Raw genomic sequence first — 55,756 nt, 5'->3', positions numbered from 1 at the left:
CGCCGAGATCGACGCACACCTGCGGCTGCTCCTCGGCGATGACTCAGGCCGCGCGTTCCTGCGGATCATGCGCTCCTTCGAGCGAACTGCCGAGAAACGGCGGCGCTACGAAGCGGTCGTCGGCTCCAGCGCCTATCCGGTGGGAGTCCTATGGGGCAGCAAGGACCCGGCTCTGCCGCTACGCACCTACGGCGTCCAGGCCCGGCTCGCCGCGCGACTCGACGACCTCCCGACCGTCCCCGGCAAACACTTCCTCCAGGAGGATTTCCCAGCCGCGATCGCCGCCGCCGTCGCAGCCCTGGCGCATCGCCCCGATGCCGCGCAGTGACGTTCTCCGCCCCGCCCAAGAACCACCGATGCACGACGGAAACACCTCCACACGCTGGTCTCACGAACCGATAACAGAAGCGGCCCGACCGACTAGGCGTCTGGAGGCGACGTGGTGGTCGTTGTGCTGGAGTTTGCCTTCCTCTCGTCGCCGCGCCAGTTGGTGTTGAAGCCGCCCAGGTGAGGGTGGTACATCTCGTCGCCGTCGTGCTGGGTGAACTCGACCTTCAGCCACAGGGCGTCGAGTACGAACGTGTCCACGCAGGCGTCGATCAGTGACTGCGCCAGCAGAGCCCTGGTTTCGGTCGGGCGGCCTTTCCGGATGTCACACATGATGAGGCCTGAGGGTGTGGGCGGACCGGATTCGTGGCACCGCCACACTCCACCGACCCCGAGGTCGTGGATGGAGACCGTGAGGAGATCCATGCCGACCTGCATGATCTCCCCGTAGATGCGCCCGACGCGTTGTGCGAACGCTCGTTTGGTGGCTTCGTCCGCGGTCAGCGGCAGGTCGATCTGGATCGAGGGCATCGTGTTCCTTTCTTCAGGCCCGGCTACTTGGCCAGGGCGATCTCCAGATCCCGGGCAGCAGCGAAGAGGAGTCCTTCGTTGCCCGGCGCGGTGACGAGTTGTACGGCGATGGGCAGTCCGTCGAGGCGGCCTGCGGGGACGCTGATCGCCGGTGAGCCGGTCAGGTTCCAGGGACTGGTCAGTGAGAGCAGCGCGCCACGTACCTCGAGGTCGGTGCCGGCGATCGAGACGCTGCGATCGCCCACGGCCGGCGCCACGATCGGCACAGTCGGCAGAGCCAGTACGTCGTACGTCGACAGCAACTCGTCGATCATGACGCGCAGCTCGTGGCGCGCTTCGTCGGCCCGGGCATAGAGCCGATCAGAGATCTCGCGACCCTTGTTCAGTCGTGCATATACCTCTGGATCGATGAGGTCGGCGTCTGCGTCCAGGTGGTGCTCGTGCACCCGGAACGCTTCCCTGCCTTGCAGTGTGGAGAAGACCTCGAACAGGCTCTGCCGCCGCTCCCACTTGGGGAACCCCTGGACGACGTCGATGGTGAACCCTGCATTGGTCACGAGCTGCCGTGCCAGCTCCTCGACTCGCGGATCGGTCACGGCGATGGACATCGGCGGGATCCATCCGACGGAGAGATCGCCGGACTGGAATTGCACTGGCCGGTCACTGAGGGCCTGGTAGCCGATGAGGGCGTCTTCGGACGTTGCCGCGAAGAGACCGACGTGGTCCAGGGTGGGAGCCAGCGGATACACGCCCGCGCTCGGGACGGCGTCGTACGCCGGCTTGAGCCCGACGACGCCGCAGAGCGCAGCCGGCACGCGGACCGAACCCGCTGTATCAGTGCCCAGCGCGAGGGGCACCATGCCGGCGGCCACCGCGACGGCGCTGCCGCCGCTGCTGCCTCCGGACATACGACGGGGATCGCTCGGGTTGCGCGAGGCGCCGTGGACCGATCGATCGCCGGTCGCGCCGTACGCGAACTCGTGCAGGGTTGTCTTACCGATGATCACGGCCCCGGCATCGCGCAACCGCCGTACGACCTCGGCGTCCTCGGTCGCGGTGGCGCCGAAGGAAGTGGCCGATCCACAACTGGTGGGCAGACCGGCCATGTCGATGAGGTCCTTCACCGCCACGGGAATGCCGTGAAGCGGGCCGAGGTCGACACCCTCAGCGAGTTGTTCGTCGGCCCGGCGAGCCGCCGCGCGGGCGCCCACGTCGTCGATGAGCGCGAACGCGTTGAGGGTGGGATTCAGCTCGCGGGCACGGCGCAGAACCGCATCGACCAACTCGCCTGCCGACGTTTCCCGACCGCGCAGAGCCCGGCCGAGTTCAGCGGCCGTCACGACGTGAATCCAGGGAGGAGACGGAGCGGCGGCACGATCAGCGCCGTACAGATGCTCATCGATGCGACGTTGCCGATGAAGGGGTGGAAAGTCTTCGGCATCCGAGCCGAGATCGCCGCTGCTACCGGTGGAGCGATCAGCGCGCCGGCCAGTGCACCGACCACGATGGACTGGAAGGTCCCGCCGAAGGCCAGCACGGTGGCCGGCGCGACAGAGACGACCGGCACGAAAGTCGGGTAGAAACCGTGCTTGCGCCACCTCGTCCGCCAGATGACCACACCGGCGACCGCGGTGAGGACCTGGCCGGCGAGCACCGCGTAGAACAGGCCGGATCCGTAGGAGGTGCTGGATGGACTGATCAGGTGGGCCACGACGGCTCCGAGAATCAGCATCGCGCTTGCCCATTCGTTGCCGGAGAACTGCGCCTCGGAGAAGTCAGCCAGTGCACGGCGGGACGCCCACAGCAGCGAATGCCCGCCGTCAGTCGCTGGAGCCGGCCCATGCTGGGGCCGTGCGCGCCAAGCGCCCGGAGCCGGCATCCAACTGAGACGACCGCAGAGCCAGAACGCCGCGATCGCACCTAGCCACATTCCTGTGGTGGCACCGACGACAGGCGGAAGGTCCAGTGGTGCGGAGATGCGCTCGACGGCGAGGATCGACGCCGGTGGGGTCAGCAGCGCTCCCAGACTGGCCGCGGACAGACCGACTCTCCATCCTGGTCCATAGAGGACGACGATTGCCGGTGCCACCGAGACCAGTGGCACGAACAACGGCTGCCAGCTTCCGGGAGCGAGGGTCCACCCCCAGACGATGTTGCCCAGCAGAAGGCTGACCAGCGCAGTACCTGTTGCCCACGGCCACAGACCTGTGCCGCATGCCTGGACGAAACCCTGCCAACGCCACGATCGCCGGTGCGCGACATGGCCCATCATGCCGCCGACGAGCAGCAACGCGCCGGCCGGAGCAACCGCGTAGAACTGTGGTTCGCTGATCGATCCGACCAGCCACGAGGAGAGTCGGCCGAGGTCGGTGTAGTCGCCGTCCCACGGCTGCCAGGTCGCGCCGCGGGTAGCTCGTGAGAACGTCCAACCGGCGAGGGCCAGGAGCGCGGCGCCGACCACGGCAGCACAGAAGGTGGCAACTCTCCGCGAGCCGGCGACACCCGTCATACTGCGGACTGTCGTCATGACGTCACCTCGGTAGTGGAGCGCGGTCGCCGTAGCCGAGCATCTGGTCGTACAGGTCGGTACGCCGATCCCGATGCAGATCGTTGAGCTGATTCCAGATCGGAGCCGTTCGCGCCGCCGTCAGATCGATGTCCGCGTAGATGACCGTGTCCTCGTCCGGGCCGGCGATCCGATCGATCGGCCACCCGTTCGTCCCGGCGATCAATGAGTTGCCCATGAACCCCGCGCCGCGCTCCTGGCCGATCCGGTCCGCGGTGGCGATGAAGACGTTGTTGGCGTGGGCCGCGGTGATGGTCAGGTACGCCGCCATGCAGACACCGCTGGCGTCGTACAGGGGCGGAGGCGTCCAGACCCAACCGGTGGGTACGCAGATGATGTCCGCGCCCATCTGGGCGACGATCCGCGCGGTCTCCGGGAACCAGATGTCCCAGCACACGAGCATCCCGATCCGGCCGATCTTGGTGTCGAACACCGAGAATCCCTCGTCACCTGGGGTGAACCACAACTTCTCGGTGTTCCACAGATGCGTCTTGCGGTATCGACCGATGTATCCCTCCGGGCCGACCAGCACAGCGGTGTCGTAAAGCGTCACGCCGTCGCGCTCCGCGACACAGCCGACGATGTACACGTTCCGCGCCGCCGCGATCCGCGCGAACGACTCGACCGTGGGCCCGTCCGGTACGGCTTCGGCGTGAGCGTAGGCCTCCTCGCGGCTCTCGAACACATATCCGGTGGTCGCCAGCTCCGGGAGAACGATCAGACCTGCGCCGGCGTCCGCCGCCGACGTCAGCCGCTGCTCCACCGCCAGAGCATTGGCCTTCAGGTTCTCGACCCCGACCCGCGGCTCGAACTGGACGACTGCGACCCGTACCGGGCTCACCTTCGGATCCGCCTGTGAAGTCATGACGTGGCCTCCTCACCTGTCGCTGAAACTGGTTTCAAGTTGAAACCGATGGACGGGAGCGTAGAGGACCTGGTTTATACTTGCAACCACTTGCTTCCACTGATCCGCGCGGCTGCCGGCCGCATCACCGAGGGAGACGCGAATGCCGCAGCGGGTGACTCACGAGCGAGCGGAATGCCCCGTCGCCAGGGCGGTCGACGTCATCGGCGACCGCTGGTCCCTGCTCATCGTCCGAGACGCCTTCGACGGCATCAGCCGGTTCAGCGAATTCCAGCGGAACCTCGGCCTGGCCAAGAACATCCTCTCGTCACGGCTGCGCGAACTCGTCGCGCACGACATCCTCGAGATGCGCCCGGCCGCCGACGGAAGCGCGTACCACGAGTACGCGTTGACGCAGAAGGGGCGTGACCTCTTCGTCATCCTGGTCAGCCTGCGGCAATGGGGCGAGAACCACCTCTTCGAAGACGCCGAATCCCACTCGGTGCTGCTCGACACAACGGACAACCGACCGGTCCGGAAACTCGAGGTCACCGACGACGCCGGGCGCGTCCTCGATCCCTCCGAAGCCTTCGTCCGCAAAGTCGCGAGCTGAGCCACGAACCAACACCGATTCTTCTTCTGCCGGCTCACGGGGAGGCATCGATGAAGCGATGGCTGTGGCGGGTTCCGGGCCGCGAACAGGTCGGCGTTCCGGTTGCTCGAAGCAACATTCAGCTCGGGTGAGCGGCTGCGTGGTGAAGACGAGTATGTCGTCGCGGGCTTCCAGTTCTCCGATCGTCCCGAGCCTTGCCGCTCGCGGCCATCACCTGGCCACCGATCGAGGGGTGCGCGGGGTCGTACAGGAAGTTGGTCGTACCTGGCTTGGTGGACGGCGGATCGCCGAGCAGAAGCTGGAGACGATGGGCTGGTCGAGCCCTGATCCCCTGTCAAAGGCAGGTCTCAGCGAGGTTGCCGGTGCTCGGCAAGCCGGGTGTTGTCTGTTGGCCGGTCTCGTGCCTACCTCCTCCTGAGGCGCGGCGGCATTGTGGGCTGTGGCTTGCCCTGGCCGTTACAGCGCTGGTTTCACCTTGCTGTGATCCGGCATCCGCTCCGGTCCGGGCTGCTGCCCCTACGTGACGCAAGGAGGTTCTCGATGACACAAGTCAGCCAGGCTGTCGCGCCGGACGGCCGCGACAGCCGAGGTAACTGGGACGACGTCTTCCAGGCAGAACTCGAACAACAACGACAGTTTCGGGTTGAACAGCTCGCCGACCTGACCAGTGACAGGCTGGCCGTAGGCGATGGTTCACTCGACGAAGTCACCTCGGCCTTGCTGACGGCAGCGGCAGCAGCCCTGCACGACATCGACGCTGCGTTGGAGCGCATCAAGTCAGGCTGTTTCGGGCTCTGCCAGCACTGCGGTCAGGTCATCGCACTGGAGCGCCTCAGGGCGCTGCCCATGGCGAGTCTGTGCATGGACTGCCAGTACGCGAATGAGGCGACCGGTTCGGGAACTCTCGGAGGAGTGCCCGCGGAGTATCTGACCTGTGAGGCGAAGCGCGGCGCCGGACACCATCGATGACCGGCTTCGTAGCGCGGACGACGACACCCGCGACCACAGCCGTCCGTCGCCGTTCGCTGGGACGGGTCGCGGTGAAGTGGCTCACCACCACAGACCACAAGCTGATCGGACATCTGTACCTGATCACCTCGTTCGGCTTCTTCCTGATCGGCGGCGTGATGGCGCTGCTGATCCGCGCCGAGCTGGCCAAGCCGGGGCTGCAGATCGTGAACGAAGAGGTCTACAACCAACTGTTCACCATGCACGGCACGATCATGCTGCTGCTGTTCGCGACGCCGCTGTTCGTCGGCTTCGCGAACGTGATCATGCCGGTCCAGATCGGCGCGCCCGACGTGGCGTTCCCGCGGCTCAACATGTTCAGCTATTGGCTGTTCCTGTTCGGCGGCCTCATCGCTTTCAGCGGCTTCTTCACCCCGGGTGGCGCGGCCGACTTCGGCTGGTTCGCCTACGCACCACTATCTGACGCGGTCCGCTCCCCCGGTGTCGGCGGTGACCTGTGGATCATGGGTCTGTGGATGGCCGGTCTGGGCACCATCTTGGGCGCGGTCAACTTCGTCACCACGATCATCACCATGCGCGCGCCCGGGATGACGATGTTCCGGATGCCGATCTTCACCTGGAACATCCTGGTGACCTCGATCCTGGTACTGATCGCGTTCCCGATCCTGGCCGGCGCGCTGCTGATGCTGGAGGCGGATCGGGCACTGGGGGCTCACGTCTTCGACGCCGCGAACGGCGGGCCACTGCTGTGGCAGCACCTGTTCTGGTTCTTCGGCCATCCCGAGGTCTACATCATCGCGCTGCCGTTCTTCGGCATCATCACCGAGATCCTGCCGGTCTTCAGCCGCAAGCCGATCTTCGGCTACATCGGCCTGGTCGCGGCGACGCTGGCGATCGCTTCGCTGTCGGCCACCGTGTGGGCGCACCACATGTTCGCCACCGGTGCGGTGTCCTTGCCGTTCTTCTCGTTCATGTCGTTCCTGATCGCGGTGCCCACCGGGGTGAAGTTCTTCAACTGGATCGGCACGATGTGGGGCGGGTCAATCTCGTTCGACACCCCGATGCTGTGGTCGGTCGGGTTCATGACGACCTTCCTGTTCGGCGGCCTCACGGGTGTCATCCTGGCGTCCCCGGTGCTGGACTACCACGTGACCGACTCGTACTTCGTCGTCGCGCACTTCCACTACGTGGTCTTCGGCACGGTGGTGTTCGCGATGTTCGCGGGCTTCTACTTCTGGTGGCCCAAGATGACCGGGCGGATGCTGGACGAGAAGCTCGGCAAACTGCACTTCTGGCTCCTGTTCATCGGGTTCCACACCACCTTCCTGGTGCAGCACTGGCTGGGCGTCGAGGGCATGCCGCGCCGCTACGCGTCGTACGGGGCCAACGAAGGCTTCACCACGCTCAATACGGTGTCGAGCGTCGGCGCAGCCATCCTCGGCGCCTCCACGCTGCCGTTTCTCTACAACGTCTACAAGTCGCGGAAGGCGCCGCTGGTCGGCGTCGACGACCCGTGGGGCTGGGGCCGCTCGCTCGAGTGGGCCACGAGTTCGCCGCCGCCGCGGCACAACTTCGTCAGCCTTCCCCGGATCAGGTCCGAGAGCCCCGCTTTCGACCTGCACCACCCGCAGATCGCGATGGCGGAGTACCCGGACAGCGGCGCGCCGCGGGACAACCTGCTGGACGCCGGCGACGACGACCGAGCCGGCTGACCTCCGGGGTGACCCGTCAGGTCGAGAAGGCAGCTTGAGTCGTTGCGGCAAGGTCCGCCAGAACGTCTGGCGGGCCCTGCCGAAAGGTGTGGGGGCGTCGCAGTTGCGTCATCGCCTACCCGGCCCGAGCGGGGCACCGGTGTCGTTGATGTCGAACTCCCTGGCGCTCGGCCGGTTGCGGCTGTCAAGCCAGGGATTTGTTCATTGGTCCGTGTCGTGAAGCAGTCCGTCCCAGTCGATGCGCGCACGGCCGGCGGCACCGTCACCCAGGACGAACCTGCTGGGGTCTCCAGCGGCTCTGGCTCCTGATGCCAGCCACGCGGCCATCCCCTGGGCGTTGCGGCGCTCGATCTCGTCGAGATAGGCCCTGCGCTCTTCGATGATGCTCAGTCGTTGTGCTGGTGAATCCGCGCGTTGCAGTGCTGAGTAACTGGCCCGCCACGCCAGGCACAGGGCGTCGTCGCTCAGCGCGGCGGGTGCGACGCGAGGCTGTGCCAGAGGGTCAGCTTCAGCCGGCGGCGGCGCGGACTCTGGTGAGCGCTCGCCAGGGTCCGGTCGAGCAGGCTGCGGTTCCGACTCGGGCAGGTGGCCGCGTTGTCTGAGCCAGCGAACACCATGGCTGATCGCCCAGGGCGATCCGCCGGCCGTGATCGTGAGCAGCAGAACCGCGGTCGGAGCACCGAGCAACGTGCCCAGTCCGATGAACGCCACAGTCCCCGCACCGCTGAGGACCGCGCTGGTGGCAACTATCCGTCGTTTGTCCCGCGGAAGCCGACTGCTGTCGTCAGGGTCCAGAGCGACCATCGCGACGACGCCGCCGGTGAGGACCGCGCAGATGAGTAACAAGATGAGCGTCTCCAGCGACCAACTGGACGCCACGACCATACCGAGAACACCGAGGACGCCGCAGAAGGTCAACCAGCAAGCACGATAGATCCTCATCGTGAATCAGCCGGTTCTGCGGAGATTGGTGGGCTTGACCGGACGGCGGAGGATGGGTTCACGAAAACCTCCTGACGGTTCGTGGGGCGAGCTCGAAGCTATTCCTGCAGCTACGACTCTGCCGCGTTCCGGCCGGAACAGCTACGGCCACGATCGGCGACCTACGACAGCCCTGTTCGCCGACGCCCGGCAACGAGAGCTCGCACAGGATGGTGACTCAACTGTGTGCTGCGGCGCCGGTCGCAAGGTCGTGCGCGGGCCACTCGAGCAGCCGTGCACCGAGTACGGCGATGTGCAGGGCGAACCGCTGTGCTGGATCTCCCGGATCATGACCGGTGAGCTGCTTGATCTTGGTCAGCCGGTAGGTGACGGTGCGGACCGAGACATTGAGACGGCGGGCCGCCTCGGTGGCCACCTCGCCGGTCGCGAAGTACGCCTCGAGGGTCTTCAGCAGCGGCTCGGCACCTCCGCGCGCTTGCGTCAGCGGGACGAGCACGGCCTGGATGAGGTCAACGATGGCAGCCTGGTCACGGACCAGAACCCGGTACACGAGCATGTCGCGCGCGTCGACGACGGGCGTATCGAACTGCAGTCGCTCGGCCAGGGTCAGCGCCTCCCGGGCCTCCTCGTACGAACGGGCGATGCCGTAGGAGCCGGGGTAGGCACGGCCGGTCGAGACGCGCCACGCCCGCCCGGCCCGATGCCGGACCAGTGCGTCGTGGATCAGTTCCCCCACGCCCTTGGTCACGGTGCGCGGTGCCGCTGACGGGGCGGTCGCGGGGATCAGCACCACCAGGAGGCCTTCTTTGGTGGCGACCAGCACTTCACGGTCGCCGAAGCGGTCGAGGATGAAGCGTTCCAGCATGCCCGCCGCCGTGTCGCCATCAGTCAATCCATCGGCTGGGGCGGCGAGGGCCACCTGGTGGGGCCGGCCGAGGTCAAGCCCGAAAGGTTCAGCACGCTCGACCATCCGGGAGACGTCGGGGTCGCCGCGAAGCAGGTCGTCGACCAGTTCCCGGCGCAGCGCTTCCTCCTGCCGGATCAGCTGCTGGGTTGCGACCTGGTAGCTGTCGACGAGGACGGCGATCGCTTCACCGACGGCCCGCAGTACTGCCTGGGCTGAGGCTCTGACCGTGTCGCGGTCGCGGTACGGCACGACGTCGGGCAGGTCGCGCCACATCCGCCAGGCCGCGGAGAGGTACAGGTCGACGACCCTTCCGGCTGGGATGCCCTGCTCGGCGGCACGCCGCCCGAGCTCACGCACGATCGCCAGTTCGTGCTCGCCCGGCCGCCGCCCGGAGATGGCAGCATCGGCGAGGAGGGTGAGGTATTCGACCAGCAGCTCCAGCGGCGCCTGGGAGTCACCGGCGGCGGCCTGCGCGATCGCGGTCAGCCAGGCCTCATCCGCGCTGTTCGCGGGATCGGCAGCACCCGGCCAGTGCGGCACACCGGATTCGCTCATCTCACTCCCTTCACGCGGGATCCAGGCAGCTGCGCGGTGATGTCCCAGTAGAGCATCGTTGCCGGGCGTCGGCCATAAGACCGGTCACAGGTTGGCCGATCGTGCCAGTACCCGTGCAGCCGCCGGAACGGCACAGTCGAGCCCGCAGGTATCCAGAGCTGAAGCGGAGCGGCGACATGATGAAGACAACTGCAGTTGGCAACCGCGACCGCCGTCCGGTTCTGGTCGGGGTCGACGGCTCGGTCTCCGCTCAGGGTGCGCTGGCCTGGGCCGCCGCGGAAGCCTCGTCGAGACGTTGCCCGCTGCGCATCATTCACACCTTTGTCTGGCCGATGATCGGCAACGCGCTCGACCTGGCCTCCGTCGGGGACATCGACAACGGACTCCAGTCGGCCGGGGAGTGGATCCTCGCCGAGGCAGAGAACTACACACGTCACGTTGCTCCCGACATCAAGGTCACCGGTGAGCTGTTCGTCGCCGGTGCCGCGCCGACCTTGCTGAGCCAAGCCCAGGACGCCGAACTGGTGGTCGTGGGCAGCCGGGGCTTCGGCGGCTTCCGCGGACTCCTGATGGGGTCGGTCAGCGCCGCGGTCGCCGCGCATGCCCCGTGCCCCGTCATCGTCGTCCGCCCGCACCGAGACGGCACGGCGTTCCCCGCCGGATCGACCGGCCGCATCGTTGTCGGCGTCGACGGGTCGGAGGTCTCGGCCGGCGCCATCCGGTTCGCCCTCCAGCAGGCGGCGCGTCGCCACGTCGGCGTCACCGTCGTCCATGCCTGGATGCCGACGCGACAGCATTCATCGCCGCGCGTCCCCCCGGAGATCATCGAGCAGGTCGAACAGCAACTGCTCGCCGAGGTGATGGAGGGTGAGCGAGCGCTCGTCCCCGGCATCGACCTCGAGCTGAACCTGGTACACGACCACCCGGTCCAGGCGCTGGTGGACGCATCCGGCGACGCCGGAATGGTCGTGGTCGGTTCACATGGCCGTGGCGGTTTCGCCGGCATGCTCCTGGGCTCCGTCAGCCAGGCCGTTCTCCAGCACGCCGCCTGCCCCGTGGCCGTCGTCCACCGCCGCCGGACCAAGCCCCTCGAAGCCCTGCCTGCGCACCGACGTCGTCTCCAGCTGGCATCAACGAATCGCCTACCAGAGCTGAAGGAACTGTCATGACGTCCACACCGCAAGGCCTGCCGGCAAGCCTGGGCCTGCACAGTCAGCTACTCGACCTGGACCCTTCAGAGACCCAGGAGTGGCTGGAATCGCTGGATCAGGTGGTGGACCACGCCGGTCGGAACCGGGCGCGGTACTTGATGCTCAGTGTGCTGCAGCGGGCACGGGACCGGCGCGTCGGTGTGTCGAACCTGCGCAGCACCGACTACCTGAACACGATCGCTCCCGACGCCGAACCCGACTTCCCCGGAGACGAGCACATCGAGCGGCGCATCCGGGCATACAACCGCTGGAACGCCGCCGTCATGGTGCACCGCGCACAGCGGCCAGGCATCGGCGTAGGCGGCCACATCTCCACCTACGCCTCCGCCGCCGCACTGTACGAAGTCGGGTTCAACCACTTCTTCCGCGGCCACGACGCGGCCGGTGGAGGTGACCAGATCTACTTCCAGGGCCACGCCTCCCCCGGCATCTACGCGCGGGCGTTCCTGGAAGGGCGGCTGAGCACCGACCACCTCGACGGGTTCCGCCAGGAGTTCTCCCACGCAGGCCTCGGCGGCGGGCTGCCCTCGTATCCGCATCCGCGGCTGATGCCGGACTTCTGGGAGTTCCCGACCGTGTCGATGGGGCTGGGCCCGATCAACGCGATCTACCAGGCCCGCTTCAACCGGTACCTGCATGACCGCGGCCTCAAGGACACCAGCACCCAGCGGGTCTGGGCGTTCCTCGGCGATGGCGAGATGGACGAACCGGAGTCCCTCGGCGCGATCGGTGTCGCCGCCCGCGAAGAACTGGACAATCTCACCTTCGTCGTCAACTGCAACCTGCAACGCCTCGACGGCCCGGTCCGCGGCAACGGCAAGATCATCCAGGAACTGGAGTCGTACTTCCGCGGCGCCGGCTGGAACGTCATCAAGGTGATCTGGGGCCGGGAATGGGACCCGCTGCTGGCCGCCGACACCGACGGCGCACTGCTGAACCTGATGAACACCACCCCCGACGGCGACTTCCAGACCTACAAGGCGGAGTCCGGCGCGTTTGTCCGGGAGCACTTCTTCGGCCGGGACCCGCGCACCGCCGCCATGGTGCAGCACCTGTCCGACGCCGAGATCTGGAATCTGAAGCGCGGCGGCCATGACTACCGCAAGCTCTACGCGGCCTATCGGGCCGCCACTGAACACACCGGCCAGCCGACGGTGATCCTGGCCAAAACCATCAAGGGCTGGACTCTCGGATCCCATTTCGAAGGCCGCAACTCCACCCACCAGATGAAGAAGCTGAGCCTGGAGGACCTCAAGGGCTTCCGGGACCGGCTGTTCCTGGAGATCCCCGACAACGACCTCGACGCGGTGAGGCCGCCGTACTACCGGCCGCCGGAGGACTCACCGGAACTGGAGTACCTGCACGAGCGGCGCCGCGCCCTCGGCGGCTACCTCCCCGCCCGCACGGTCCGCAGTACGTCCCTCACGTTGCCCGGCGAGTCGGCGTACGCCGTGGCGCGCCGCGGGTCGGGCCGGCAAGAGGTCGCCACCACGATGGCGTTCGTCCGGTTGCTCAAGGACCTGATGAAGGATCCACAGATGGGTCACCGATTCGTGCCGATCATCCCCGACGAGGCCCGCACCTTCGGGCTCGATTCCCTGTTCCCGTCCAAGAAGATCTACTCCCCGCACGGACAGACCTACTTGTCGGTGGACCGCGAGCAGATGTTGAGCTACCAGGAAGACACCCGCGGTGTGCTTCTCCACGAGGGCATCACCGAGGCCGGCTCCGCGGCATCGTGGACGGCGGCCGGTACGTCGTACGCCACTCATGGCGAGCCGATGATCCCGCTCTACATCTTCTACTCGATGTTCGGCTTCCAGCGCACGGGCGACCAGTTCTGGGCCGCGGCCGACCAGATGACCCGAGGCTTCCTGCTCGGCGCCACCGCCGGTCGCACCACCCTCAACGGCGAAGGCCTGCAACACCAGGACGGCCACTCGTTGCTGTTGGCCTCCACCAACCCCGCCTGCATCGCGTACGACGCCGCCTATGCCTTCGAACTCGGCCACATCACCGCCGACGCGCTCCGGCGTATGTACGGCGAACCGCGCCCCGGTGAGGACCAGAACGTCTTCTACTACCTCACCCTCTACAACGAGCCGATCGCACAGCCCGCTGAGCCCGCCGACGTGGACATCGCCGGAATCCTCGCCGGGATGCACCGCTACTCCCCCGCCGGCCAAGGAACCGGACCGAAGACGCAGATCCTTGCCTCCGGCATCGCCATGCCCTGGGCGCTCGAGGCACAACGTCTCCTGCGGACCGACTGGGGCATCCAGGCCGACGTCTGGTCGGTGACGTCCTGGACCCAGCTGCGCCGCGACGCCCTCGCCGTCGAAGACTGGAACTTGTCGCACCCCGACCAGGAACCCCGAATCCCCTACGTCACCAGGCGTCTGAGCAGAGCCCCTGTCCTGGCGGTCTCGGATTGGATGCGAGCGGTGCCGGACCAGATCGCTCAATTCGTCCCGGGGCCGTGGGCGTCGCTCGGCACCGACGGCTTCGGGCGCTCCGACACCCGGACCGCGTTACGCCGGCACTCCGGCGTCGACGCGGAATCGATCGCCGTGCGCGCGCTACAGCAGTTGGCCGGCTGCGGAGAGCTGGACGAGGCGATACCAAGGCTAGCCATGGCGTCCTACCCGGCCGGCCAACGGCACGCAGACTCGACGTTCGGCGGCGGCGATGACACGCCAGGGTGACCACCGGTACCCGACCGCGAACGATTGTTGCTCCGCGCAACAGGCAGCAGCTCACCGGTCGTCGGGTCTGGTCGCGGCATTGCCTGACCCCGGCAACCAGCGCGTGGCGAAGGTCGCCGACGGCGTCACTACCTTCCGACGGTGGGCAGCGGCAATGTCAGAGATACCAGATCAAGCATCCCGGAGTGTGCCATGCAATCCATCGTCGCCACCCGAAGTGAGCTGCTCGACCGTAGACGCCGGGCGGTCTTCGTCGCCCAGGGCCGCGACCTGCTCAAGGACAAGAGAACGGCGCTGGTGCGGGAGTTCCGGTACCACGAGGGTGAACTCCTGAACGGACTGGAAAGACTCCGGGCCCTCGCGGTGGAGGCTCGGCAGCGCCTCGACGAGGCCACTGCGGTCTGCGGACCCGAGGCGCTGCGATCCGGTGCGCTGGTGGCCCCGACCGGTATCGGTGTGGATCTTCGGTCTCGGACTGTGGCCGGTGTCCGGCTGTTCGACCTGCGCCACGATCCGGTACTGCGTAACCCGGCCACCCGCGGCTGGGCGCCGGCCTTGGTCTCACCGCACCTCGACACCGTCGCCCAGGCCTACGAGCAGCAGTTGGAGTGGCTGCTGGACCTGTGTGCGCTGGAACTGAGCGTCCGCCGGCTGGCCACGGAGATCGCGCGAACCACGAAGCAGGTCAATGCCCTGGACAACATCGTGCTCCCCCAGTTGCACGACGAGGCGCGCCGGATCGCGCTGACGCTCGACGAGCGTGAACGCGAGGAGCACGCCCGGCTCCGGCGCGCCCGCGCCCGCCGAGCGTCCCGTGACACCGCCGGTGGCGGACCCGACTACACCCGGAGCGCCGCATGAGCCGCACGCACGACGACAGCGAGACGATGGAGCCTGCGACGCCGCACGAGCTGGTGCGGGAGCTCGAAGACTCGATCGCCGCTCGGCTGACCGCGGCGGACCAAGCCCGCGATGAGGTGGCACTGGCTCGAGTGCGGGCGGATCACCTCATCGCCGAGGCCGAAGCGCAGGCGGCGGAGGTGGCGCGGCAACGAGCGGCCGCGATCCTGTCCGTCGCCCGCGCCGAGGCCGCCCGGCTGACCGGCGCCGGTATCGCCAGGGCGGCCCACCTGAGTGCCGTCGCCGCCGGGCGCCGCGACCAGGACGTCGACTCTGTTGTCTCCGCAGTTCTGCCGCAGTCGCCCGAGTCGTCGTGGGACGAGGCAAGCCGGCCATGATGGTCCCCCTCACCCAGCTCGAGGTCGTCGGCCTCAGACCCAGGCTGGATGATGCGCTGGCCGCCCTGCAGGAACTGCGGCTGGCAGAAGTCGTGACCATCGTCGACCCCGGTGACACCCCACCCGGCTTGGCTGATCTCATCGCCCGAACCGACGCGCTGTGCGCGCTGACCGAGCAGCCGGCAACCGGCACGGTGCTGAGCGATGCCGCCCTCCAGGCAACCCTCGACCACCTCGAACCACAGGTTGCGAAGCTGCTGGCGGCCGACGAAGAACTGCGCGGCGAGGCTGAAACACTGCCCCGCTCCATCGACGCCCTGGACGCGCTGCAGCCCCTCGTGCCGGAACTAGGACAGTTGAACGACCGGCAGCTGGCCAACCTCGGCCTGGCCAGCATGGTGCTGATCCTCGACGACCCCGACCTGCGGATCGTCCCCGAGCTGACTCGCCAACTCGGCGAGCTGCTCGGACGCGGGCACTTGCTGGTCACCTCCGCGGCCGTGCGCGGCGGCCCGGTCGGCTGCCTGCTCGTGCTACGGCGCACCAACCTGCCTGACGTCAACACCCTCCTCGGCACCGAGCGCATCGTCGAGGTCGGCGTCCCCGACGCCTACGCCGGCAAGTCGCTGCGCGTGACCGTCGTGGCAATGCGCGAACGACTCGCCGCACTGCCCGCTGACCGCGACCACGTTCGCGCCCAGCTGGCCGCGACGGTCGAACCTTTCGCGGGTGCGCTCCACGTGACCGCTGCCGCGCTGCGGGCCCGCGCGGAACGAGGAGTCGCGGCCACACAAGCGGACCTGTCCTCGCGCACGTTCTTTGTCAGACTCTGGGTTCCCACCCAGCAGATCGCGCGGGTCGAGCAGGCACTCGTGCACCGGCTGGGGTCGGCTGTCGCCGTACAGCAGCTTCCCGAGGCAGGGGCCGAGGATCAACCGGTGCTGCTGCGGAACCGGCCCGGCTGGTGGCCGTTCCAGCAGCTCGTCGGGTTCTTGTCCTGGCCGTCGCGCGACGGACTGGACCCGACCGGGCTGATGGCGCTGGTGCTGCCGATCTTCTTCGGCGTGATGGTCGGCGACGTAGTCTACGGAGCCCTGCTGCTGGCCGCCGCGTGGTGGCTCAGATCGCGCCGGCCGAAGGACAGCACCCTCGGTGAGGCCGGCAGGGTACTCACGCTCGGCGGCGGTTGGACGGTCCTGTTCGGTGTTTTGTACGGCGAGGCGTTGGGCAGCCTGGGCCACAGCCTCGGGATGCCGGCGCTCTGGTTCTACCGCGGCGGCCCGACCGCGCTCCAGCCGCTGCTGTTGTTCTCCTTGGCCATCGGCCTTGTCCACATCGTGCTCGGACTGCTGCTGGGCGTGTGGACAGCCGCCCGCGCACATCATCGCCGGCACCTCGCCTCGAAGGCCGGGACACTTCTCGTCCTGGCCGGACTGTTCGGGCTCGCCGGTGTCACCGCCGCGGGATTCCCAGACACACTACTGACTCCCGCGGTGGCCGCGCTCGTCGTCGGTGTGGTCGTGGCCTGCGTCTCTCAGGGCGCGCTCGGGCTGCTGCTCGGCCCGCTCGATCTGCTCGGCGCCCTCGGCAACGTCTTGTCCTACCTGCGGCTCGCGGCGGTCGGACTCGCCTCGACCTACCTGGCGGAGGTCGCCAACCAACTCGGCGCCCGGGGACCGCTGCTGCTCGGGATCCTCGTCGCCACCTTGTTCCACGCGCTGAACCTTGCCCTGGCGGCCTTCAGCCCGACCATCCAGGCGCTCCGGCTGCACTACGTCGAGTTCTTCGGACAGTTCCACGAGGGCGGTGGCCGGCTTTTCGCGCCGCTGGGCGGTTCTGTTGCCGACGGCCCGGAGTCTCGCAACTCGGACGCACTCCCCGCAGCTGTATCCCCGAGCCGGTTCCCGGCCGGATCACCCGTCTGAAAGGACACACATCATGGAACTCGGACTGATCGCTCTAGCCGCCGGCCTCGCTGTCGGTCTGTCCGCCTTGGCCACCGGCTACGCCCAGGCGCGGATCGGAGCCGCGGCGATGGGCGCCGTAGCGGAGAAACCTGAGCTGACCGGCCGCGCGATCCTGCTCGTGGCCATCCCGGAGACGCTGGTCATCCTCGGGTTCGCCGTCGCCGCGATGATCATCTTGCTGCTCGGCGGCAAGTGATGGCGCTGCGCGATTTGCTGACCGCACTCGAGGAGGAGGGAGCAGCAGACCACCAGAAGGCCCAACAGGCCAGACGCCGGCAGGCAGCCCAGATCCTCTCCGACGCTCGTGAACGAGGCACGAGAATCCAGGCGGACGCTGTTGCGGCGGCCGAGACCAGCGCCCGCCAGGAGGCGCAGAGCCTGTTGATCGCGGCGCGCTCGGGCGCCCGACGGGCGGTCCGGACCGCAAGGGACGACGCGCTCGCCGAGGTCCTCGGACGGGTTCACCAGCGATTGCTTGCGCTGCCGGGCAGTCCGGAAGGCGCAAAGGCCGCGATGGCCTGTGCCGACGAGGCACTCGCCGCGCTGCCGCACGCCTCGACACTGCGCGTCCACCCAGCCGACGCGATGGCACTGCAGCCAGGCGTGGCGACGCACCTGGTCACCGACCTCGGGACCAGCGGCGTCATCGCCGAGGACGACCAGGGCCGCTACATCGACAACACCTACGCCACCAGGCTGGCCAACCTGTGGCCGGGGATCCGGGCCGACCTGAGCCGTTCCTGGGAACAAGGGTCATGACCGCCCGCGCCGACTTCGTCGCCGGCAACACCCGGCTGCGGGCGCGGCTACCCGGCCTGCTCGACGCCTTCGACTACGCCCAGCTCGCCGGTCTGTCCCCCCAAGCGGCCGGCCAACGCCTGACCGCGTCGATCTACCGCCCGTACCTGAGTCGCGACCTGGACGACCGGCGCGTCCTCGACGCCGTCGGCCGCCGCCTACGAGACCTGCTGCGCGGAGTACGGGGACTCTACGGCGGCACCGCCGGCAGCGTGGTGGCGGTGCTGCTGGCCCGCCACGACTTGCACGACACTCTCGCGCTGCTGCGCGGCGCACGCACACGGCAGCCCGCCGCCGACCGGGTCGCTGCCGTGATGGGCGTCGGTGCCCTCGACCAGCGGGCCGCGGCCGACGTCGCGGCGGCCAATGACGGCGCCACGGCGGTACTGCGGTTGTCCGCTCACCGGCTGCCGGATCCCCTGACCTCTCAGGCGCTGCCGACGGCATGGGGGCGCTACGAGCTGAACGGAGACCCCGACGAGTTCGAGACCACGGTCGCTGCGGCCGCGATCGGCGGCTGGACCACCCGGCTCGAACAGGTCGACCGCCCCGCTCGGCCCGTCCTGGCGCTGATCCACACGGAATGCGACATCGCCAATCTGCTCGCGGTGCTGCGCGGCTCGACGGCCGAGGCACCGCGGCTCCTTCCGCCCGGCCTGGTCGGCGAGCCCGCGTTGCTGGCCGCACGCCGGGGCGACCTGTCGCCGGTGGTGGCCGAGCGCCCCAGCTGGCGGCGAGCCCTCGACCGGCATTCCCGCGACGGGGACCTGCCCGCTCTCGAATGGAACCTGCGGGTAGCACTGTGGCGCCAGGCCCTGCGAGACCTCCGACGCGGCGACCCGCTCGGCGCGGACGTGCCCGTCGGCTACGTCCTCGCCGCCGAATGCGAGGCACGCACCGTCCGATTGCTGCTCGCCGGCGCAGTCCATGCCTACGACACACGAGATCTGTTGCTGCGATGACTCCGGGTCCGGGAAGCGAACCGCGGCCGATGACCGATGCGCTGGTTGTTGCCACACCGGCCACGGCGACGGGGTTTCGTCTCGGCGGCGCACGCACCATCACCGCTGTCGACGCCGACCAGACCGTTGCCGCGGTCGATCAGGCGATCGAGGACGGCGGGGCCGGCGTCATCGCCGTCGACGGATCGCTGTGGTCACAGGTCCCCCTGGTGACCCGTGCGGCCTGGACCAGGCAGGCCTCGCCACTCATCCTCAGTCTCCCCGACGAGGACGGCGAGGTCTCCGCGGCCAGGGACGCCGCGCTGCGCGACCTACTGGCCCGCGCGATCGGCTACCAGATCACCTTCACGCCCAGCGGAGGTACGCCATGACCAGAACTGAACACTCCACCGGGCCGGCGCCGCGGCGAGGCTCCGCACCGGCCCGGCAGGTTGCCACCGACATCGGCCGGGTGGTCAAGATCTCTGGTCCGGTGGTCAGTGCGACCGACCTGCCGCACACCCGCCTGTTCGACGTGGTGCGGGTCGGCACCGAACGGCTCCTGGGTGAGGTCATCAAGATCGACGGCGACCTGGTGGTGATGCAGGTGTTCGAAGATACCACCGGCCTGCAGGTCGGAGAACCGGTCGAGGCAACCGGAGAGCCCTTGTACGCCGAACTGGGGCCGGGGCTGCTCGGCGGCATCCTCGACGGCACCCAACGGCCGCTGGAGACTCTGAGCACGGACGGAAACCTGTACATCGCCCGGGGCGCCGAGCCACCCCGCCTCGACCGCGGCCGACGCTGGCACTTCCGGCCTGCCGTCGAGGTCGGTGACCGGGTGGGGCCCGGTGATCTGCTCGGATCGGCGCCGGAAGGACACGCCATCGAACACCGGGTCCTGGTGCCGGCCGACCTGTCGGGCATCGTCACAGCGATCCACGCCGGTCCCGCCACCGTTCTCGATGCCGTCGTCGACATCGACGGTCATCCGCTGCCGATGATGCGCCGGTGGCCGCTGCGCCACGCCCGCCCGGTCGCGAACCGGCTGCCGCTCACCGTGCCGTTGATCACCGGCCAGCGGATCCTCGACCTGCTGTTCCCCGTCGCCCGCGGTGGCAGCGCCATCATCCCGGGCGGGTTCGGCACCGGCAAAACCGTGCTGGAACAGGCCCTGGCGAAGTTCTCGACGGCCGACGTCGTCGTCTATGTCGGCTGCGGCGAGCGCGGCAACGAACTGACCGAGGTGCTCGAACAGTTCCCGCGGCTGACCGATCCGCGCACCGGTGCACCGCTGATGGACCGCACCGTGTTGATCGCGAACACGTCCAACATGCCGGTCGCAGCCCGCGAGGCCAGCATCTACACCGGCATCACCATCGCCGAGTACTACCGCGACCAGGGCTACGACGTCGCCATGATGGCCGACTCGACCAGCCGCTGGGGTGAAGCACTGCGGGAGGTGTCGAGCCGGCTGGAGGAGATGCCGGCCGAGGACGGCTACCCCGCCTACCTGGCATCCCGGTTGGCCGGCTTCTACGAACGCGCCGGCGCCGTTCAGTGCCTCGGCACACCGCAGCGCACCGGATCGGTGACGATCGTCGGCGCCGTCTCACCGGCCGGTGGTGACTTCTCCGAACCCATCACCCAAAACAGCCTGCGGCTCGCCGGCTCTTTCTGGGCCCTCGACACCGCCCTGTCGCGGCAGCGGCACTTCCCCGCCGTGAACTGGCTGCGCAGCTTCTCCCAGTACGGCCTGGACGAATGGTTCGACCGCGAGGTGGCAGACGACTGGTCACAGCTGCGGCACTGGGCCGCGGCGACCCTGCAAGATGAAGGAGACCTGCAAGAAGTGGTGTCGCTGCTCGGCGTCGAAGCGCTGGCCGCGGAGCAGAGAATCACTCTGCGCGTTGGTCAAGCTCTGCGGGAGGACCTGCTTCAGCAGTCCTCGTTCGACGACCTCGACGCGTCCTGCCCGCCCGCCCGGCTGCTGGCCATGCTCCGCGTCGTGCACGCCGCCGGTGCCGCGATGAGCGCCGCACTGCAGCGCGGCACCGCCATCACCGCCATCACCAGCGCAACCGTGCTGGCCGACCTCGGCCGGATGCGCCGCTGGCCGCTGGACAACGTCGACGAACCCGCCACCGCTCTGACCCAGCGGATCGCCGAAGAAATGAGCTCGCTATGACCACCGCCGCGGCCCACTCCCCCTTCACCATCGGACACCGCGGGGTGACCAGGGTCGCCGGGCCGCTGCTCCTCGTCGCAGGCATGGAAGGCGTCGGGTACGGCGAACTGGTCGAGATCGACAGCGGCGGCGGGCCGATCCGCGAAGGTCAGGTGCTCGAGCTCGACGGCTCCCTGGCCGTCGTTCAGGTCTTCGGCGGAACCGTCGGCATCGGCCGCCACGAAACCTCTGTCCTTACCCGCGGCCGCGCCGCCGCCACCGGGGTGGGCGCCGACTACTTCGGACGGGTCCTCGACGGCGCCGGACGGCCCCGCGACGGCGGCCCGGACCCCGTGCCGGACACCTACCGCCACGTCAACGGCCTGCCACTCAACCCGATCACCCGCGCGCACCCGGACCAGTTCATCGAAACGGGGGTGTCCTCGATCGACGGACTGACAACGCTGGTGCGCGGCCAGAAACTGCCGATCTTCTCCGGCGCCGGGCTCCCCGCGAACAGCCTCGCGGCACGGATCGCGGCCCAGGCACGGGTGCCCGGCGACGACACCGAAGTCGTCGTCATCTTCGCCGCCATGGGCGTCACCCGCCGAGAAGCCGAGTTCTTCCGCGCCGAGTTCCTCACCGGAGGCGCCGCCGCCCGCAGCGTCTTGCTGCTCAACCTGGCCGACGACCCCACCATCGAGCGGCTCCTGACCCCACGGGTCGCGTTGACCATGGCCGAATACCTGGCCTTCGAGCAGCACCGGCACGTCCTGGTCGTGATGACCGACATGACCGCCTACTGCGAAGCGCTGCGAGAGATCTCCGCGGCACGGGAAGAGATGCCCGGTCGCCGCGGCTACCCCGGCTACATGTACACCGACCTGGCATCACTGTACGAGCGGGCCGGCCGGGTCCGCGGCGGCACCGGGTCGCTGACCCAGTTGATGATCCTCACCATGCCCGACGACGACATCACCCACCCGATCCCCGACCTCACCGGCTACATCACCGAAGGCCAGATCGTGCTGGCCCGCGACCTCGACCGCCAAGGGATCGACCCGCCGATCGACGTACTGCCGTCACTGTCACGCCTGATGAACGCAGGCATCGGCGCCGGGAAAACGCGCGACGACCATCGCGGCCTGGCCGACCAGCTCTACGCTTGCTACGCGCGCGGCCGAGAGGTCCGCCGCCTGATGTCGATCGTCGGCGAGAGCGGCCTGCCCGCAGACGACCGTCGCTATCTCGAGTTCGCCGAGGCATTCGAAGGCAGCTACCTCGACCAAGGCCCGCGGCGGCGCAGCTTGACCGACACGCTGGAACTCGGGTGGCAACTGCTCGCCCCCTTCCCTGCCGCCGCACTCAAGCGCGTGACCGCTGAGCAACTGGCCCGCTACCACCACCACGACGCGCCGATGCCGGCGGCCGACGTGTGATGGATGTCCCCCGCCTTGTCTGGGTACTGACGATCACCGCCATCGTCGCCCTGCTGCTGTTCGACTTCTTCTTCCACGTGCGCACGGCGCACACTCCCACCCTCGGCGAGGCCGCCGGCTGGTCGGCCTTCTATGTGGGTATCGCCGTCGTGTTCGGGGCCGGCGTCTGGCTCTTCGGCGGCGCCGGGATGGGCAGCGAGTACTTCGCCAGCTACCTCACCGAGAAGGCGTTGTCGGTCGACAACCTCTTCGTGTTCCTCATCATCATGGCCAGCTTCAAGGTGCCCCGTCCCGACCAGCAGAAGGCGCTCCTGTTCGGAATCACGTTCTCGCTGGTCGCGCGGACTGGCTTCATCCTTCTGGGCGCCGCGCTGGTCAACTCCTACGCCTTCGTGTTCTACGTCTTCGGGCTGATCCTGCTCGTCACCGCCGGCCGGCTGCTCAAGTCCGACGATGCGAACGGCCGCTCCGCGGACAACGTCACGGTCCGCCTCGCCAAGAAGTTCTTGCGGACCTCGGAGACCTACGACGGCGACAAGCTGTTCACCAGCGTCCAGGGCCGCCGAGTGATGACGCCGATGCTGCTGGTCATGGTCGCCATCGGCGGAACGGACGTGCTGTTCGCGCTGGACTCCATTCCGGCGATCTTCGGTCTGACCCAGAGCGTGTTCATCGTATTCACCGCCACCGCGTTCTCCCTGCTGGGGCTACGGCAGCTGTACTTCCTCATCGACGGCCTCCTCGACCGTCTCATCTACCTGTCCTACGGCCTGGCCGGCATCCTGGGCTTCATCGGCGTCAAGCTCATCCTGCACGCGCTGCACGAGAACAACCTGCCGCTACTCAACGATGGACGGCCAGTCGAGGTTGCCCAGATCAGCACCGGTCTGTCCTTGAGTGTGATCGCCGGCGTCCTGATCGTGACCCTTGTCGCCTCGCTGGTCGGCGTGAAAGTTCACGCGACCCGCGCGGAGCATCAGGTCATCGGTCCCCAGAGCGAGGCGTCCAAACCCGACCCGGCGGACCGCGAATGAAAGTCGAGATCGTCCGGCGCCGGTCGATCAGGAGAGCAACTCGTTCAGCTCCTGCAGCAAGGCGTTCTTCGAGCTCACACCGTGCAAACTCTTCAGCACCTCACCGTCCCTGAACACGTGAATGGTCGGCACACTGCTGACCGCGTAGGCGTCCGCGGTGGCCGGGTTCTCCTCGATGTTCATCGAGAGAACCTCGAGCGTCCCGGCGTACTCCGCGGCGATCTCCTCGAGAAGTGGTGCCAGTTTGCGGCACGGGCCGCACCACTGCGCCCAGAAGTCCACGAGGACCGGCTTGCGGGCCTGCAGGACCCGCGTACTGAACTCGGCATCGGTGACAGGAATCATTGGACGCTCCTCGGGTTCTCGGCTCGTTGCTGCGACGCCGCGAGGTAGCGCTCCACATCCAGGGCAGCGGCACACCCTGTGCCGGCGGCCGTCACTGCCTGGCGGTAACGGCGATCGACCAGATCCCCGCACGCGAAGACGCCGTCCAGGTTGGTGTGGGTGGTCGGGTGAGTGACCTGTACGTAGTTCTCCTCGTCCAGCTCGACCTGGCCCGTCAACAGCTCCGAGCGCGGATCGTGGCCGATGGCAATGAACAGCCCACTGACGTCCAGCGGCCGGGTCTCGCCGGTCTCGGTGTCACCCAGCATCACGCCTTCCAGTCTGTCTCGGCCGCGGATCTCTACGAGCTCGGCGTTCCAGATCAGTTCCAGCTTCGGATCGGCGAAGGCCCGTGCCTGCATGATCTTGGAGGCACGCAACTCATCGCGCCGGTGAATCAGGTAGACCTTGCGAGCGAACCTGGTCAGGAACGTCGCCTCCTCGACCGCTGAGTCTCCCCCGCCGACGACAGCGATCTCCTGGTCGCGGAAGAAGAACCCGTCACACGTCGCGCACCAGGACACCCCGCGACCGGACAACTCCGCCTCGCCGGGGAGCCCGATCCTGCGGTAGCCCGAGCCGGTCGCGAGGATCACCGACAGCGCCTGAGACGTGTCGGTGGCGGTCGTGACGACCTTCAGGTCGCCGGTCAACTCGACATCGGTCACATCGTCCGCCACCAGTTCGGCGCCGAACCGCTGCGCCTGGGCGCGCAGCTCGTCCATCAGCTTCGGCCCCACGATGCCGTCGCGGAAACCGGGAAAGTTCTCCACCTCCGTGGTGTTCATCAGCGCTCCGCCGGCGGTGACGGATCCTTCGAACACCAGCGGCCGGAGGTTCGCGCGAGCGGCGTACAGCGCCGCGGTGTAACCGGCCGGCCCGGAGCCGATGATGATGACCTCGCGGACTTCGGTCGTCATCTCAGTACCTCGGCCTCTGCCAGCAGACGCGGCGTTCGCCGGCGCGGACTGCCAGGGCCAGCTTGTTCTGCGGCGGTGGGATGGGGCAGCTGTAGAAGTCGGAGAAGCCGCAGGGAGGAATGAAGGCACGATTGAAGTCGACCGAGACACTCGATCGATCACCGGTGACCTGAGTGCGGAGGAACCGGCCCGGTGCGTAGGACTCCGCGCCGGTGGTCGCGTCGGCGAACACGATCACCAGCTCCGAGCCGTCGAGGAACGCGACCAGCTCGTGGCGGACGCCGCTGATGCTCACCATGACCGTTCCCGGCACCTGCTTGACATGACCGGTGTCGACCGAGCGGGTGAAGGCCCACGGCACCGCGTCCGTCGCGCCGTAGGCGTGGAACTCCCCCGTCAGCAGAAACTCCGGGGCATAGTCGTACACCTCGATGCCGCCGAAGTTGTCCAAGGCATCGGAATACTCGTCGTACACCCGCAGCTCGTAATCGGACCCGTCGAGGCTGAAAACCTCGTACGCGAAGTGCTCCCGGCGAACCACGGGGCCGGTGCCGGCCCGCAGCCGCCCGACGAAGACCTCCCCCGCAACCGGCTCGCCGTCCACCGTCACGCCGTAGCCCTCCGGCGTACGCAACCAGATCCCCTCGCCGTCAGCCACCCGCGCCGACGCCTCGACCGCACCCTCGATCGGCGCCCACTGGTCGCCGAGCGCCTGATAGGAGACGAGGGTCAGATTCCCCGGGGTCGAGGTCACCGACCGGGTCCGATCCGCGCACCATTGCTTCCAGCGCTGAAGCTCATCCGCCGACATGTGTGGTCTCCTTCGTCGAGTGTTCCTGCACGTCCTCGGTACCGGCCAGACAGCTGGCGGCCGTCGGGTGAGGACTCCCCGTAGCACCGAACCCGTCGCTCCAGGCTTGCGCGAGCATCGACTCGTACGGCCGGATGTCCCAGCCTTGCCCGCGCAGCCAGTCGGGGTCGAGATAGGTAGCGGTGTAGCGATCGCTGCTGTCGCAGATGAGGCTGACGATGCTGCCCGTCTCACCCGCGGCTCGCAGTTCCGACGCCAGCGCGAGGGCGCCACAGAAGTTGGTGCCGGTCGATGGTCCGACGTTCAGGCCGAGTTCCTCGGTGAGCATCCGCATCGCGGCGATCGACGCGGGGTCGGGAATCCGCATCATCCGATCGACGACCGCCGGCAGGAAGCTGGGCTCCATCCGCGGTCGCCCGATGCCCTCGATCCGCGATCCGGCGGCCGAGGCGCCGCCGATTCCGGCGTACCGGTCGAAGAAGACCGATCCCTCGGGATCCACCACCGCCAGCCGAGTGGACGCGCCCCGGTACCGGAGGTACCGCCCGATCGTGGCCGAGGTGCCACCGGTGCCGGCGCCGACCACGATCCAGTGCGGCTCCGGATGCCTCTCGAGGCTCAATTGCTCGAAGATCGACTCGGCGATGTTGTTGTTGCCGCGCCAATCGGTGGCTCTCTCGGCGTACGTGAACTGGTCGACGTAGAGTCCGCCGCACTCGTTCGCGAGACGAGCCGCCTCGTCGTACACCTGCTCGGCCCGATCGACGAAGCGGCACGTACCACCCTGCGCCTCGATCAGCCGGACCTTGGACGAACTGGTCCCCCGGGTCATGACGGCCACGAACGGAACACCGATCAGGCGTGCGAAGTGGGCTTCGCTGACAGCTGTCGAGCCACTCGACGCCTCGACCACCGTCGTACCGGGACCGATGGCCCCGGCGCACAGGTGATACAGCAGCAACGAGCGGGCCAGCCGATGCTTGAGGCTTCCGGTCGGATGGGTGGACTCGTCCTTGAGGTACAGGTCCACCCCGCCGGCCACCGGCAGCTTGATCAGATGGGTGTCCGCGGACCGATTCTGGTCCGCCATGATCTCCGCGACAGCGCAGGCGACCCAGGTGCGATCATGACCGCCGGCCTGGACCATGTCGAAGGACAGCCGGGCCCGCTGGGCCGTCATGGCGCCACCGGCCGGTAGTCGTGGTCGTACCCGAACTTTCTCGGCCCGACCAGCTCCAACGCCGCCGCGGTGCGCCAACGCTCGTGACAGGGAAGGGCGAGTACGGCGACGCGGTAGCCGAACCGCAGCGACTCGGTGGTGAGCGGTTCGCCGTTCTCCGCATCGAGCACACAGATGAGGTCGGGCACACTCGCGACCAGCTCCCCATCCAGGCGGGCCACCAGATGCTCGTTCTGGAAGTCCAGCTCGAGCCGGCTGCCGGCCCACTCGTCGAACCCCTCGATGATCGCCGACCCCCGCGCGAAGCCTGCGACAGTACGCCGCTGGACATCGACCACTGTCCCTCGTGCGAGCACTCGACCGCGGGCGTGAGCCGCGACGGCCTCGGCCGCGTCCTCGTGTGCCGCTCTGGTCTGCTCGACCAGCAGGCCGAGGTCCCGGGCAAGTGTCAGCGTGTGCGGGACCAGCGATTCGCGCGCTTCCCTGCCATTCAGCGGATAGAGGGCGATCGTCGCCGAGCAGCCCATCTCGACCGTCGCCGACCTGGCGATCCGCTCGGCCCACTCGTTGTCCACGGCTGTCAACAGCAGGGCGTTGCCCTTCTCGTCGGCCAGCGCCATCGGCGAGCACGAGATCCCGTCGACCGTCAGCAGAACCATCTGCAGCTCCGGAAAGGCTCGTCCCATGCCGTCGGCATCGACCAGGGGCAGCCCGGTCATCGCCGCGCTGACGATCGGGACCATCGAGTTCAGGCCGCCGACCTCGAGGCATCCGACGTGGGAGACGGCGCGGCCGCGGTACTGCTCCAAGCTCGCGAACGCGCGCCGGAACTCGTCCCCGGCCGGCGCCTTCTCCACGATCACCGTCGGCGCGCCCATCAGCGCGACCGGCAGAACGAACGCGTCGTCCTGAAGCTCGCCGGGAGGTACGAGCCGCACCGGACCATGGCGCTCGATCGCGTGCTGAGCCATCAGCGATCCCAGCCAGGGGTCGCCACCACCACCGGCCCCCAGGATCGCGGCGCCACGGGCGATCACCGTTACGTCTGCCGCTTCGATCAACTCCACCTGCGTCCTCCGTCCAGCATCAGATCTCCTACGGCCTTCACCCGCACCCGGACCGCGTCACCGGGCAGATAGGCGATCGGAAGTTCGTCGACCTCCACGACCGCCACGGTGGCCGGGTCCGCGCCGGCCGTGACGGCGCGTGCGACCGCCTCGTCCTGCGCCTCGCGCAACATCGAGGTCCGGTCCTTCGTGTCTCCGGCGTAGATGTGGTCGACCTCGCCGCTGACCTGAGCGATGGCGGCGCCGATGGCGTTGGCCACGGCGTAGTCATCGGGACGGATGACCGTCTCGAATCCGGGAACCTCGTCCAGGAGCAGGATGCTGCCGCCGCCGACCAGGACCAGCGGCACCGGCTCCGGCGTCGTACGCATGGTGTTCGCGAGATCGCCGACTCTCCGGCTCACCTGCGCGAGCGCCGCCGAGACCTGCCGGGGATCCAGGTCGGCCACGGCCTCGGGGTCACCGAGATCGGCCAGTCCTCCGGCCACCGCGATGTCGGTCGCCGTCAGCGAACGCCCGCCGAAGACCCGGGACTCTTCACGCAGCCGATAGCCGACGCTCTCCGGTCCGACCGCCACGGTGGGATCGAACGACACGACGCTGCCGCCGCCGATCCCGATCGACACGACGTCGGGCATCCGGAAGTTGGTCCGGACCCCGCCGATGTCGACAGCCGTCGTGGCGGGCCGCGGGAAACCCCGGGTCACCGCGCCGACATCGGTCGTGGTGCCCCCGACGTCGACGACGATGCAGTCCTTCAGGCCGGTGAGGAGCGCCGCGCCGCGCATCGAGTTGGTCGGGCCGGCCGCGAAGGTCGCGACCGGGTAGCGGCGGACGAAGTCGACGTCCATCAAGGTGCCGTCGTTCTGGGACAGGTACAGCAGCGAGTCGATGGAAGTGGACGCGAGCGCCTGCTGGAACGCCGAGGTCACCCGGTCGGCGATCGAGAGCAGCGCCGCGTTGATGATCGTGGCGTTCTCCCGTTCGAGGAGCCCGAGCCGGCCGATCTCGTGCGACAACGAGACCCGGAGCTGCGGCAGTTCCGAGGTCAGGATCTGCGCCGCCTCCAACTCCATCTCCGCCGTCGCCGGTGAGAACACCGAGGTCACCGCGACCGAGGTGATGTCGTTCGAGGCCAGGTCCTGCGCAATCCGCTTCAGTTCGTCGGGCTCGAGGTCGGAGATCCGCCGTCCGTCGAACTCGTGTCCGCCGCGGCACATGTAGGCGCGGTCGCCCAGGGCCATCCTGAGATCCTTGGGCCAGCCGGCCATCGGCGGCACGCCGGCGGCGGCCGGCATGCCCAGCCGGATCGCCGCCGTCGGCGCGAGCCCCCGCCGTTCGATCACCGCGTTGGTGAAGTGCGTGGTGCCGATGGCCACCGCGGCGATGTCGTCGGTGCCGACCCCGCTGCCTGCCAGCAGGACCCGGAGCGCCTCGACCACGCCCGCGGTCACGTCCGGCGAGGTCGCCTGCTTGGTCGCGGCGCGGACCGTGCGCCCGTCCATCAGGACGGCGTCGGTGTTGGTGCCGCCCACGTCGATGCCGATGTGCATGAACTGTCAGCCCTTCTCGGTCGGACGGATGCGGATGCCCCGGGCCAGGCCGAGCTTCCCGAGACCGATGTGCAGCGCGAAGGCGACCAGGAGCGACGAGACGGCCGGGACGTTGATCGCGGCCAGGAACTCGGGATTCTCCGACGAGTACTTGCCGAACGCGTATGCCACCGCCCAGGCGACGAGTCCGGCCGGCACCCAGTCGGGAACTGTCGTCGGAAGCGCGTTCCGGGCCCGGGACTCGTCCAGCTCGGCCCGCCATGTCCGCAGGACGAAGTAGTCGGCGACCATGATCCCGGCGATCGGCGGGAAGAGGATGCCCAGCTCGACCAAGTAGGCCTGGAAATGGTCGGCGAAGCTCAGGGCGGACAGCACCGACCCGATCAGTCCGAGGGCGACCGCGGCCACGGCCCGGTTGAGGTTCTTGCCGAACAGGCCCTGCGCCGCGTTCACCAGGCCGAGCGACGAGGGATAGAGGTTCCAATCGTTGATCTTCAGGATCGAAGCCACCAGGATCAGCACGCCCAGGGTGCCGGACGTGGACTGGATGATGCCGATGACCAGTCCGGCGTCGGAGGAGGCGCTCGCCTTGACCGCGTGGGCCAGCAGAACGCCGGCCACTCCGACGTAGAACTCGCCGAACGTCACACCGACGACGGTCTGCTTGACGACGTCGGCGGTGCTCCTGTTGTAGCGCGCCATGTCGGGGGTGAAGATCGCACCGACGATGAACCCGCCGGCGACGATGGTGGTGCCGACCGCGAGCGAGATCTCGGTCCCCGCCGGCGGCGCGTTGATGAGGCTCGACAGCGAGTGGTGGCGCAACTCCGACACCATCGACCAGGTCGCCAGCAGGAGAAACGCCGGCACGGTGACATAGGCGACCCAGGTCATGCTGGCGAATCCGTACACGACGATCAAGGTGACCGCGACTCCCCCCAGCACACAGAGCAGCCACACCGGCACGGCTGGGAAGACCACATGCAGGCCCTCGGCGAACACCTCGTTCTGGACCGCGAACCATCCGGTCAGGCTCAGCGCCAGTCCCAAACCGACCAGGGTCGAGCCCTTGCATCCGAATCCGGTCCAGCGGGCCAACACCGACGTGGACAATCCCTCCCGGACAGCGGCCATACCGAGGAAGATCGTGACCACTTCCAGCAGCACGGACCCGATCAGGATCGCGAGCATCGCGTCCCAGAAACCCATCCCGACACCGATGCTGGCCGCCAGGAAGAACTGCGCCAGAGCCGAGAGCTGGCCGAATCGCTGGACCGCGACCGACCACCAGGAGTAGCGCGCCGAGGCGGGTACCCGGGAGAAGGCGTAATCGTCGTGACCCACCAGCGACGGGGATTCTTCAGGGGATGCGCCCGGGGTGTCGAGCGTGTGTCCGTGAGTCATGTGCGTCTCCACTGGAAAGGCGGCTCACACCGCGTGATGCCGGCCACGTTAGGAGTCGGTCTTGGGGGCAACAACCTCTCGGATATGTGCAAAACGCCCTGATTCGCGGGTCTATAGAGGCATATTGACGAGTTACCTTGGCCTTATGGCGGTTTCTCGCGTGACCTTGAGCGACGTACCGAACCTGAGTCTGGGATGCGCCGTCCTGGGTTCCGGCGGCGGTGGGCAGGTCAGCGGAGCGGCCGAACTCCTCAGCCAGACGTTGGAACTGGGGGCTGTCGAGGTCGTGGCGCTCGACGCTCTGCGCCCGGGCGCCCGGACTGCGCTCGTGGGCGCCGTCGGCTCGCCCACGGTCATGCTGGAACGACTGCCTGGCAACCAAGAGTTCGTCACCGCGGTCCGTGCGTGGGAGAGGCACGCAGGTGTGCGCCTCGATGCTGTATGCCCGCTGGAGATCGGTGGCGTCAACGGCATCCTGGGAGTCAACGTGGCGGCCCATCTGGGGCTGCCGGTCGTGGACGCCGACGGGATGGGACGCGCCTTCCCCCGATTGGACATGACAGTGCTCGCCGGACAGGTTCCCGCCGCGCCCGCGGCACTGGCCGAGTCGCGCGGCGCGACGGTCGTCCTGGACGGGCTCAGCGATACCGACGTCGAGGGCGCGGTACGACGCCTGCTGCCTTCGCTCGGAACCTGGTCGGCGATCTGCCTGTATGGCGGCGAGGTCAGCGCTTCGCGAGGTCTCGTCCGCGGATCCATCAGTCGCGCCCTCGAGTTGGGCCGCATCCTCAAGAAGACCAGGTCCACGAATGCGGCCGGCCTCCTCGGTCTTCATACCGCTCCGCAGTTCGCCGGCACGGTCATCGAGCTACTACGCGCCCGGAGCGGCCAGGGCGTGGCGACGATGGAAGGTCACGTGGACCCGGGTCAGACGCTCCGCATCGACTTCCGGGAGGAGTACGTGCTGGCAACCCTGGACGGAGAGCAGGTCGCGTGCGTCCCCGACATCATCACCCTGCTCGATGTCCGGACGCGCCTTCCAGTGCTCGCTGAGGAGCTGAGAACCGGTCAGCGTCTGGAGTTGCTCGTCCTCGCGGGTCCCGTCACCGGAGACGGCGGGCCGGCACCGGCAGGTCTCGCCGACTACGGCCTCCACCCAGGCATCGGGAGCGTCGCATGAGCGATCCACGTCCGGTCCGGCTCGCCGACCTGCTGGCCTTGCCCACCTTCGGAACCGCCACCGTCCTGGCGACCGAGACCGCACCGGACCGCCTGGTCCGATCGGTGATCACGGTGGAGGCGCACACGGCCCTGAGCACCGAACTGGCGCCGAGCTCCGTGGTCATCCTGGTCGTCAACGGGCAGGCCGCTCGCTGGGACCACCTGATCGAGCTGCTCGTACGGCGTACTGCGTCCGTCGGCGCCGTCGGCGTGATCGCACCGAGTCCGCCCGGGCCGGTTCCCGCATCGATACCGCGAGTGGCGGCACGACTGCGGACACCGGTGGTCCTGCACGACCCCGAGCTGTCCGGACTGGCCCTCGCTGTCCAGCTGGAACTCGCGGTGCGAGATCACCGGCTCGGCGAGAGCGGCGTACTCCTCCGCGTCGCCGGCGCGCTGGGGACGGCAGACTCCGATCCGACGAACCTACTCCGGGTGGCGGCCGACGAACTTGACGCCAAGGTCGCCCTGGTGGACACCACCAGGGTCCGTCTCGGTCATCAGGACCTTCGATTGCCTCGCACCACCCTGGAGAAGTGGACCCGACCAGACACCTTGGAGTATGACGGTCGCAGAGCAGCCATCATGCCCGTCGTTCTGACCCCGGAACCGGTCTGGCTGATCGCGGAACGCGAAGCGGCCGGGCCGTTGTGGCCTTCCTTGGCCCGTGACGTCCTGGCGCTGATCCGCGGCGACCTGGTCGCCTGGATCACGAGGGAACGCATAGCGGCGGAACGCAAGGCCCGCACCCGGAGTCTCGTCCTGGACGACCTCACCCACCGCGGCACCGCGTCGCCGGGCCTGGCCGCAGCCGCGGCGGAGCTGGGCTGGGTCCTCGCGGGTTGGCACGTCGGGTTCCACATCTGCGTCCAGGCCGGCAAACCCGCGGAGCTTTGGGAGATCGAGGAGGCGGCGGCCGAGATCCGGCGCGACGGGATCGATCTCCAAGGCTTGGTGGCCCGCAGCAACGGCTGGGCCGCCTGGCTCGACTGGATGGAGCCGCCGAATCCCGAGGTGGTCCGGCGGGCGATGCAGGAAGTCCGCGCCCGGCTCGACACCCTCCGGGACCGAGAAGCCGGCCGGGCCGTGGTCGTCGGCGTGGGTTCCCCGCAGTCGAACGCCGAGGGCCTCGGGAGAACCCTGCGCGAGGCGCGGGAAGCAGCGCAGTCCGCCGGCCCTGATCCGCGCGAGACGTCGGTCCGCGCCGTCCAGGACCTGGGGGCGTCACAGTTGCTCGTCGGCTGGTACGGATCGCAACTCTTCACCGAGGCAGCCCACCAGGTCCTCGGACCTCTACTGGACGACGAAGACACGCTACGCACCTTGGAGAGCTACCTCGAGCGGGCCTGCTCCACAGCCCAAACAGCCCGTGCCCTGAACCTTCACCGCAACACCGTCACCCAGCGGCTGGCCAAGGTCGAGCGTCTGCTCGGCGTCTCCCTGGCCGCCGCGGACACCCGACTCGCCCTGCAACTGGCCCTGAGAGCCCGCCGGAGCCGCACAACGCCTCCCCGACCTGGTAGGTGACACCGAGGCAACGCCCGTGGGATCAGGGCTCGATCAGGCCGGCCCGGATCGCGTAGCGGGCGAGCTCCAGGCGGTCGCGGAGCCCAAGCTTCTGGAGCATGTTCGCCCGGTGGCGCTCGACCGTTTTGACGCTGATGAACAAGATCTCGGCGATCTCCTTGGAGGAATGACCCTCGGCGACGAGTTTGAGGACTTCCTCCTCGCGGGCGGTCAGTATCTGCTCCGGGATCGCCTGGCCGAGCCGGGCTCTGTTCAGGTAGTTGCGGATCAGCGCGTTCACCGCTCCCGGATAGACGAAGGGCTCGCCACGCATCGCCGCGTGGCAAGCCTCCACCAGGTCACGGTCGGCCACGGACTTCAGCACGTACCCCGACGCTCCCGCTCTCAGAGCCTGGAAGAAGTACTGTTCGTTGTCGTACATCGTCAGCATCAGGATCCGCAGGTCGGGATGGCGCGCTGACAGCTCACGTGCAGCCTGTAGGCCGGTCATCCGTGGCATCGCGATGTCGAGAATCGCCAGGTCGATCTCGGTGGACCCGGCCAGTTCGACGGCCTCCCTTCCGTCCCCCGCTTCAGCGACCACCATGAGGCCCGGTTTGCTGTCCAGGATCAGCCGTACGCCGCGTCGCACCAGCGCATGATCGTCGGCGAGCAGGATCCGGATCGCCTCCGCTGCGGCCATGGTCAGGTTCCGTTCCGGTCGAGAGGCACCAGCAGGTTCACCTCGGCACCACCTGTCGGCGAGACACCGAGATCAAGCGTCGCACCGACAAGCAGAGCACGCTCCCGCATGCCACGGATACCGGCTCCCTCGTGCGCCAAGCCGAGACCGCGGCCGTCGTCACGGATACGGAGGCTGACAACTCCCCCGCCGTGCTGCAGGGAGATTTCGACGCGGCCGGCGTCGGCGTGCCGGGCCACGTTGGTCAGTCCCTCCTGTGCGACCCGGTAGATGACCAGTTCGGTCTGCTCGTCCAATGCCGGCAGGCCAGGCTGAAACTCGTGCAGTATCGCGAGGCCGGTGTGCGTGGACCAGTCGGTCGCCAGTGCGGTCAACGCACTGACCAGACCGAGATCCTCGAGCACGCCGGGCCGCAGCCTGCGCGCCAGCCGGCGTACCTCGTCGAGACTCTCGCGAGTCGTCTCCTGCGCATGGTGCAGGTCCGTGCGCAGGTCGGCGTCGTCCACTCGTTCGGCCGCGCGAATGAGTTCCAGCAGGACGGCGGTCAGGCTCTGGCCGACCTCGTCATGAAGCTCCTGCGCGATCCGTCGGCGCTCCGCTTCCTGGGCAGACAGCGCTCGGGTACTACTCGCCGCACGTTCAGCCTCCAACCGCGCCAGCATGTCGTTGAAGGCACTGATCAAGTGCGAAACACCACCCCGTCCTGCGACCGGCAGGCGCTGCCCGGGCCGCAGCAGATCGACCGTCGCCATCCGGCGGCTCAGCCGGTCCAGCGGAGCCAGACCCACATGCAGCAGTACGGCGTTCGCGACCAGCATCACGACCATTCCGCCCACCAGTACCACAGCCTCGGTGAACAATACGGGGACGGACACTGTCACCGGCGCCCACAGCAACAGCGCTGTCGCAGACGCAAGCACCACCGCGTTCAGCGCGAAGATGCGCCAGAACAATGGCACTGCGAGCACCCCTTCCTTCACCGGCGCAGTCACACCCTCAAGCCTGCCCGCTGACCGGCCGCCAGGTCGATCGGGTCCAACCCTCAGCTGCCACCCGGTACCTACAGCTCTCCATCCATCCGAAATGGGTGTCAGGCCCGATGGTCAGTCATTGCAGCATCACCGATGGTGGAGACAGAACCAAATCACGAGCCTCACGACGGATGGCGCAGGCTGCCGGCGTATGCGCAACGCTTCCCCGCGTACGCCGGCCTCTCGTTGCCGCAGTCCCCTGAAAGGAGCCGATTTACGATGACCGCCGGCACCGGCCGCACCCAGCACCTCAGCAGGCACGAAGCACGCCAGCGGCTGGAACACGAGCGCAGCTCCCGCCTTGCCCAACTCAGGGCGATCGAGGAGTCGGCCCCGCACGCGGACAAGAACCTCCAGGAGGCCCAAACCGCGGCGATCGAGCGCGTGCTCGAAGAGATCAAAGTTGCCGAACAACGCCTGGCGGACGGCGCCTACGGAACCTGCAGCAGCTGCCGAACCGAAATCCCCGTGGAGCGTCTCGAGATCCTGCCCTACGTGCAGTTCTGCGTCGGGTGCCAGCAACGCGTCGGCTGAGCGCGCGGAATCTGCCGCTGTCTCCCCATCGAGCTGTACTTTCGCCTCCACCCGAGGAGTTCCGTCGTGGCGCGTCAGGTCTCTGCAGTCGACACCCATCATCTCGAACCCGCGGAACTTGCCGTTCTGCGGGCGAGACTGCACGAAGATCGCCGGTTCCGATGCCAGCAACTCCGAGACATCGCCGCCCACGGAGCCGACCCGACCGGCTCAGCTGACAGCGCGGCGCACAGCGAGGTCCGTCACCAACTCACCGCGGCCGCACAAACCGCGCTCTCCGAGATCGAGGCCGCGCTGACCCGAATGGACGCGGGGCGCTACGGCGGATGCGGCCGGTGTGGCCGCACCCTCAGCCTTGAATGCCTGACCATCCACCCTCAGGCGCGCCACTGCACGCGGTGTCAGCAATTCCTGGACAGGCAACCATGAGCGGGGTCCGCAGAGCAGGAGAAATCCGTTCCGGAGCCTGGCTACGAAGCCGACTCGGTTCGAGCCTCGCGCTCGATCTCGGGAGTGTACGAACGCGCGCTTGGGTCCCTGACCATGGCCTGATCGTTGATGCACCCACGATCGCGACGTCGCCTACCGGTGTCAGCTATCCCGTCTCGAGGGGCAGGATCACTGACGTGACCGGCACCGCCCACCTGCTCGGTCGCCTTTTGCTTGACCGTACCGATCTCGCTCCGCGGCCTGAGATGGTCGTCGTGACGATTCCCGTCCTCTGCTCCGAGGCCGATCGACGCGGAGTCCTCGCGGCAGTCGAAATCCTCCAGCCCCGCACAGTCATCACTGTCGACGGCGTCAAGGCTGCCGCGATCGGCGCCAGGACCGACCTGGCGAGACCTCTCCTGGTCATCGACCTGGGGGCCCGCCTGACGGAGCTGGCCGTCCTGGCAGACGGAGCGGTGCTCGAGGCACGCAGCACTCCCCACGGCACCGCGGACCTTCGCACCTCGATCTCGATCGACGATCTCGTGGAGAACATCCGCACCATGGTTGCCGACCTGCTGAGGCACGACTGCGGCGCTCAGGTCGTTGACGCGCTCGACAGAGGACCACTGCTAGCCGGTGGTGGCGCCCTGCTTCCAGCCATCACCTACCAACTCTCCAAGCACCTGGCATGCCGGGTCCAACCGGCGCCCGCCCCGTACACCGTCGCCCTCCGCGGCGCTGGTGCCGTCGCCCTCGCCGCCCTGCGTCACCCAGGCTCTCGCTAGCCAATCCGATCCAGCGGTTCGTGCGGGGGGCGTCACGGTTGCCATGCCGGGTCGGCACAGCCCGCGGGGAGTCCGCCCCACTGAGGTTGTGCCGGCCCGGCCGTTCGAGTGTTCAACGCTGCGCCGGCCGTGGCGTGCGGCTTGGCGGCCAATGCTTGCGGCGACCCAGAGCGGCCGGGTGAGACCCGCCCGGCGCCTGACTCGGGATGCTCCAACTCTGCGACCTTCGGTGAGCCGGCTGCGAACGGGACCGGCGACCCGTTCCCCTCGGCCGCGTCCTGGGCGGCCCTCGGCGTATGGGTACCTGGGGACTTGGCGTTCTCGGGCGGCGTCGAGCGTTCCAGAAACCGGAGCAGTTCGACGGGGAAGGGCAGCACCAGGGTCGAGTTCTTCTCCGCCGCGACTTCGACGACGGTCTGCAGCAGACGAAGTTGCAGAGCGGCAGGGTGTTCGCTCATGACTTCGGCGGCCTGGCCCAGTTTCTCCGAGGCCTGCAGTTCGCCGTCGGCGGTGATGATGCGGGCTCTGCGCTCCCGCTCGGCTTCGGCCTGGCGTGACATGGACCGCTTCATCGTCTCCGGCAGCGCGACGTCCTTGATCTCGACCCGTTCGATGTGCACGCCCCAGTCGAGTGCGGGACTGTCGATCATGAGTTCCATGCCCTGGTTGAGGCGTTCCCGGTTGGACAGCAGGTCGTCCAGGTCGCTCTTGCCGATGATCGAGCGCAGGGACGTCTGCGCGACCTGCCCGATGGCCGAGATGTAGTCCTGGACGTCGACGGCCGCGCGGACCGGATCGACCACGCTGAAATAGACCACCGCGTCGACGCGAACCGTCACGTTGTCGCGGGTGATGCCGTCCTGCGCGGGGACAGGCATCGTGATGATCTGCATGTTGACCTTCTGCAACCGGTCAGCGATCGGCACCAGGAACGCGATACCCGGTCCCCGGATCACGGGACGGACCCTGCCGAACCGGTACACGACACCGCGCTCGAACTGCTTCACCACGCGGACGCAGGCCGCCGATCCGATCAGGCCGACGACCAGGGCTGCGAGTAGTACGTAAACGATGATCATTTGCTTCTCCGTACGAGGCGCTCGCGCGGCTCACCGGCACTCAGCCTCGATGAGTGGCGCGTGCTTCGGGGACATCCGTTCCTTTCGGCGCTTCCTCCTCGATTCCGGTGGAGTGACAACCACTCGGAGCCAAGTACGCCGGCGGCTTCCTCAACTGGCCGGGCGTGATGCCGGCCCGGTGATCGGCGCGGACGGTGGCGATCGCGGACAGAAGCCGCGCGCTGCCCCGGATTCATTGATCACGGTGCACCTCCCGACGCATCACGCACCCAGTGGAACGATCCGCGCATTTATATCGTAACACGATATACTCGGTCGAGCACCGAGCCCGCGGCGAGACCCTTGAGGATGTGATCACATGCCGGCCGACGCGATGAACGCCGACGAGGTGGCGGAGCCCCTGACGAAGGCTGATTTCGAGGCGTTGGCCCGCTTCCGTTTCGGCATCCGTCGCTATCTGCGCTTCAGTGAGCAAACCGTCCGCGCCCATGGCCTGACGCCGCAGCATTACCAACTGCTGCTGGCGTTGAAGGGGTTCCCAGGGCGTGAATGGGCCACCATGACCGAGTTGGCCGACCGCCTTCAGTTGCGGCACCACAGTGTCGGCGAGTTGGTGAACCGAGCCCAGGCGCAGGACCTGGTGCACCGGGCACCGCACCCAGCCGACGCCCGGGCCGTCCGGGTGGAGCTGACATCGCAAGGCCAACGCGCACTGGCTCGCCTCAGCGCGTTGCACCGCGACGAACTGCGGCGGATGCGAACAGCACTGGCTCTCCCGGACTGGAGCAACCCCACGGAGGGTGAGTCATGACAGCCCACGACATCCGGGTCCGCAGGGTCTACGACCAGGCCGCGCCCGATGACGGCATCCGGGTCCTGGTGGATCGCGTGTGGCCGCGCGGCCTGCGCAAGGACGCCGTGGTACTCGACGAATGGCTGAAGGAAGTCGCGCCGTCGACGGAACTGCGCAAGTGGTACGGCCACGTCCCGGAGAAGTTCGCGCAGTTCGAGGCGCGCTATCGCGACGAGCTCGGGACCTCGTCCGCGCGAGGAGCGCTCGACCACCTGCGCGCCCTGGTCAGCGATTCGACCGTGACGTTGCTGACCGCAACCAAGGATGTGGAGCACAGCCAGGCAGCCGTGCTGGCAGGACTTCTCCGGGAGTCACGTTGACCTCGATGGGCAGGCTGTACTGCGGTCAGGGCCCGGGCCGCGGCCTGATCTGCAGGCCGGGTCTGCGCCGATGGACGGTCAGGTAGGACAGGCCGTTCTCGCCGGCGGTGATGTTGCGCGTCGACCCATGGGGCAACCAGACGAGGTTGCCATTGGCAACAGGCTGGGCATCGTCGGGGGTGCCGACGGTGCCGCTACCCGCGACGACTACGAGCAACGCGTCGAGATCGGGCTCGGTGTGGGTGTCCACGCGCCGACCGGCGGGCAGATGGATCAGATTCGCATCGAGCTGACGGCCCGGCTCGGCCAGCGTCCACCGGGCACCGGCCGGTACGCGCGTGTCGGCGGCGAAATCATTGATGTCCGCCAGGATCCGCGCCACCGGTTGCTCGGCCGGCAGATCAGCGGCGTCGATCCCGCAAGCCCCTGATCCCTCAGTCATCAACGGCCACCCGGCCGATCCGGACCCGCCATTCCTCCGGCCCGGTCTGCAGATAGTCCCAACTGAAGGCACCGGAATGGATCGCCTCGAACTCCCGGCGCAGCGGCTGGGGGTCGTGACTGTTCACCAAGATGAACGCCTCCCCGGGCGCCAGGCGCGCATAGCGGGCGAAGACCCGCGGGTGACGTCCACCGCGTGCGATCTGGCGGACATCGATGACCGCCGGCGCCTCGCCACGTTCCTCCACGACAGAGGCCTGCGGACTCGCAACAGCCAACGAAGGTTCGACGCCGGCAAGCTCGGCAAGGGTGGGCAGCAACACCGATTCCTCGATCCGGAACTGAAGATCCAACGCCCCCGCGATCATCGCGCCGATCCTGGCCGTGTCGCTCGTGCCGGCGGCTGCCAGATCGTCGATCTGCCTGTCGAGTGCCGACCTCCCGACTCGAAGGGCGTCCACCAGCAGGCGCCCCGCGGAACTCCCGGCCGCAGGGGCGTAAAGGTTGCGATCGGCGACGTCGAGATACTGGCGCAACTCGTGACGGCAGAAGTCGATCAACTCCGCAGACGACGGCTGATCCGCGTCCGCCATCGGCTCCGTCGTAGTCAGCTCGGCTAGGCCCGCCCGCAATCGCTGGTGGGCCTCTCGCACCGCGGTCCGAGCGATGACGGTCGGGTCGGTCTCGGTCGCCTGGATGAAGATCTCCGCAGCCGGCATGGGTGCCACTCTCCTCACATGATGTTCGGATTATTATTACATGTGGTATTTGTAGTAAATACAAGCGCCTGATGAGGAGACAACTGTGACGTACGTGATCGCGTTGCCCTGTGTCGATCTGAAGGACCGTGCCTGCGTCGACGAGTGCCCGGTCGACTGCATCTACGAAGGCGGGCGCTCGCTCTACATCCAGCCTGACGAGTGTGTCGACTGCGGCGCGTGTGAGCCGGTCTGTCCGGTGGAGGCCATCTTCTACGAGGACGACCTGCCCGAGCAGTGGAAGGACTATCAGGCGGCGAACGCGGGATTCTTCGACGACCTCGGGTCCCCCGGTGGAGCTGCCAAGGTAGGTGCTGTCGACCACGACCACCCCCTCATCGCAGCCCTGCCGGCGCAGGATCAGGCAGGCTGATCACCATGACCACAGGTGTCCAGGACGACCGTACGAAATCACGCCGGGCGGCGGTGCTCGATGCTCTCAGGGCCTCCGCTGAACCTCTGGGGGTCACCGAGCTCGCTGACCTGCTCGGCATCCACCCCAACACGGTCCGCTTCCACCTCGACGCGCTGGTGACCCAGGGCCTGGTCGACCGCAGACTCGAAGAACCCTCCGGTCGGGGACGGCCTCGAACCGTCCACGCACCACATCCCGGGATGGATCGCGGTGGGCAGCGTCGGTACCAGTTGCTGGCCAAGATCCTGCTCGGTCAGCTGGCGACCAGTCCTGAAGCAGGCGACACCGCCGAGGCCGCCGGCCGCGACTGGGGCGGCTACCTGGTCGAACAGGTCCCGCCGTCACACCAGACGGGTGCCGCCGAGGCCAGGCACCGACTGAACGCCATGATGACCGACCTCGGCTTCGCCCCTGAGCCAGTGGGCAACAAGGGCGACCGGATCAGACTGCGGCACTGCCCGTTCCTCGAACTCGCCGAGGAGTACTCCGCCACGCTGTGCCCGTTGCACCTCGGCCTGATGCAAGGCGCCCTCAGCGAGATCCGCGCACCGATCACGGCGACCCGCCTCGAACCGTTCGCCGAACCCGACGCCTGCCTCGTCCACCTCTCCTCTCTCCACACCCCCGCAGCAGGAACGCGTCCTCAGCGGCGCCGGCACGGGAGCGCATGATGCACATCACCAGGATCGGCACCACACCACGACGCCGGGCGCCCATTCCCGGCGGCCCGACGATGGAGGTCCTCGTGGCCGGCGAGAGATCGGACAACCTCGCAATGGTTCAGGTGTGGATCCCACCCGGTGGCGGCCTGCCCGAGCACGACCACGGACCGTCGGAGATCGTCCTGGTCCATCTGTCGGGTTCGATCGAACTCAGCCAGGGCGACCAGCAGCACCGACTCGCACCCGGCGCCGTCGCCCACATCGCCGTCGGCGAACGAATGAGCCTGATCAATCCTGGTACCGAAACGGCAACCATGATGATCGTTGCCTCTCCCCCCGAGTTCGTCGCGCGGCTCGCGGGCTGGCCGGCCGCCTAGAGGCTGTCGGCAACGGCTCGACCGCACCGGTCGCCTCAGTTCATCCGCATATTCACAGATCCAGGAGCAGCCCGTTGAACGAGGCACCAGTCGCTGTAGCAACTGCCGTCATCTTCCTGTGGCTCGGCATGGTCTTGGCGATCTCCTTCCTGGAGGCGCCGCTGAAGTTCCGGGCTCCTGGCGTCACCATTCCCATCGGTCTTGGCATCGGCCGCATCGTGTTCCGGGCACTCAACCGGGCCGAGATCGCGCTGACACTGGTGGCACTCGTCGCGATCACCGTCGGACGGCCACCCGGCTCGGTGGTAGCTCTCTTCGCGGCCGTGGTGGTGATCCTGGCCGGGCAACTCATCGCCGTCCGGCCACGCCTCAACCGGCGCTCCGACCGCGTGCTGGCCGGTGAGAACCCGCCCCGCTCGACCGTTCACCTGTACTACGTCGCGCTCGAGGCCGCCAAGGTACTCGCGCTGGCGGCGCTCGGCATCCGCCTCCTGGCGGGGTAACTCGCTGTCGGGTTGCGCGGCTCCCCGCCGAGCCGGGTAGATCGCCTCTAGGCCATGGCGTGGGCAGCCAGCGGCACCGAGGTATCGGCCAGCCGACCCGCGTCAACCGGTTGCCGGGTGCGGATGAGTTCCTGGATCGGTGCGATGCCGTCGTCCCACAGATTGACCTGCATCCCCGCGACCACCCGGTCATCGGCCAGCCAGAACGCGTGGAACGCCTGCTTCTCGACGTCCCCGCGGGTCACCAGGCGGTCATAGCCGTCCGGACCGATCCAGCCGGCGAACTCCATTCCCACGTCGTACTGATCGGTGAAGAAGTACGGAAGCTCGTCATAGACGACCCGCTGACCCAGCATCGCCCGCGCCGCGACGGGCGCTGCCTTCAGCGCATTGTCCCAGTGCTCGACCCGCAGATGCCCGCCATAGAAGGGACGGTACGACTTGGCCACATCGCCCACGGCATAGACGTCCGGGTCATCGGTGCGCAGCGACTCGTCGACGACGATCCCGTTGTCGCAACTCAGACCCGCCCGCTCCGCGAGGTCGACGTTCGGAATCGCACCGATCCCCACCACCACCGCGTCCGCCGCCAAGTCGCTGCCGTCCTCGGTCACAACGCCGGTCACCCGGTCGATCCCCTGAAATCCGACCACGGTGTGACTCAGCCGCAGGTCGACCCCGTTGCGCAGATGAAGCGCGGCGAAGAACGCACCCATCTCGCTTCCGAGGGCGGCGAACAGGGGTGTCGGCCGCGGATCGATGACAACCACGTCGCAGCCGTACTCCCGGGCCGCCGCCGCGGTCTCCAGCCCGATCCAGCCGGCCCCCAGGACAACGATCCGCCCGCCACCACGGAACGCCTCCCGCAGGCTGTCGGAGTCACCGACCCTGCGCAGGTAGTGAACACCTTCGAGATCCGCACCCGGCAGCCGCAGGCGGCGCGGCGCGGCGCCTGTTGCCAGCAGCAACTTCGCGTAGCCGACGCGGTCGCCAGTGTCGAGTTCCACCTCATGGGCGGCACGATCCAGCCCCGTCCCGCGATGGCCCAGCAACAACTCCACCTCGTGTTCGGCGTACCAGGACTCATCGTGAACGTAGATCTTGTCTCGTTCCTCCTTGCCCATCAGGTACCCCTTGGACAGCGCGGGCCGCTCGTAGGGGCGCTCGGTCTCGTCCCCGACCAGGACGATCCGCCCCGTGAAGCCTTGCTCTCGCAAGGCCTGCGCCGCCTTCGCACCTGCCAGGCTCGCTCCGACAATGACGTAACTGGGTTCCTTGGTCATGATCACCTTCCAGAAGAGGATCGTGGGGATGCGGAGGAGGCGGGCACTGCCTACGGCAGGCGAGCCGGCCGGGCCGGGGCGTACCGGGTGGCTAGCCGGGCCAGTGCGATGGCGGCCACCAGGAGGCCGAAGTCGCGTAGTGCGACGTCATAGAAGCCGGGGATCGTCAGCAGGTTGAGGATGATGCCCGCGAGCCAGGCAGCCACGAGCAGTGCGCCGTACCGCGGGATCAGGGCGACGGCGACGCCGGCGACGATCTCGATGACACCGACGGCATACATCGCGTCCTGGCCGGACCCCGGAACGATGTCGTTGATCCAGGGGGCCAGGTAGCCCGGCCAGTCGGTCAGCAGATTGGCGAACTTGTCCAGGCCGAACGCGATCGGGGCCACCGTGAAGACCGTTCGCAACACCAGGAACGCCTGGTACGCGGGGTCGGACCACGCCTCCCGGCGTGCAGTGCGGGTGCTGGGCACCTCAGTCGTCATTGCCCTCACTCCTTCTAAAGTAGATGTAATTTGACTTTAGAAGCGCCTGGGGTTTTCGTCAATGGGACTTGGCTTTAGAGTGGATCCCGTGGACGACACCCGAGAGGCCCGGATCCTGGCGGTCGCGGCGTTGGAGGAGCCGACGCGGCGACGGCTGTACGACCACGTCGTACGCCAGGCGGGTCCGGTGACCCGGGACGAGGCAGCCACCTCCTTGGGGCTGCCCCGCTCCACGGCCGCCTTCCATCTCGACAGGCTGGCCGACGAAGGCCTGCTCGAGGTCGTCTTCGAACGCCTTACCGGTCGATCCGGTCCCGGTGCGGGACGACCGTCGAAGCTCTACCGACGCTCGAGCCGGCACGTCGGCGTCTCGCTACCCGAACACCGCTACGACCTGGCCGGCAGTCTCCTCGCGGCTGCCATCGAGGACGCCGAATCGTCGGGCGAATCCCCGCGAGCAGCCCTCGATCGGCGCGCGCGCCAGGTCGGCACCGAACTCGCCGCCGCCATCGGTGACGCAGCAGGCGAGACAGCCGGTCCGGCCGCCATGATGCACCTGCTCGAGGAACAAGGCTTCGAACCGCGCGCCGAGGCAAACGCCATCGTTTTGGGCAACTGCCCGTTTCACGCCTTGGCCCAACAGCACACGGACTTGGTCTGCGAGATGAACCTGTGTCTGCTCGAAGGACTGCTGGACGGCCTCGGCGATACACAGCTACAAGCCCATCTCCAGCCGCAACCCGACCACTGCTGCGTTCGCCTCGAGCCTGCTGCGCGCCAAGACTCGTAGTCCATTCGTGCGCCTGGTCAGCGCGTCAGCTGGTGCCGGAGAGTGGTGAGCATGTCGTCCCAGTACTCGAAGAGAGTGCTGCCGTGGCCCTTGCCGGGGCGGAGTACGAGGGTTGAGTTCGGGATCCTGTCGGCGAACCAGCGCCCGTGAGAGGGCGGCACCATCCGGTCCAGGTCACCGAACCAGAGCCACGTAGGCACCTCGAGATGGGCAGGATCGATGTCCCAGTCGCCACCCCAGGCGACGTTGTCGCGGGCATAGCCGTCGTAACTCCGCAGGGTGTCGCGAAGGTCCAGGGCGAAGAGCCGCTTGTTCCGCGGAGTCATCCAGTCGGCGTCCTGCTCATGGACGCCATTGAAGAACTCATCAGTCACCGCCGAGTCGGGCAGCGCGAGCAGCTTGACGTACCTTCCACCTGACTCGGCTCGGAACGCCCTCAACGCACCCTCGAGGTCGCCCGCGTCCGCGAGTTCGAGGATCGGCAGATCGGGATCCGCGGGATCAGGCGGATCGAGCAGCCGCCACGGACCGACACCACCCGCAAGGCCGACAGCCCGCACCCGGCGCTGGTCGGCGAGGCCCGTCGCGAGCGCGTACGGACCACCTCCCGAGGCACCCAGTACGGCGAACTCTTCGATGCCCAGGGCATCGGCCACCGCGAGCGTGTCGGCCCCGACGGAGGCCAGGCTCGGTGGCGTGTCAGTCGAACGCCCATAACCCGGCCGGTTGAAGGACACCAGGCGCACCCCCTGCCGCCGCGCCGCCTCCTCGCCCAGCCGCGCCTGCAGCCGCCCCGACGGCGTCCCATGGTGAAACACCACCGGTACGCCGGCCGCGTCCCCGCCCTCCCACACCTCGACAACCCGGTCCCCCGGCAACCCGACCAGGAGGCTCCCCACCTCATCCGCCATCCCCCGAACATAGACCTCGGATCGGCACTGGCCCACCTGTGCGTCGTGCACCCTGACCTTGAACTCAGGGGCAGCACGAGGCTCCCCGATGAACCGGCTCAGGGCTACCTAGGTACCGATCTCAGCACTTCCCCGAAGACGCCCGAACTTTCGACCTGCGACGTTGTTCCCACCAGTAAGCGGAGGCGGTACGACGGCCCGTCGCACCACTCCCTCAGACAGGAGCACGACGATGCGACAGATCCAGATCCGCCGAAGACCACTCCGAACACTCACCCGCAAGAACACGCAGCCGCTCGACCTCCGCACACCATCAGGCCGACCGCTCCCCTTCTGACCCCAGCTCTCGCACATCCCAGACAGACGCATGACCATGAACCTCAGACTGCATGTCCACCACGCCTACACCGGCGGTTGGTGCGCCGACATCGACGACGACCACGACCGTCAACCCGACGACCCCTACTGGTGCGTCGACCAATGGCCAACCCTGCAGGACGCGCTCACAGCAGGCTGCCACCAACTAGCCGAGCTGTCCGCCACCCTCCGAACCACGCACAGGCTCCCCCGCCTCAGCGGGTACCAGGACGGCCTCCAAGTATCACCGCCCCTGCAACTGGCCGCCTGACAAGCACACGGTCTGAACATCACGCCTGCTTGGATCGATGCGTTCATCTCGAGAATTCGAAGCGCAGGCCGTGCTCGTCTCGCAGGACGATGATCTGGCCACCGGCTTCGTTCATCAGGACGTACCGGTCGCGGGTACCTTCCAGAAGCCGGAGCCCGGTGTATCGGTACCGGTAGGCGGAGTCCTCGCCGAGCGGTGACTCCATGACGCCGTCGGCGGTGATCTCGAGGCGCTTCTCGCTGAAGACGGTCACAGCGACCAACTGCCACGGATACGCGAGGATGTCCTTCGCGAAGGCCTCCCCCGTTGCTCGTGCGATGCGTTCGGTGTCCCAGAAGACAGCGAAGGCAAGGAGGACGCAGACGAGGGCGGTGGTGGCGCCTGACCACCGACTCCCACTACCCACGGCGCGCGTGAGCATCTGTCCATAGAGCGCGAGCACCAGGCCGACCGTGAGAGCAGCCGGGATCGCGATCAGCCGGGTCGCGGGCAGCGCCAACATCCCGACACAAACCACCAGCCAGATCGGCCACGACCGGATCATCATCCGCCCGGCCCGGATCGCTGCGAGGCGAACTCGTGGTCTGGATCGCGCCGCGTGAACGACGCGGCGATGCTGCTGCTGCACGATCAGAAGGCCCAGCACCAGGACGACCAGGGGCAGGAACAGCACGTTGATGCTCTTGAGCAGATAATCCTGGACCGAGAGCTGGAGGACGACAGGGTCGTAGCCGAGGGCACGCGCCTGGAAGCGGGTGCGTACCCAGCCGAAGTAGAACAACAGAGCTGTCGCGAGTGCGATCGGCGATCCCACCGCGGCGAGCAGGCGAACCCAGGCGGGCGCGGGCTTGCCCTCGGTCGCGGTCACCGGCTCGATGTCGGCGTCGCGGCGGCGGTGGTGTTCGGCTCGCCACCCGACCGACTCGCGGACGAGGACGGATCGACTGATGTCTCGTCGAAGGTGAACGGCGCTCCGTTCAACGGCGCCATCGGCCACCCGTCGGGATAGACGATGACGTCAGCCGCTGCACCGGCTGCTCGTTCAGGAGCAGTGATCACCGCCCTGGTTCCGCCATGGCTCGATCGAGCCCTGATCCGAACGTCTACTTGCCGATCGTCCACGTACATCACGAAGTGAACGGTCACGGTCGAAGGAAGATGCGCACCGACGAGAGTGAGTCGATAGCCACCCTTTGATGACCCATGGTCGGGTGAGATCTCCATGATGCGCGGGCATGCGATCGTCGCGCCTGCCCGACTGGGCTGCGGCAGCAACTGGGCCTCGGGGTACCGCCGATGAGTCGTGACGAGCCTCTGCAGGAACGCGATGACGGCCCGATCGATGCAGTCCTGTGGACGCGGTTTCCGATCGGCGACCGAGCTCGCGGATCTCCACAGGTCCTCGCGCCCGCTCTGTGCGGCGAGGCATGCGACAGCGGCGGCGGCGTAGTAGGCCGGCAACGGCTGACCTTTGTCCTCGGCCACCCTTCGCGCCTGTGTGCACGAGCCGCGTGAGAGCAGAGCGGCCACTGTCTCGCTCGGGAAGTCCACGCCGCCCGCGACACCCAGCGTCTGGACCCATTCGACGAACCGCACCCGCGCCGGGGGCCGGGAGGTCGCCTTCGCCGACGTCGATGGCGGTGACGAGTTCGCCTCGGACGAAGCCGACGTACTCGGCGGGCTCGACGGGGTCCGACCCGTCGGCACCGACGATGTCGGCTCGGCGCGAGGAGGCGTCGTCCCCTGAGGTGTCTGGCTCGTCGTGACCGGTGGGGACGAGCGCTTCGAATCGTCGCGCAAAGGGTCCCCACATGCGCACGCCATGAGCAACAGGATGACGCCTGTCGTCAGCCCGGCCCGACCACCCCACGTCCCCCGCATCAGTCGATTCCTCCCCTGATGGTTCTCTCCCTCAGAGTGCTCTCGGGACTCGCCACAGACAATAGGTTGTTCGATCGACGGCCGCCGATGCCCGGAGTTCAGGCCTTCGCTCAAGCAAGCGTTGGATGTCGGGCTTTTCATTCCAACACCCGACCTCCTGCTCTTGTATCAGACGGCTTATCTGAGTACTCCTGATAACAGAGGTATTCACGATCTTGCTCGGGGGCTGTGCCGTCAGGCACACGAGCGAGGTTGTGGTGCCCCGGGGGAGCTGATGACCGGGCCAGTGGTCGACATCCATTGTCACAATTTCAACGCCGACGACCTGCCGGTGCGGGGATTCGTCCAGCACGTGGCGATGCACGACTCGACGATGAGCCCAGCTCTTGCCGGTCTGCTCGACGTCGTGATCCAAGGGGGTGCGCCGGGGTACGCCGCGGAGAAGTCCAGACTCGACGCTCTGCTCGGGACCAGCATCTTCGATGACGGTATGGCGGGCGTCGTACCTACTCCACGCAGCGTCGACCCGCTCGAACAGCTCGAGGTCGAGGTCGACGCGGCGGTGATCGAGTTGCAGCAACGCAATCCGGAACTCGCCCGCAGGGCTGCCCTGGATCTCGCTCACGACGATGCTCGAACGGCCCGGCTCGACGAAGGACTCTTCGATCTCGGCAGTGCACTGCGGCGCGGGGTGAAGTGGGCGAAGCTCTTCACCAAGTCCCGGCTCGATCTGGCCGGCGTCCTCACCAGCAGCTACCCGGACGTCGACCTGTTCTGCCCGATCCTCGTCGATCTGGGCGCCTCGCTCGGCGACAGGGCCAAGACGACCATCCGGCAGCAGGTCATCCTGCAAGAGCAGATCAGCCGGCTCAGCATGCTCGGTTCGCTGCCCTGGCAGACCAGCGCGCGGATCCATCCGTTCGTCGGCTTCGACCCCCGCCACGAGGTTCGGGCCCGCCGGGCCCACGACATCGAGACTCCGCTGAACGTCGCCATGGAGGCGGTCGAACGCTTCGGCTTCGTCGGAGTCAAGGTCTATCCCCCGATGGGATTCCGGCCGATCAACAACACGGCTGTCGGCGACATGACCGCCGCCGAGGCCGCCGCGCTCGACGAGGTCCTCGACGAGTTCTATCAGTGGTGCGTGGCCGAGCACGTCCCGATCACGGCGCACTGCAACGATTCGCAGTACGCCAGTACGGCGTACCAGAAGGCCGGGCTGGCCGGCCCCGGCGGGTGGATCGAAGTACTGGAGAAGTACGACGGCCTGCACCTCAACCTCGGCCATTTCGGCGGCGCCAACCCGGCTGAGAAGTCCGATGCCTGGATTTGGCAGATTGCGGCCGCGACGGCCCGGTTCGAATTCCTCTTCGCCGATGTCGGCAATCACAAGATCTACGACAGCAAATTGTCGAAGCCGTATCTCAATCGGCTCCACAAGATGTTCGAGGACGAGCCGACCAAAGCAATGCAGGACCGGCTGATGTACGGGTCGGACTGGTTCATGCTCGCGCTCCATCCCGAGTGGGAGAAGTTCCTGCCGACCTATCGCGACCTGTATCGGGAGAAGCTCGGCACCAGTTTGACCGAAGGCTTCATGGGGGGTAATGCCTTGCGCTTCCTGGGATTCGGCGACCGGGACAACAAGAACAATCGCAGGCTCTGGCGGCGCTATCGGAAGTATGCGCCGGCGCGGATCCCCGACTGGCTCCCCGAGCCCGCCTCGGACTGACGGCAGCGGACGGGACGGCGCGAGATGTGGACCGAAGAGGATCTCATCGAGATCATCCACAGGTTCCCCGCGGTCGCGGATGAGGCACTCCAGGCCGTTCAGCAGGGTGAGGGCACCCCGCTGACCCTCGACGCGTTCGAGGCCGCGGCCGCAGTGCTGCAAACGGACGCCGCGGAGCTCTGCATCGGGCAGCTCGTGGCCAAAGGACTGCTCGACGGTTTCGCCCAAGCTCTGCGAGCCCGCGGCCTGGAGATCGACACCACCGCGGCCGTGTCGGACCGGATCAACTTCGAGGGCATGAGCGACTTCCTGGAGCGGGCCAAGACGTTCCGGTGCCGCGTGGAGGTCGACGACACCTTCCGGGGCTCCGGCTGCCTGGTCGGTCCCGGACTCGTACTCACGGCCTGGCACGTCGTCCGGGTGCAGGGACCCGGGATCGTGCAAAATCCGGAGCCGAAAGTCAGCGTCACCCTGGCCGACGGCAGCACGCACCAAGCCGCCGTGCCGCCGTCGTACGCCTCGCCGTGCGGCGATGACGAGTGGCGCAGCCTGTCGCCGCGCTCGGACGCCGACGTACTGGATCGGCACGACGTGGCCCTGCTGGCGCTGCGGACACCGGCGGCACGTCACCTAGGTTTCGCGCGGATACCGGCGGTGGTTCCGCCCGCGGCCTCACGCTCGAAGCTGTACCTTCTGGACTTCCCGATGGGCCAGGACAAGCAACTGGGCGAGGGCACGACCTGGAAGATCCGAAGTGTCAGTGCGCGGTTGAGGCATGACATCAAGACCGGCAGCGGGTCGTCCGGCGGCGCCTGTTTCAACAGCAGCTACGAGCTCTTCGGCCTGCACCAAGGCGGGCACGGCAAGGGGCGCAACGGCAAGTACGGGCGGCTGGTTCCGCTGTCGTTGTTCATCGACGACCTCGCCGCGCTCATCACGACGGACATCGCCCCGACCGGCCTCTGGCACCTGGACGGTCAGAGCTCGCAGCTCGTGATCGGACGGGACCTGTTCGTCTCGGCCGTCGCCGAGGCCGGCAAGGAGACCACCCGTGTGCGCGGCATCCGGGTGAAGAGGCGGAACGTCGCCGGCGGCGACGAGACCGGTCTCGGCTTCTCCCACCGGATGCTCAATGAACTGCTGCTGCGGCGGGGCGGCGAACATCTCCTGGTCCGGATTCCTCTCGACGAGCCTGTCGCCGACCTGATCTCCGACATCTCTCAACGGATCCAGGCCGCGGGCGTCGCAGCCACCCTCGTACCGTCGCCCGGTGGCGTGGATCCGGCGCAGGCCGCTCCGGAGGCCGCCGCACGCGACCAGGCAAGCCGACTGGCCGCCGCGGTGAACGAAGCGGCCGCGGAGCTGGGCCGCACGGTCTGGCTCTTCGTGGACACCCCCTCGGTGCCGTTGCCGGAGCCGGCTCGTCTTCACCTCGAAGGCTTGGTCGCCGCTTGCCTGGCCCAGCCGCGGATCCGCCTGGTGATCGCCGGTCTCGAAACCATGCCGCTCGCGGGACTCGAGTTCTCCGCTCCCGAGGCGGCCGCCGTCGACGGGCCGCCCGGGATGGTCGTCGACTACGTCGGCGGCTTCACGCGCGACGATCTTCTCAACTGCCTGACCAGGGCGGCAGAGGAACTCTCGGGCGAGGTCGACGCCGGCGGAATCGGCGACCAGGCCGATCTCGCCCTGCTGGGGCTGGACGACTTCAACGGCGTGTACGGCGACCCGGATCTCAGCACCGTCGTCGCGCGACTGCAGCCGTACCTGACGCTTCTTCGCCGGCGTGGAGGCATCGCATGACCGAGTACGCGGCGCATCGGCCGCCCGGAGCCGACGGGCAACAGAGCACAGCCGTGAGCAGTGGCGTCGAACAAGCGCGCCGGTACGCCGCGCTGTCGGGGCCTTTCGATCCCGCACAGGCACTGCGGAGCATCGACCAGGTGGAATCGGTCCACCCGGCCCAGCTGACCGCGATCGCGGCCGGCCTCTCGCAAGCCTGTGACAAGTCCACGATCGCAGGCACCGGCCAGTGGCTGATGCGAGGCGCCGAACGGCGCCGAACCCTCGAAGCGTTGGCGGGATCCGAACGGGTGGACGACGCTGTCGCCGACCGGTGGGAGACCGCGGACGATCAGCCGACCAGGGACCTGTTGAACGCGATCACCGCGGAGGGGATCTTCAGCGCGGAGGGCGTCTCGGCCGCGGTCAGCGCCGAGCCCGACCGGGAGACGTTGGAGCGCCTCGTCGTCGGACTCGGACGAGCCGGACCGCTGGCGTCGCAGTACGGCGAGCTGCCGAAGGTCAAGGCCGCGCTCACCCACCTCGACTTCGTCACCTCGGCAGCGGCCCTGCAGGATCGCGGCTTCTTCGGGCGTGAGGAGGAGATCGCGCGGATCACCCAGTGGCTGGAGGCCGAGTTCGCCGGGCGGCCGGCGAGCGCGCTGTACATCGAGGGCCTTCCCGGAGTCGGCAAGACGACCTTGCTCGAGGAGGTCGCGGCCACCTTGATCGGCCACGAGGACGAGTGGGTCGTGGTGCGGTTCGACTTCGACCGGGCCGGACTCGACGTGCAGGACATGGCCGGACTGACGATGGAGCTCGCCCGCCAGGTGTCCGCACAGGTCCCCGGTGCCGAGCAGGCGATTCAGCAGGCCAGGCACAAGGCGGCCGGCGCGCCGCCCGGCGCGACAGCCCTCAAGGGAGACAGTCCCGAGCTGGTCCCGGAAGATCTGGGCTTGGCTCTGGCGAACGCCCTGGCCCGCCCGCGACGGCGGGTCTTCCTGGTTCTCGACACGCTGGAGGTGCTTCGCGGCCGCGGCGAGACGCACCCGGGCCGGCTGTTCGACTGGCTCGATCAGCTGGCCGCCCTGGCCCAGATCTCTCTCGCGGTCGTCGGTGCCGGACGCGGTGACGCGCTGGACAGCACCCCCGACCGGGTCGGCGTACGTCTGCCTCTGCAGGGATTGGACGACGCCAGCGCCGACCACCTGCTGGCGAGCCTCGACGTCGATCAACGGTCGTACGAGCTGATCCGCTCGATCGCGAGGGGGAACCCACTGGCGCTCCGGCTGGCCGCGAAGTTCGCGAACGAGCGGGGACCGCAGGCACTGGCGAAGGCCCGCAAGCGGGGCGGCATGGCCCTGGCCTACCTCTACCGCTTCGTGCTGTCACGGATCGACGACCGCGACCTGCGGAAACTCGCGAACCCAGGGCTGGTCGTCCGGCGGATCAACGCGGACGTGATCCGAGAGGTCGTCGGTCCCCAGGTGGGACTGCGGGGGCTCAGCCCGAGGCGTGCGGAGGAGCTCTTCCAGGCACTGGCGAGCCAGCACTGGCTGGTCGAGCCCGACCCGCTGACCACCGGCTTCCTGCGGCACCGCAGTGACATGCGCTCGGTCCTGCTGCCGCTGTTGTACGAATCGACGCCGGCGACCGCGGCACGCATCGACCGGTCGGCGGCCAAGTGGTTCGCCGCGCGCTCAGAACCGTGGTGTGCGGTCGAATCCGCGTACCACCGGCTCCAGCTGATGCGCCGGGAGCCGACCGTCCCTCCGATCGACCCGGCGATCCTGGCCCAGTTCGACGCGGTCACGATCAGCGAGTTGCCGACGCCGGCGCAGGACGTTGTCCACCGCAACCAAGGTGACCGTTCCACCAGCTTCCGGGGCGATCGGGTCGAGCCGGGGGCGGCGCTGGATCCGGACGCGGCCCGTGAACTGCGGTCGATGAACGAACGCTCCGACTGGCTGGAAGGCAACTACGTCTACGATCGCGCCTACCTCGGCGCCGTCTTCGACCCGAACAGCCCGGACGCGGATGTCGCGCTCACTTTCCTGTGGCGGTCGGGCCGGTGGTTCGAGGCGAGACGGCTGCTCGCCGAGCAGGGCGGTTGGTACCGCGAACAGCCACCGTTGCAGGCACAGCTGAGTGAGGCACGGATCGATGCTGTCTGCCGGCTGGAGATGGGCGCGGAGCACGACTTCGACGCCGGCGTGCGGGTCCTGCGCGACGAGGCCTCGCTCGGCCGGCGCGTGGCCAAGCTCGTCGAGCAACCTTCGGGATCCGACCTCGCCGGCGCAGCACTGCGCTTCGCGATCCACCGCGCCGGGATTTCCGTCAAGTTGCGCTCGCGGGATCCTGACGCGGTTCTCACGGCCATCGAGCGCTGGCGGCCTGCACGGCCTGACGGCGCCGATCAGGATCCCGTCGACTCCGCTGGTTGGCGCCGACTCACCGCTCGCACCGGACCTGTGGACCTTGGCGGAGCCGGCAGGTCCGTGATCATGGCGCGGTCGCTCGCGGTACTGACGCCGTACGCCGACCTGGTGGGAACGATGAGCCGGCTGCCGGACCACCAGTACCTCCACGAGTACGCCGCGATCGTGCGGGAACGCCTGAACGAGCAGGGAAATCTGGCTCCCCTCGGCTCACAGCCCTGGCGGGACTATGTGGACACCACCGCGTCCCTCGCGCTCACGAGTCTCACCGATCTCGGTCTGCTCGCGGAACTCGTCGGCGTGGCGGCGTACGTGCACGGTGACCGGGACCTGAATCTGGTCGCGCGCTGCGCCGAACGCTGGCGCCGCACGATCGCGGGGTCGTGGTCCTACGGAACGGCGGCGAAGCCGGACGGGTGGGACCGCGCGGTCGACGTCACCATCGCCGATCGGCTGGCCGCGCTCCAGGCCGCACCCGACGCGGTCGAACGGGCGACAGCGCAACTCGAGGCGTGGTGCCCGGAGCGCCCGCGCGAAGGCGATGTGCTGGGCCTGCTGCGCAAGCGGGCCCCGCACACCATCGAGGCGGCGACGCACGCCGCATCTGACGGATCCCCGGAGGACGCCGCGGCGGTGCTGCTCGGACGGTATGTCCCGAGTGCGTTCGTGCCCGCGGTCGCGGTCCTCCTCGGCGCCCGTCGTCGACAGACGCAGTCGCGGGGAACGTGACTGCGGCCGTACCAGGAGGGGGACACGATCGTGACCAACGGACAGGACGAAGAAGCGCGGTTCGAAGAGGTTCAGAACAGATTGAGCAATGAGGCCTTGCGGGAGGAGATCGAGAAGGCTATCGCCGACGGCCGGGTCCCACCGGTGATGGTCTCGCGGCGGGAGGCCGAGGAGTTGGACCGGGGTGGCGACCTGGAGGGCGTGATCGGCCTCGACGCCCTGGAGGCGATAGTTCGGCGGGTCGGACGCCCGCCGCTCATCGTGCAGAACGACGCGATCGGTCTGGAGCCCCTTCCTGATTTCCCGGCCGGCACCGACACGCTGATCAAGAAGGTCGAGCCGAGTGTGCGGTCGGTCGGCCGGGTCGAGTTCGTCAACCACACGATGGGGTGGGGCGGCACCGGCTGGGTGATCTCCGAGGTGGACGAGACGACTCGCGTCATCGCCACCAATCGGCACGTCGCCAAGTTGGTCGCAGCGCGCGCCGACAACGGCAAGGGAATCTTCCTGCGCTCCCCCGCCAGTGGGGTGCGGTACGGCGCGGAGATCGACTTCAAGGAGGAGGTCAACTCCAACCCCGGCGACGCGCAGCCAGTCAAGGTCACCGAGATCATCTACCTCGCCGACGACGCGGCGCCCGATGTGGCGTTGCTCCGCATCAAGGGACCCAACCTGCCCTCGGCCCTGCCGCT

Annotated in this window: 57 protein-coding genes (2 of these 57 only partly in view); 34 read left to right on the top strand and 23 right to left on the bottom strand. The window is 68.0% G+C overall.

The genetic code is table 11. The features are described from left to right. A protein-coding gene (locus ABD255_RS01875) for an alpha/beta fold hydrolase (protein ID WP_344209032.1) crosses the window boundary here: on the top strand, positions 1 to 328 show its final stretch. 554 nt of this gene lie to the left of the window's left edge; 328 of the gene's 882 nt are visible here — the last part of the coding sequence; its start codon lies beyond the left edge, outside the window; it ends in the stop codon at positions 326 to 328. 92 nt (positions 329 to 420) lie between these two features. Here the strand turns inward: ABD255_RS01875 and ABD255_RS01870 are convergent, their stop codons facing one another. From ABD255_RS01870 to ABD255_RS01855, 4 genes are read right to left on the bottom strand one after another with little or no spacing between them, the layout of a single operon-like run. After that, positions 421 to 858, bottom strand: coding sequence for a tautomerase family protein (locus ABD255_RS01870; RefSeq protein ID WP_344209030.1), 438 nt, complete (start codon positions 856 to 858; stop codon positions 421 to 423). Between the two features lie 23 nt (positions 859 to 881). Further along, positions 882 to 2,198 (bottom strand): amidase, encoded by a 1,317-nt coding sequence (locus ABD255_RS01865; protein WP_344209028.1) that lies wholly within the window; start codon positions 2,196 to 2,198, stop codon positions 882 to 884. Then, complete coding sequence (locus tag ABD255_RS01860) at positions 2,195 to 3,385, bottom strand: hypothetical protein (protein WP_344209026.1); 1,191 nt, start codon at positions 3,383 to 3,385, stop codon at positions 2,195 to 2,197. The genes ABD255_RS01865 and ABD255_RS01860 overlap by 4 nt, the downstream gene beginning before the upstream one ends. 4 nt (positions 3,386 to 3,389) lie before the next feature. Further along, positions 3,390 to 4,289 (bottom strand): nitrilase family protein, encoded by a 900-nt coding sequence (locus ABD255_RS01855; protein ID WP_344209024.1) that lies wholly within the window; start codon positions 4,287 to 4,289, stop codon positions 3,390 to 3,392. A 142-nt stretch (positions 4,290 to 4,431) separates the two neighbouring features. Between ABD255_RS01855 and ABD255_RS01850 the strand changes: the two genes are divergently transcribed. The 3 genes from ABD255_RS01850 to ctaD all read left to right on the top strand — a co-directional run bounded on the left by ABD255_RS01850 (position 4,432) and on the right by ctaD (position 7,562). Then, entirely contained in the window at positions 4,432 to 4,881 is a 450-nt protein-coding gene (locus ABD255_RS01850; RefSeq protein WP_344209021.1) for a winged helix-turn-helix transcriptional regulator, read from the top strand. A gap of 480 nt (positions 4,882 to 5,361) precedes the next feature. Continuing rightward, complete coding sequence (locus ABD255_RS01845) at positions 5,362 to 5,850, top strand: TraR/DksA family transcriptional regulator (protein ID WP_344209020.1); 489 nt, start codon at positions 5,362 to 5,364, stop codon at positions 5,848 to 5,850. Next, entirely contained in the window at positions 5,847 to 7,562 is a 1,716-nt protein-coding gene (gene ctaD / locus ABD255_RS01840) for an aa3-type cytochrome oxidase subunit I (protein ID WP_344209019.1), read from the top strand. The genes ABD255_RS01845 and ctaD overlap by 4 nt, the downstream gene beginning before the upstream one ends. 201 nt (positions 7,563 to 7,763) lie before the next feature. Here the strand turns inward: ctaD and ABD255_RS01835 are convergent, their stop codons facing one another. Together ABD255_RS01835 and ABD255_RS01830 are read right to left on the bottom strand one after the other, a co-directional pair. Further along, the gene (locus ABD255_RS01835; RefSeq protein ID WP_344209016.1) at positions 7,764 to 8,504 is read right to left on the bottom strand and encodes a hypothetical protein; all 741 of its coding nucleotides are present in this window, start codon (positions 8,502 to 8,504) and stop codon (positions 7,764 to 7,766) included. 217 nt (positions 8,505 to 8,721) lie between these two features. Beyond that, positions 8,722 to 9,966: a PucR family transcriptional regulator gene (locus ABD255_RS01830; protein WP_344209014.1), complete on the bottom strand. Its 1,245-nt coding sequence runs from the start codon at positions 9,964 to 9,966 to the stop codon at positions 8,722 to 8,724. A 176-nt stretch (positions 9,967 to 10,142) separates the two neighbouring features. On the opposite strand from ABD255_RS01830, the gene ABD255_RS01825 reads away from it, so the two are divergent. The 12 genes from ABD255_RS01825 (at position 10,143) to ABD255_RS01770 (ending at position 23,466) form a co-directional block, all read left to right on the top strand. Continuing rightward, positions 10,143 to 11,135: a universal stress protein gene (locus ABD255_RS01825; protein WP_344209012.1), complete on the top strand. Its 993-nt coding sequence runs from the start codon at positions 10,143 to 10,145 to the stop codon at positions 11,133 to 11,135. Beyond that, the gene (aceE, locus tag ABD255_RS01820; RefSeq protein ID WP_425554358.1) at positions 11,132 to 13,882 is read left to right on the top strand and encodes a pyruvate dehydrogenase (acetyl-transferring), homodimeric type; all 2,751 of its coding nucleotides are present in this window, start codon (positions 11,132 to 11,134) and stop codon (positions 13,880 to 13,882) included. The genes ABD255_RS01825 and aceE overlap by 4 nt, the downstream gene beginning before the upstream one ends. 192 nt (positions 13,883 to 14,074) lie before the next feature. Beyond that, the gene (locus ABD255_RS01815; protein WP_344209010.1) at positions 14,075 to 14,743 is read left to right on the top strand and encodes a V-type ATP synthase subunit D; all 669 of its coding nucleotides are present in this window, start codon (positions 14,075 to 14,077) and stop codon (positions 14,741 to 14,743) included. Continuing rightward, entirely contained in the window at positions 14,740 to 15,120 is a 381-nt protein-coding gene (locus tag ABD255_RS01810) for a hypothetical protein (RefSeq protein WP_344209008.1), read from the top strand. The genes ABD255_RS01815 and ABD255_RS01810 overlap by 4 nt, the downstream gene beginning before the upstream one ends. Then, positions 15,117 to 17,045, top strand: a complete 1,929-nt coding sequence (locus ABD255_RS01805; protein WP_344209006.1) for a V-type ATP synthase subunit I — start codon at positions 15,117 to 15,119, stop codon at positions 17,043 to 17,045. The genes ABD255_RS01810 and ABD255_RS01805 overlap by 4 nt, the downstream gene beginning before the upstream one ends. Positions 17,046 to 17,058: 13 nt before the next feature. Beyond that, positions 17,059 to 17,283, top strand: coding sequence for an ATPase (locus tag ABD255_RS01800; RefSeq protein ID WP_132194926.1), 225 nt, complete (start codon positions 17,059 to 17,061; stop codon positions 17,281 to 17,283). Continuing rightward, a complete protein-coding gene (locus ABD255_RS01795; protein WP_344209002.1) occupies positions 17,283 to 17,846 on the top strand; it encodes a V-type ATP synthase subunit E in 564 nt (187 codons plus the stop codon). The genes ABD255_RS01800 and ABD255_RS01795 overlap by 1 nt, the downstream gene beginning before the upstream one ends. Continuing rightward, positions 17,843 to 18,847, top strand: a complete 1,005-nt coding sequence (locus tag ABD255_RS01790; protein WP_344209001.1) for a V-type ATPase subunit — start codon at positions 17,843 to 17,845, stop codon at positions 18,845 to 18,847. Before ABD255_RS01795 ends, ABD255_RS01790 begins: the two co-directional genes overlap by 4 nt. A gap of 29 nt (positions 18,848 to 18,876) precedes the next feature. Then, a complete protein-coding gene (locus ABD255_RS01785; RefSeq protein ID WP_344208999.1) occupies positions 18,877 to 19,218 on the top strand; it encodes a V-type ATP synthase subunit F in 342 nt (113 codons plus the stop codon). Further along, positions 19,215 to 21,014, top strand: a complete 1,800-nt coding sequence (locus tag ABD255_RS01780; protein ID WP_344208997.1) for a V-type ATP synthase subunit A — start codon at positions 19,215 to 19,217, stop codon at positions 21,012 to 21,014. The genes ABD255_RS01785 and ABD255_RS01780 overlap by 4 nt, the downstream gene beginning before the upstream one ends. Next, entirely contained in the window at positions 21,011 to 22,432 is a 1,422-nt protein-coding gene (locus ABD255_RS01775) for a V-type ATP synthase subunit B (RefSeq protein WP_344208995.1), read from the top strand. Before ABD255_RS01780 ends, ABD255_RS01775 begins: the two co-directional genes overlap by 4 nt. Further along, positions 22,432 to 23,466, top strand: a complete 1,035-nt coding sequence (locus ABD255_RS01770; RefSeq protein WP_344208993.1) for a TerC family protein — start codon at positions 22,432 to 22,434, stop codon at positions 23,464 to 23,466. Before ABD255_RS01775 ends, ABD255_RS01770 begins: the two co-directional genes overlap by 1 nt. A gap of 27 nt (positions 23,467 to 23,493) precedes the next feature. On the opposite strand, the gene trxA is transcribed toward ABD255_RS01770, so the two are convergent. Genes trxA through ABD255_RS01735 form a run of 7 tightly spaced genes read right to left on the bottom strand, consistent with a single transcriptional unit; the run spans position 23,494 to position 30,785 of the window. Then, positions 23,494 to 23,811 carry a thioredoxin gene (gene trxA, locus ABD255_RS01765; RefSeq protein ID WP_344208992.1) on the bottom strand — a complete coding sequence of 106 codons (318 nt, stop codon included), beginning with the start codon at positions 23,809 to 23,811 and terminating at the stop codon, positions 23,494 to 23,496. After that, on the bottom strand, positions 23,808 to 24,770 hold the full coding sequence (trxB, locus tag ABD255_RS01760) for a thioredoxin-disulfide reductase (RefSeq protein ID WP_344208990.1): 963 nt from the start codon (positions 24,768 to 24,770) through the stop codon (positions 23,808 to 23,810). Before trxB ends, trxA begins: the two co-directional genes overlap by 4 nt. Before the next feature lies 1 nt (position 24,771). Then, entirely contained in the window at positions 24,772 to 25,581 is an 810-nt protein-coding gene (locus tag ABD255_RS01755) for a DUF1684 domain-containing protein (RefSeq protein WP_344208989.1), read from the bottom strand. Next, positions 25,568 to 26,761, bottom strand: coding sequence for a PLP-dependent cysteine synthase family protein (locus ABD255_RS01750; RefSeq protein WP_344208988.1), 1,194 nt, complete (start codon positions 26,759 to 26,761; stop codon positions 25,568 to 25,570). Before ABD255_RS01750 ends, ABD255_RS01755 begins: the two co-directional genes overlap by 14 nt. Then, complete coding sequence (locus ABD255_RS01745) at positions 26,758 to 27,828, bottom strand: S-methyl thiohydantoin desulfurase family protein (RefSeq protein ID WP_344208987.1); 1,071 nt, start codon at positions 27,826 to 27,828, stop codon at positions 26,758 to 26,760. The genes ABD255_RS01750 and ABD255_RS01745 overlap by 4 nt, the downstream gene beginning before the upstream one ends. Beyond that, a complete protein-coding gene (locus ABD255_RS01740; protein WP_344208985.1) occupies positions 27,819 to 29,381 on the bottom strand; it encodes a hydantoinase/oxoprolinase N-terminal domain-containing protein in 1,563 nt (520 codons plus the stop codon). Before ABD255_RS01740 ends, ABD255_RS01745 begins: the two co-directional genes overlap by 10 nt. Before the next feature lie 6 nt (positions 29,382 to 29,387). Next, positions 29,388 to 30,785, bottom strand: a complete 1,398-nt coding sequence (locus ABD255_RS01735; protein ID WP_344208984.1) for a purine-cytosine permease family protein — start codon at positions 30,783 to 30,785, stop codon at positions 29,388 to 29,390. 145 nt (positions 30,786 to 30,930) lie between these two features. Between ABD255_RS01735 and ABD255_RS01730 the strand changes: the two genes are divergently transcribed. Both ABD255_RS01730 and ABD255_RS01725 read left to right on the top strand, forming a co-directional pair. Next, complete coding sequence (locus ABD255_RS01730; protein WP_344208983.1) at positions 30,931 to 31,965, top strand: S-methyl thiohydantoin desulfurase family protein; 1,035 nt, start codon at positions 30,931 to 30,933, stop codon at positions 31,963 to 31,965. Next, entirely contained in the window at positions 31,962 to 33,533 is a 1,572-nt protein-coding gene (locus ABD255_RS01725) for a helix-turn-helix domain-containing protein (RefSeq protein WP_344208982.1), read from the top strand. The genes ABD255_RS01730 and ABD255_RS01725 overlap by 4 nt, the downstream gene beginning before the upstream one ends. A 22-nt stretch (positions 33,534 to 33,555) precedes the next feature. On the opposite strand, the gene ABD255_RS01720 is transcribed toward ABD255_RS01725, so the two are convergent. Continuing rightward, on the bottom strand, positions 33,556 to 34,215 hold the full coding sequence (locus tag ABD255_RS01720) for a response regulator (RefSeq protein ID WP_344208980.1): 660 nt from the start codon (positions 34,213 to 34,215) through the stop codon (positions 33,556 to 33,558). A gap of 2 nt (positions 34,216 to 34,217) precedes the next feature. Further along, entirely contained in the window at positions 34,218 to 35,207 is a 990-nt protein-coding gene (locus tag ABD255_RS01715) for a HAMP domain-containing sensor histidine kinase (RefSeq protein ID WP_344208978.1), read from the bottom strand. 258 nt (positions 35,208 to 35,465) lie between these two features. Between ABD255_RS01715 and ABD255_RS01710 the strand changes: the two genes are divergently transcribed. From ABD255_RS01710 to ABD255_RS01700, 3 genes are all read left to right on the top strand, one after another. Then, positions 35,466 to 35,780: a TraR/DksA family transcriptional regulator gene (locus ABD255_RS01710; RefSeq protein WP_344208976.1), complete on the top strand. Its 315-nt coding sequence runs from the start codon at positions 35,466 to 35,468 to the stop codon at positions 35,778 to 35,780. 66 nt (positions 35,781 to 35,846) lie between these two features. Then, positions 35,847 to 36,209 carry a hypothetical protein gene (locus ABD255_RS01705; RefSeq protein ID WP_344209078.1) on the top strand — a complete coding sequence of 121 codons (363 nt, stop codon included), beginning with the start codon at positions 35,847 to 35,849 and terminating at the stop codon, positions 36,207 to 36,209. Continuing rightward, positions 36,140 to 36,997: a rod shape-determining protein gene (locus ABD255_RS01700; RefSeq protein ID WP_344208974.1), complete on the top strand. Its 858-nt coding sequence runs from the start codon at positions 36,140 to 36,142 to the stop codon at positions 36,995 to 36,997. The genes ABD255_RS01705 and ABD255_RS01700 overlap by 70 nt, the downstream gene beginning before the upstream one ends. A gap of 32 nt (positions 36,998 to 37,029) precedes the next feature. On the opposite strand, the gene ABD255_RS01695 is transcribed toward ABD255_RS01700, so the two are convergent. Then, entirely contained in the window at positions 37,030 to 38,076 is a 1,047-nt protein-coding gene (locus ABD255_RS01695; protein WP_344208972.1) for a slipin family protein, read from the bottom strand. Between the two features lie 358 nt (positions 38,077 to 38,434). Between ABD255_RS01695 and ABD255_RS01690 the strand changes: the two genes are divergently transcribed. Continuing rightward, entirely contained in the window at positions 38,435 to 38,887 is a 453-nt protein-coding gene (locus ABD255_RS01690) for a MarR family winged helix-turn-helix transcriptional regulator (protein ID WP_344208970.1), read from the top strand. Next, positions 38,884 to 39,249 carry a DUF488 domain-containing protein gene (locus ABD255_RS01685; protein ID WP_344208968.1) on the top strand — a complete coding sequence of 122 codons (366 nt, stop codon included), beginning with the start codon at positions 38,884 to 38,886 and terminating at the stop codon, positions 39,247 to 39,249. The genes ABD255_RS01690 and ABD255_RS01685 overlap by 4 nt, the downstream gene beginning before the upstream one ends. Before the next feature lie 25 nt (positions 39,250 to 39,274). Here ABD255_RS01685 and ABD255_RS01680 read toward each other — a convergent pair whose 3' ends face one another. After that, complete coding sequence (locus ABD255_RS01680) at positions 39,275 to 39,691, bottom strand: cupin domain-containing protein (protein WP_344208966.1); 417 nt, start codon at positions 39,689 to 39,691, stop codon at positions 39,275 to 39,277. Further along, positions 39,684 to 40,409 carry a DUF2249 domain-containing protein gene (locus tag ABD255_RS01675; protein WP_344208963.1) on the bottom strand — a complete coding sequence of 242 codons (726 nt, stop codon included), beginning with the start codon at positions 40,407 to 40,409 and terminating at the stop codon, positions 39,684 to 39,686. Before ABD255_RS01675 ends, ABD255_RS01680 begins: the two co-directional genes overlap by 8 nt. A gap of 85 nt (positions 40,410 to 40,494) precedes the next feature. Here ABD255_RS01675 and fdxA point away from each other — a divergent pair, with 85 nt between their 5' ends. The 4 genes from fdxA to ABD255_RS01655 all read left to right on the top strand — a co-directional run bounded on the left by fdxA (position 40,495) and on the right by ABD255_RS01655 (position 42,405). Then, a complete protein-coding gene (gene fdxA / locus ABD255_RS01670; RefSeq protein WP_344208961.1) occupies positions 40,495 to 40,821 on the top strand; it encodes a ferredoxin in 327 nt (108 codons plus the stop codon). A 5-nt stretch (positions 40,822 to 40,826) separates the two neighbouring features. Next, complete coding sequence (locus ABD255_RS01665) at positions 40,827 to 41,534, top strand: helix-turn-helix transcriptional regulator (protein WP_344208959.1); 708 nt, start codon at positions 40,827 to 40,829, stop codon at positions 41,532 to 41,534. Beyond that, complete coding sequence (locus ABD255_RS01660; RefSeq protein ID WP_344208957.1) at positions 41,534 to 41,902, top strand: cupin domain-containing protein; 369 nt, start codon at positions 41,534 to 41,536, stop codon at positions 41,900 to 41,902. The genes ABD255_RS01665 and ABD255_RS01660 overlap by 1 nt, the downstream gene beginning before the upstream one ends. A 74-nt stretch (positions 41,903 to 41,976) precedes the next feature. Further along, the gene (locus ABD255_RS01655) at positions 41,977 to 42,405 is read left to right on the top strand and encodes a hypothetical protein (protein ID WP_344208955.1); all 429 of its coding nucleotides are present in this window, start codon (positions 41,977 to 41,979) and stop codon (positions 42,403 to 42,405) included. Between the two features lie 47 nt (positions 42,406 to 42,452). On the opposite strand, the gene ABD255_RS01650 is transcribed toward ABD255_RS01655, so the two are convergent. Both ABD255_RS01650 and ABD255_RS01645 read right to left on the bottom strand, forming a co-directional pair. Beyond that, complete coding sequence (locus ABD255_RS01650) at positions 42,453 to 43,688, bottom strand: NAD(P)/FAD-dependent oxidoreductase (protein WP_344208953.1); 1,236 nt, start codon at positions 43,686 to 43,688, stop codon at positions 42,453 to 42,455. Positions 43,689 to 43,738: 50 nt separating this feature from the next. Continuing rightward, entirely contained in the window at positions 43,739 to 44,176 is a 438-nt protein-coding gene (locus tag ABD255_RS01645; RefSeq protein WP_344208951.1) for a DoxX family membrane protein, read from the bottom strand. Between the two features lie 88 nt (positions 44,177 to 44,264). On the opposite strand from ABD255_RS01645, the gene ABD255_RS01640 reads away from it, so the two are divergent. Next, positions 44,265 to 44,966 (top strand): helix-turn-helix transcriptional regulator, encoded by a 702-nt coding sequence (locus tag ABD255_RS01640; RefSeq protein WP_344208949.1) that lies wholly within the window; start codon positions 44,265 to 44,267, stop codon positions 44,964 to 44,966. A gap of 17 nt (positions 44,967 to 44,983) precedes the next feature. Here the strand turns inward: ABD255_RS01640 and ABD255_RS01635 are convergent, their stop codons facing one another. Beyond that, positions 44,984 to 45,877 carry an alpha/beta fold hydrolase gene (locus ABD255_RS01635; protein WP_344208947.1) on the bottom strand — a complete coding sequence of 298 codons (894 nt, stop codon included), beginning with the start codon at positions 45,875 to 45,877 and terminating at the stop codon, positions 44,984 to 44,986. A 373-nt stretch (positions 45,878 to 46,250) separates the two neighbouring features. On the opposite strand from ABD255_RS01635, the gene ABD255_RS01630 reads away from it, so the two are divergent. Beyond that, complete coding sequence (locus ABD255_RS01630; protein WP_344208945.1) at positions 46,251 to 46,505, top strand: hypothetical protein; 255 nt, start codon at positions 46,251 to 46,253, stop codon at positions 46,503 to 46,505. A gap of 43 nt (positions 46,506 to 46,548) precedes the next feature. Here ABD255_RS01630 and ABD255_RS01625 read toward each other — a convergent pair whose 3' ends face one another. Both ABD255_RS01625 and ABD255_RS01620 read right to left on the bottom strand, forming a co-directional pair. Then, a complete protein-coding gene (locus ABD255_RS01625; RefSeq protein ID WP_344208943.1) occupies positions 46,549 to 47,373 on the bottom strand; it encodes a hypothetical protein in 825 nt (274 codons plus the stop codon). Beyond that, complete coding sequence (locus ABD255_RS01620) at positions 47,370 to 47,990, bottom strand: IPT/TIG domain-containing protein (protein ID WP_344208942.1); 621 nt, start codon at positions 47,988 to 47,990, stop codon at positions 47,370 to 47,372. The genes ABD255_RS01625 and ABD255_RS01620 overlap by 4 nt, the downstream gene beginning before the upstream one ends. Positions 47,991 to 48,003: 13 nt before the next feature. On the opposite strand from ABD255_RS01620, the gene ABD255_RS01615 reads away from it, so the two are divergent. From ABD255_RS01615 to ABD255_RS01595, 5 genes are all read left to right on the top strand, one after another. Further along, positions 48,004 to 48,252 carry a hypothetical protein gene (locus tag ABD255_RS01615; protein WP_344208940.1) on the top strand — a complete coding sequence of 83 codons (249 nt, stop codon included), beginning with the start codon at positions 48,004 to 48,006 and terminating at the stop codon, positions 48,250 to 48,252. Between the two features lie 408 nt (positions 48,253 to 48,660). Continuing rightward, positions 48,661 to 50,118, top strand: a complete 1,458-nt coding sequence (locus ABD255_RS01610) for an amidohydrolase family protein (protein WP_344208938.1) — start codon at positions 48,661 to 48,663, stop codon at positions 50,116 to 50,118. A gap of 24 nt (positions 50,119 to 50,142) precedes the next feature. Continuing rightward, positions 50,143 to 51,918, top strand: coding sequence for a trypsin-like serine peptidase (locus tag ABD255_RS01605; RefSeq protein WP_344208936.1), 1,776 nt, complete (start codon positions 50,143 to 50,145; stop codon positions 51,916 to 51,918). Beyond that, the gene (locus ABD255_RS01600; protein WP_344208934.1) at positions 51,915 to 55,064 is read left to right on the top strand and encodes an ATP-binding protein; all 3,150 of its coding nucleotides are present in this window, start codon (positions 51,915 to 51,917) and stop codon (positions 55,062 to 55,064) included. The genes ABD255_RS01605 and ABD255_RS01600 overlap by 4 nt, the downstream gene beginning before the upstream one ends. Positions 55,065 to 55,094: 30 nt before the next feature. Beyond that, positions 55,095 to 55,756: the 5' portion of a DNA/RNA non-specific endonuclease gene (locus ABD255_RS01595; RefSeq protein WP_344208932.1), read on the top strand. The gene runs 1,324 nt beyond the window's last position; the window shows 662 of its 1,986 coding nt (coding positions 1-662); the start codon lies at positions 55,095 to 55,097; its stop codon lies beyond the right edge, outside the window.

Origin of the sequence: Kribbella sancticallisti, assembly GCF_039530625.1 — a bacterium.
Classification (GTDB): Bacteria; Actinomycetota; Actinomycetes; order Propionibacteriales; family Kribbellaceae; genus Kribbella; species Kribbella sancticallisti.
Note: the sequence above shows the minus strand (reverse complement) of the source record. Positions and strands in the feature narration are given on the sequence as shown.

Excerpts from the sequence above, each read along its gene's own strand:
- ABD255_RS01870 (WP_344209030.1), bottom strand. The coding sequence starts at position 858 with ATGCCCTCGATCCAGATCGACCTGCCGCTGACCGCGGACGAAGCCACC.
- ABD255_RS01860 (WP_344209026.1), bottom strand. The coding sequence starts at position 3,385 with ATGACGACAGTCCGCAGTATGACGGGTGTCGCCGGCTCGCGGAGAGTT.
- ABD255_RS01855 (WP_344209024.1), bottom strand. The coding sequence starts at position 4,289 with ATGACTTCACAGGCGGATCCGAAGGTGAGCCCGGTACGGGTCGCAGTC.
- ABD255_RS01850 (WP_344209021.1), top strand. The coding sequence starts at position 4,432 with ATGCCGCAGCGGGTGACTCACGAGCGAGCGGAATGCCCCGTCGCCAGG.
- ctaD (WP_344209019.1), top strand. The coding sequence starts at position 5,847 with ATGACCGGCTTCGTAGCGCGGACGACGACACCCGCGACCACAGCCGTC.
- ABD255_RS01835 (WP_344209016.1), bottom strand. The coding sequence starts at position 8,504 with ATGAGGATCTATCGTGCTTGCTGGTTGACCTTCTGCGGCGTCCTCGGT.
- ABD255_RS01830 (WP_344209014.1), bottom strand. The coding sequence starts at position 9,966 with ATGAGCGAATCCGGTGTGCCGCACTGGCCGGGTGCTGCCGATCCCGCG.
- ABD255_RS01825 (WP_344209012.1), top strand. The coding sequence starts at position 10,143 with ATGATGAAGACAACTGCAGTTGGCAACCGCGACCGCCGTCCGGTTCTG.
- aceE (WP_425554358.1), top strand. The coding sequence starts at position 11,132 with ATGACGTCCACACCGCAAGGCCTGCCGGCAAGCCTGGGCCTGCACAGT.
- ABD255_RS01815 (WP_344209010.1), top strand. The coding sequence starts at position 14,075 with ATGCAATCCATCGTCGCCACCCGAAGTGAGCTGCTCGACCGTAGACGC.
- ABD255_RS01810 (WP_344209008.1), top strand. The coding sequence starts at position 14,740 with ATGAGCCGCACGCACGACGACAGCGAGACGATGGAGCCTGCGACGCCG.
- ABD255_RS01805 (WP_344209006.1), top strand. The coding sequence starts at position 15,117 with ATGATGGTCCCCCTCACCCAGCTCGAGGTCGTCGGCCTCAGACCCAGG.
- ABD255_RS01800 (WP_132194926.1), top strand. The coding sequence starts at position 17,059 with ATGGAACTCGGACTGATCGCTCTAGCCGCCGGCCTCGCTGTCGGTCTG.
- ABD255_RS01795 (WP_344209002.1), top strand. The coding sequence starts at position 17,283 with ATGGCGCTGCGCGATTTGCTGACCGCACTCGAGGAGGAGGGAGCAGCA.
- ABD255_RS01790 (WP_344209001.1), top strand. The coding sequence starts at position 17,843 with ATGACCGCCCGCGCCGACTTCGTCGCCGGCAACACCCGGCTGCGGGCG.
- ABD255_RS01785 (WP_344208999.1), top strand. The coding sequence starts at position 18,877 with ATGACCGATGCGCTGGTTGTTGCCACACCGGCCACGGCGACGGGGTTT.
- ABD255_RS01780 (WP_344208997.1), top strand. The coding sequence starts at position 19,215 with ATGACCAGAACTGAACACTCCACCGGGCCGGCGCCGCGGCGAGGCTCC.
- ABD255_RS01775 (WP_344208995.1), top strand. The coding sequence starts at position 21,011 with ATGACCACCGCCGCGGCCCACTCCCCCTTCACCATCGGACACCGCGGG.
- ABD255_RS01770 (WP_344208993.1), top strand. The coding sequence starts at position 22,432 with ATGGATGTCCCCCGCCTTGTCTGGGTACTGACGATCACCGCCATCGTC.
- trxA (WP_344208992.1), bottom strand. The coding sequence starts at position 23,811 with ATGATTCCTGTCACCGATGCCGAGTTCAGTACGCGGGTCCTGCAGGCC.
- trxB (WP_344208990.1), bottom strand. The coding sequence starts at position 24,770 with ATGACGACCGAAGTCCGCGAGGTCATCATCATCGGCTCCGGGCCGGCC.
- ABD255_RS01755 (WP_344208989.1), bottom strand. The coding sequence starts at position 25,581 with ATGTCGGCGGATGAGCTTCAGCGCTGGAAGCAATGGTGCGCGGATCGG.
- ABD255_RS01750 (WP_344208988.1), bottom strand. The coding sequence starts at position 26,761 with ATGACGGCCCAGCGGGCCCGGCTGTCCTTCGACATGGTCCAGGCCGGC.
- ABD255_RS01740 (WP_344208985.1), bottom strand. The coding sequence starts at position 29,381 with ATGCACATCGGCATCGACGTGGGCGGCACCAACACCGACGCCGTCCTG.
- ABD255_RS01735 (WP_344208984.1), bottom strand. The coding sequence starts at position 30,785 with ATGACTCACGGACACACGCTCGACACCCCGGGCGCATCCCCTGAAGAA.
- ABD255_RS01730 (WP_344208983.1), top strand. The coding sequence starts at position 30,931 with ATGGCGGTTTCTCGCGTGACCTTGAGCGACGTACCGAACCTGAGTCTG.
- ABD255_RS01725 (WP_344208982.1), top strand. The coding sequence starts at position 31,962 with ATGAGCGATCCACGTCCGGTCCGGCTCGCCGACCTGCTGGCCTTGCCC.
- ABD255_RS01720 (WP_344208980.1), bottom strand. The coding sequence starts at position 34,215 with ATGGCCGCAGCGGAGGCGATCCGGATCCTGCTCGCCGACGATCATGCG.
- ABD255_RS01710 (WP_344208976.1), top strand. The coding sequence starts at position 35,466 with ATGACCGCCGGCACCGGCCGCACCCAGCACCTCAGCAGGCACGAAGCA.
- ABD255_RS01700 (WP_344208974.1), top strand. The coding sequence starts at position 36,140 with ATGCCTGACCATCCACCCTCAGGCGCGCCACTGCACGCGGTGTCAGCA.
- ABD255_RS01695 (WP_344208972.1), bottom strand. The coding sequence starts at position 38,076 with ATGATCATCGTTTACGTACTACTCGCAGCCCTGGTCGTCGGCCTGATC.
- ABD255_RS01690 (WP_344208970.1), top strand. The coding sequence starts at position 38,435 with ATGCCGGCCGACGCGATGAACGCCGACGAGGTGGCGGAGCCCCTGACG.
- ABD255_RS01685 (WP_344208968.1), top strand. The coding sequence starts at position 38,884 with ATGACAGCCCACGACATCCGGGTCCGCAGGGTCTACGACCAGGCCGCG.
- ABD255_RS01680 (WP_344208966.1), bottom strand. The coding sequence starts at position 39,691 with ATGACTGAGGGATCAGGGGCTTGCGGGATCGACGCCGCTGATCTGCCG.
- ABD255_RS01675 (WP_344208963.1), bottom strand. The coding sequence starts at position 40,409 with ATGCCGGCTGCGGAGATCTTCATCCAGGCGACCGAGACCGACCCGACC.
- ABD255_RS01665 (WP_344208959.1), top strand. The coding sequence starts at position 40,827 with ATGACCACAGGTGTCCAGGACGACCGTACGAAATCACGCCGGGCGGCG.
- ABD255_RS01660 (WP_344208957.1), top strand. The coding sequence starts at position 41,534 with ATGCACATCACCAGGATCGGCACCACACCACGACGCCGGGCGCCCATT.
- ABD255_RS01650 (WP_344208953.1), bottom strand. The coding sequence starts at position 43,688 with ATGACCAAGGAACCCAGTTACGTCATTGTCGGAGCGAGCCTGGCAGGT.
- ABD255_RS01645 (WP_344208951.1), bottom strand. The coding sequence starts at position 44,176 with ATGACGACTGAGGTGCCCAGCACCCGCACTGCACGCCGGGAGGCGTGG.
- ABD255_RS01635 (WP_344208947.1), bottom strand. The coding sequence starts at position 45,877 with ATGGCGGATGAGGTGGGGAGCCTCCTGGTCGGGTTGCCGGGGGACCGG.
- ABD255_RS01630 (WP_344208945.1), top strand. The coding sequence starts at position 46,251 with ATGAACCTCAGACTGCATGTCCACCACGCCTACACCGGCGGTTGGTGC.
- ABD255_RS01610 (WP_344208938.1), top strand. The coding sequence starts at position 48,661 with ATGACCGGGCCAGTGGTCGACATCCATTGTCACAATTTCAACGCCGAC.
- ABD255_RS01605 (WP_344208936.1), top strand. The coding sequence starts at position 50,143 with ATGTGGACCGAAGAGGATCTCATCGAGATCATCCACAGGTTCCCCGCG.
- ABD255_RS01600 (WP_344208934.1), top strand. The coding sequence starts at position 51,915 with ATGACCGAGTACGCGGCGCATCGGCCGCCCGGAGCCGACGGGCAACAG.